Raw genomic sequence first — 57,671 nt, forward strand, 5'->3', positions numbered from 1 at the left:
GGCGCCATCCATGGCGCCAACGGTCCTGCAGCCCCACACCGCCCCACCCCCGACACATTCCCGGTGACGGTGGATGAACTGCGATTGCCGGTAGGTGTCGACCTTGGTCGACACGGTAGATCCACGCTATGCGTGGATGCGGAGCAAAGCGATCCGCTTCCGCTTTTGATCTTCTCTTTCTTTTCCGTGGTGGACGCACACGGAAACTGTCCGTGGCCGGGTGGGTGGGCTGCGCAGGGGCGTGAGCCGCATGGATGCGGCGACCGAGCTACATGGACGTACTTGCAGCGGCCCCTGCGCAGCCTACCCGCCCGGCCGACCCCGGCGCTTTTGCCTTCAGATGCCGACCCACCACGAGGGGCTGCGCCGTTGGCTGGAAACCTAGATCGGTGCCAGTGCGGTGAAAGGTGCCCACGGCAGGTTGCGCAGCAGCGCATACCCGGGCAGCAGCCAGAGCCAGAACACGGGATTGGCCAGCGCCCGCATCAGCGGGTCGAGCACACGCGGGCGGATGCCGGCGATGTTCAGCAGCATCAACAACAGGAACGGCAGGCTGATGACCAGCAGCGGGTTCATCGCCATCGCGCCGGGCAGGTCGAAGTGGACCAGGGAATACAGGCAGCGCGTGCTGCCACAGCCCGGGCAGTACAGGCCGGTCAGCGCGTACAGCGGGCAGCTCGGCAGGGGATTGCCGGCGACATACGGATTGACGTTGCGCAGCACCACCGTGGCACCCACGGCCAGGCCGGCGGAAACCAGCAGCGGTGCCCAGCGGGCGAGTCGGGAACGAGCGGGAAGCGCGGACATGCAACAACGGATCCGGCGCAGGCGCCGGATCCGTCCAGGCGTATCAGTAGTTGCCGTTGCTCATCGCGCCCATGCCGCCGAGCACAACGAAGAACAGCACGTACAGCACGACCAGCACGACCCAGGCGATGGCCGACCACATGGCCCACTTCTTGGCCTTGGCGGCGGAGTCCTGGGCGCCGGCGATGTCGCCGGCCGCCAGCTTGCCGTTGACCTGGGCGGCGTAGACGATCGACACGATGCCGGCCGGCAGGCAGCAGAACAGGGTGGTCAGGATCGCCCAGACCAGGTTGTTCGGGACCTGCGGAGTAGCAGTATTCATGGGTTCAAGCTCCTTGATGGGTGGTGGTGGTGAATCATTGGTCGGAAAGAGCGCCCAGTACGGCCAAGCCGCCGAACAGCCCGAACCACAACAGCAACAGGACCGGCAGGGCCACGGCCGAAGCCACCGCCCACCAGCCCGCCTTGCGCGACGCACTGTAGGCCCCCGGCAGGTCGCCGGCCGCGCGGCGGCCATCGACCTGGGAGGCGTACACGATCGACACCACGCCCAACGGCAGGCAGCAGAACAGCGTCGTCAGGATCGCCCAGACCAGATGGTTGGGGATGTAGACCGGACGGCTGAGCGGTGGTGGTTGATTCAAAGCGAGACTCCATTCCTTGGTGGCCGGCCATGATGAATCGGCCGGACCTCCCCCCTGTGGGTGCGTAATCTACCGCAACCTGCGTTGCATGTATGCGTTTACAGTCACGACATGTCGCGTACACCACTGGACGGTGACGTATGTGGGGGAGTCCGCTGGGCCCGCTCGGCGGGCCCATCTCGTCAGGCGTGATCGCCGCGCAGGGCCCGCACCTGGGCCTCCAGCACCGGCGCGCTGGTGCTGTGGCCATCCACGGCCGCTGCCGCCACCACCTCGACGGTGGCGCGGAAACGGCGCGGCACGCGCATGCGGCCCAGGCGGCTGTCGCGCCGGCTCCACATGCTCGACCACATGCCGCGCAGCGCCATCGGCACCACCGGCACCGGCCGCCGTTCGAGGATCTTCTCGACGCCGGACTTGAACGGTGCCATCGCACCATCCTTGGTCAGCGCGCCTTCCGGGAAGATGCAGACCAGCTCGCCTTCGGCCAGCGCAGCGTCGATGTCATCGAACGCGCGCTGCATCAGCGCCGGGTCTTCGCGCGCACCGGCGATCGGGATCGCCTTGGCGGTCCGGAAGATCCAGCGCATCACCGGGATGTTGAAGATCTTGTAGTACATGACGAAGCGCACCGGGCGCGGGATCGTCGCCGACAGGATCAGTGCGTCCATGTAGCTGACATGGTTGCAGACCAGCAGCGCGGCGCCCTCGTCGGGCACGTTGGCCTCGATGCCGTGCGGGCGCAGCCGGTACAGGGTGCGCACCATCAGCCAGCTGAGGAAGCGCATCAGGAATTCGGGGACGATGGTGAAGATGTAGATCGCCACCAGTGCGTTGGCGATGGCCAGCGCCAGGAACTGCTGCGGGATGGACCAGTGCAGCAGCTTGTGCGCGGCCAGCGACAGCAGGGCTGCGCCGACGATGAAACCGGAGTTCTGGATGTTCAGCGCCGCAAACACGCGCGACATCTGCGCCTTCGGCGTGCGGCTCTGGATCAGCGCGAACAGCGGCACCACGAAGATGCCGGTGAACAGGCCGATGCCGATCAGGTCGATGACGATGCGGATGCTGCCCGGCTGCTGCAGGAACGTCCCGATGGTCAGTCCGTGCACGGTCGCTTCGCCACTGCGGGCGAAATACAGGTCGAGCAGGAACGCGGTCATGCCGAACGCACCCAGCGGCACCAGGCCGATTTCCACCGTGCGTGCCGACAGCTTCTCGCACAGCAACGAGCCAACGCCGGTGCCGACCGAGAACAGGGCCAGCGCAAAGATATACAGGGTCGGCTCACCGCCGAGGTTGGTCACGGCATAGGCCGGCAGCTGCGAGGTCAGCACGGTGCCGACGAACCAGAACCAGGACACGCCCAGGATTGAATTGCGCACCGCCTTCTGCTGGCGCGCCATGCGCAGCACCGCCAGTGATTCGGGCAGCGGGTTCCAGTTGATCTTCAGGTTCGGGTCGCCGGCATCGACCTTGGGAATCAGGCGCGCGGCGATGTTGCCGCAGATCGCCAGGCCGATGATCGCGCAGGCCGCCACCACCGTGCCGTGGCTGCCGGCCACGGTGAACACCAGGCCGCCGACGATCATGCCGGACAGGATCGACATCGAGGTGCCCATTTCAACCAGGCCGTTGCCACCGGTCAGCTCTTCGGGCTTGAGCACCGACGGCAGCACCGAGTACTTCACCGGGCCGAACAGGGTCGACTGCATGCCGGTGCAGAACAGGGCGACCAGCAGCACCGGCAGGCTCTGAGTGAGGAAGCCGGTGGCTGCCAGCGACATGATCACGATCTCCATGGTGGTGGTGATCACGATCAGCCGCGATTTTTCCAGTTTGTCGGCGATCTGCCCGGCCAGCGCCGAGAACAGGAAGTACGGCAGGATGAAGATGGCCGGTGCCAGCGTGGCGTACAGCCCCAGTTCTTCCTCCGGTACGGCCATGAACAGCAACATGCTGATGATCGCCTGCCGGTACACGTTGTCGTTGAACGCTCCGAGTGCCTGGACGACGAAGAACGGCAGGAAACGGCGCTGGCGCAGCAGGGCGAACTGGTTGTGACCGGACATGGAGCCTCCTTGACCGGCGCAGCCTAGCATTCCTGCCTATCCGCCGGGACCATGCCGGGATGCATCCACGCATGGCGTGGATCTGCTGAAGCCCCACAACTGTGGGTGCGGACCGTTGGTCCGCACACCTCGATAGGTCTCAGACGATATCGTCGACCACGCCGCCATCCACGCGCAGCGCTGCGCCGGAGGTCGCCGAGGCCTGCGGCGAGGCCAGGTACACCACCATGTTGGCCACTTCCTCGACCGTGGCGGTGCGCTGGATCACCGAAGACGGCCGGTGTGTCATCACGAACTCGCGGCCGATCTGCTCCAGTGGCTTGCCGCTGCGCTGGCGTTCATCTTCGAACATCGCCGCGAAACCGTCAGACAGGGTCGGGCCGGGCAGCACCGCGTTGACGGTGACGCCGCTGCCGGCCACGCGCTTGGCCAGGCCGCGCGACAGCGACAGCTGCGCGGTCTTGCTGACGCCGTAGTGGATCATGTCGGCCGGAATGTTGCGTGCCGATTCGGACGAGATGAACAGTACGCGACCCCAGCCGGCATCGACCATGGCCGGCAACAGTGCCCGCGACAGGCGCACGCCGGACATCACGTTGGTCTGCCAGTAACGTTCCCAGGTCGCGTCTTCGGTCTCGAAGAAGTCCTCGGGGCCGAAAATGCCGGCGTTGTTGACCAGGATGTCGACCTTGGGCAGGCCTGCCAGCAGCGTGTCGACGCCGGCCGCATCGGAGAGGTCGGCGGCCACGCCGAGCACGTCGGCACCCGGAACGGCGGCGAGCAGGCGCTGGCGGGCGCGTTCGACGCTGTCGGTGCTGCGGCCGTTGAGAATGATCCGCGCGCCCGCGTTGGCCAGGCCCTGGGCAATCGCCAGGCCGATGCCGGCGGTGGAGGCGGTGACCAGCGCGGTACGGCCGGTGAGTTCGATCTTCATGGAGGAATCCGGGGCAGGGGATCACCCAGTATCCGCGCGGGAACGTGATCGGGGTGCATCGCCATACGCAACGCACGGTTGCACGCGATGCAGTAGATCCACGCCATGCGTGGATGGAATGTCCGACCAGCGATGAGGGATCAGGTCAGGCTGCGCACCGCTTTATTCGCCGCCGCCCGCACCTTCGGCAGCATCCGCAGCACCAGCGCCATCTGCGTGCGGATCAGCTGCAACTTCGGCGGCATCGCCTCGTCGATCTGTTCCAGTTCGGCGGCCACCGCGCGGTCGGCATCATTGTCTTCTTCCGCGACCGGTTGCCGAGCGCTCAGGGCCGTCGCCAGCTGCTGCAGCGCCTTGCGCACGCGCTCACCGGCCGCCAGCGCCAGCGGATCGCCGGCGTAGCTGTCCACCTGGTCGCGGTGCGCACCCAGGGCCGACAGGTGCCCGAGCAGTGTGTTGGACAGCGCCAGGAAGTGGAAGCCGGCATCCAGATTGCGGCGCACATGGCCGGGCTCACGCAGCATGTTCGACAACGCGGTGGATAGCGCGGCGTCGGCGTTGTGCATGTCGCGGCGGGCGATGCGGTAGGCCAGATCGTCACGCATGCCGCTGCGGTACTGGCCCAGTACCGAATCCAGGTAGCGCGCGGCGGTGTCCAGCACGCGCGCCAGCACAAGGTGCAGCTGCCGGCCCTGCCAGTCGGGCAGGATCAGGAACGCGGCCGCCGCCGCGATTGCACAACCCAGCAGCGTATCGACCATGCGGGGCACGATCAGCACGAAGCCGTCGCCGATCAGGTTGAAGCAGGTCAGTGCCATCACCGTAATCGCCGCCGAGGCCACCAGATAGCGGTCGGTGCGGGTGAAGAAGAACAGCAGCGCCGACAGCAGCGCGATCAGCAGCTGTACGTGCAGCTGTGGGAACAGCTGCAGCAGTGCCCAGGTCAGCACCAGGCCGGCCACGGTGCCGACGATGCGTTGTGCAAGGCGCTGGCGGGTCGCGCCGAAGTTGGGGCGGCACACGAACACGATGGTCAGCAGCACCCACGAGCCGTTCTGTGCATTGAACAAGCGGATTGCCGCGAAGCCGGCGATCAGGGCCAATGCCATGCGCAGGCCGTGGCGGAACAGGACCGAGCCGGGCGTGAGCTGCTGGCGCACGCGCACGCCCATCTCGCGCAGGGTGTGCGGGTTGCTGTCGCGCAGGCGGGTATCGACGTTGTCCAGGCTGGCCTCGGAGCGCTCGGCATCCAGCAGGCGGCGCTCGATGCTGCGCAGGTTGTGCACCAGCAGATCCAGCGAGCCAAGCAGTCGCTGCCACTGCGGCCGCTGCTGGTCGCGCAGATAGGCCAGCGCATCGGCCAGGTCGCGCCCGGCCTGCTGGTTGCTTTCGCCATACACGAACGGACGGCGCAGGCGGATCGCCTCGCCCAGCCGTGCGCAGGCCTGCCCCTGCAGGTCGAGCAGGCGCTGGCAGCGGTACAGCACATCGCTGTGGAAGAAGGCATCGACCAGCGCACCGTAGGGGTAGTGCGAGGAGCTGGCGCGCTCGTGGAAATCCTGTGCCACGTAATAGAGGCGCAGGTACAGGCCGGAGTTCACGCCGGGCCGCCCGGAACGGCCGAAGCGGGCCAGGATCGCGGTCTTGGCTTCATTCAATGCACCAACCACGCGCCGGTTCTGTTCGGCCAGGTCCAGCTGGCGACGCTGCAGGTCGGCCTCGCGCACCGGCTCGAACAGTGTTGCCTTCAACTGCAGGTAGCGGCCCAGTTCAACGTACAGTCGCGCCACGCGTTCGCGTACCGGACGGTTGGCGAACAGTGCGGTCCACAGGATCGACAGCAGGCCGTACCAGACCGCACCGGCCAGCAGGTGGCTGACCGCGTCCAGCGCGCTGTGCAGGTCGCTGGCGCCATGCTGCTCCAGCCCGATCATGGTGTAGATCGCAAGCGTTACCGTGGCCTGGGCGATGGACGCGTAGCGCTCGCCGAGCGCACCCAGCAGGGTCAACCCGAAGGTGGACAGCGCCAGCGCGCCGATGAAGATCCACGGCCAGGGGAACAGCCAGATCACCGAGGCGGCGGCGAGGCAGAAGCACAGCAGCGACAGCAGTACCGCCTTGGTACGGCCCCACCAGTTGTCATCGGTCTCGGCGATGGCGCTGGCGATGATGCCGAGGAACACGCCGGGCAGGGCAGTGAGCGCGTCCAGTTGCCAGCACACGGCAAGCGCTGCGGTCAGGGCGATGAACACCCGAAGGCCATAACTGGCCTTTTCGTGGGCCCACAGGCGGCTGAGGCGGGATTCGCGGGCGGGCATGCAGGCTCGGTGGAAGGGTCTCCCACCATTATTGCGGGTGCGGGGTGAAATATGGAGTGCGGACCAACGGTCCGCACCCACCGTCCATGTGCGGGCCCGTCGTCCGCATGGACGGCGGGGACCGGCACCTTACATCTCCCAGCGCACGCTCACCGCGAACGTGCGCGGCAGGCCGGCGCCGGCGTTGGACCAGTACTTCCGGTTGGCCAGGTTCTCGACGCTGGCACGCAGGGTCACCGAATGGCCGGACGCCAGCAGGCGATAGCCGATGCCTGCATTCACCAGCGTGTAGTCAGGCAGCTTCAGGGTGTTGTCGGCGTCGTACCAGACATCGCCGTAGTAGCGCACGGCGGCGTAGGTTTCCAAGCCGTCTACCCACGGCAGCTGGTAGGTGGCGTGCAGTACCCCGCTCCAGCGCGCAGCACCGGCGGTGCGGTTGCCTTCCTGTGCGGCGCTGCCCGGGGACAGCTTGTCGTAGGTCGGATCCAGCCAGGTGACGCCGCCGCCGACGGTCAGTGCATCGTTGAGGTGCAGGTCGGCACTGGCTTCAATGCCTTCGTACAGCGTGATGCCGTCCTGCACCAGGCGCTTGCCGGCCGGCGTGAGCTCATCGATGTTGGCACCACGTTCCAGCCGGAACGCGGCCACGTTCGCATTCCAACGCGCCGCTTCGACCTTGGCCCCGATCTCGTACTGCTTGCTGATGGTGGGATCGAGCACGTCACCGGCGTTGATGTAGCTGTTGCCTACGCGGCTGCCCGCTTCGAGCGACTCGATGTAGCTGGCGTAGAGGGTGACCGCCTCGCTGGGCTTGAACATCACGGCGTAGGTCGGGGTGACCGGGTAGGTGTGGTACCGCCCCCTGGTTTCGAAGTCGTTGTAGCGCCAGCCCGCCAGCACCGACCAGCCGCTGCCGAGGTTCACCGTATCGCTTGCGAACACCGCCTGCTGCACCGTCTCGTCGCCGCGGGTCATCACCCGCGAACCAACGGCGTCGTGGCGGATGGTATGGCGCTGGTACAGGTTGGCGCGGCCAATCAGGTTCCACTCGTAGGGGCGGTCCCACCCCAGTCCGGTCTGGTGGCTGATGCCCGCCACCACCTGATGCTGAAGGGGGCCGGTGCGGAAGCTGCCCTGCAGCATCGCCTGGGCCAGCTTCCACTCGCTCTTGCCACCCAGTTCGTAGACGTTGACGTCGTAGTCGCCGTTGAGATCGTCGATGTAGGCGAAGATCTTGTTGACGTCATTCCACGAGGTGGTGACGCCGTAACTCAGGCTGGCTTTCCAGTCGCTGTTGATCTGCCAGTTCAAGCCGGTCGACAGGAGGCTGGAGCGTGTGTCGTAGTAGGTGCCGGGCACGCTGTTGTCGGTATCTCCGGCGATCGGCCGCGGCAACGAGGTCAGGCCACGGAAGTAGTACTGCGGCGATTCCTCGCGCAGTTCGCGCGACTGGAACAAACCGTCGAAGGTCCAGGTGAGCGCATCGCTCAGGCGCGCGTCCAGCGACAGTGCGCCCACCTTGCGATCGACGTGTCCGCCATTGAAGGTCTCGCCTTTTTCCTGGAAGGCGTTGAAGCGGTAGCCGAACATCTGCTCGTTGCCGAAGCGGCCGCCAACGTCGACGCCGCCGCTGACGATGCCCTGTTCGCGCCAGCCCAGCTGGGCGGAGAAGGTGGGCGTGTCCGTCGGCTTCTTGGTGATGTAGTTGACGATGCCGCCGGGGGTGCCGAAGCCATACAGGAATCCGCCCGGGCCTTTCAGCAGATCGACCTGTTCCATCACTTCCAGCGGCCATTCGGTGCCCCAGGAAGAGACCTGCAGGCCATTGACCCGGTAGCTGTCGTAGTTCAGCTCCAGACCGCGGTTGCGGATGGGCGAGCTCCAGCCACTGGCATAGGCGCTGACCTGGGTGCTGACCGAAGGGTCGAGCAGGAAGGCTTCGCCCAGCGAGACCACCTGGCGCTGCTCGATCTGCTCGCGGCCAACAGCGGTGATCGCGAACGGAGTGTCGCGCAGGGCGCGGTCGCCCAGTGCGCCAGCGTCGGTATGGGTGCGTTCGGCGGTGACCTTCACCGCATCCAGATCGGTGGCGTTACGGCTGACGGCCGGCGCTTCGGCATGGGCAGCGCAGGCGGCTGACAGGGCGACGGCCAGCAGGGCCAGGCGGGGAGAACGGGAAGGCAGCATCGATGGTGGTCCTCGACGGACGGCCACAGGCCATCCGCCCACGGGTGGGGGAAGGGGCAGTGGCTGGGATCACGCAGGCTGGCCGGAGATGGCAGCGGGGCGCCGCGAAGGGGCGCAGGACCATGGCTGGATGAGAATTGTTCTCTTTTCGTTACCGTGAGTCAAACCCGGAGGTATGCGGACCAACGGTCCGCACCCACCATCCGCTCCAACGGTAGTGCCGGCCGCTGGCCGGCAGATTGGCTGTACGGAGAACGCCGGCCAGCGCCCGGCGCTACCAGTAGATCCACGCCCTGCGTGGATGGGCCCTTCTACGCCCGTTGCGCGCGCTTGAGCAGCTTCGCTTCGCGCCTGCGTGCGCGACGTGCGCGCCAGCGCTCGGCCAGGCAGGAGAAGATCACGTACAGCGCCGGCGTGCTGAGCAGGGTCAGGCTCTGCGAGAACAGCAGGCCGCCGATCATCGCGATACCCAGCGGACGCCGCAGCTCGGACCCTTCGCCGAGGCCGATCGCCAGCGGCACAGCAGCCAGGATCGCCACCATCGTGGTCATCATGATCGGGCGGAAGCGCACGATGCTGGCCTCGCGTGCCGCTTCGCGCGGTGCCAGCCCATGTTCGCGCTGCGCCACCAGCGCGAAGTCGATCATCATGATCGCGTTCTTCTTGACGATGCCGATCAGCAGCACCAGCGCGATCATCGAGATCACCGACAGTTCGGTATTGGTGCCGAACAACGCCAGCAGCGCACCCACGCCCGCCGCCGGCAGCGTGGACAGGATGGTGACCGGGTGGATCAGGCTCTCGTACAGCATGCCCAGCACCAGGTACACGGTCAGGATCGCGGCAAACACCAGGATCAGCATGTCGCTGGGGTCGGAGTTGAAGCCGAAGCCGGCGTCATCAGCCAGGCGGATGTCGCCGGGCATGCGCATGCCGGCCACGGTCGCGTCGATGATCGCCTTGGCCTCGCCCATGCTCACGTTCGGCGCCAGGTTGTAGCTGAGGTCCATCGTCGTGTACTGGTTCTCATGGGTGATCTGCGAAGGCGCCAGCCCCGGCACCTGCTTGGCCACCGCCGTGAGCGGCACCATGTCGCCGTTGCGCGCACGCACATGCACCTCGTCCAGCGCCGCCGGAGTAGCGGTCTGCGAGGGCAGGGCGTTGACCACCACGCTGTACTGGTTGATGTCCGAATAGATGGTCGAGATCTGGCGCTGGCCGAACGCACCGTACAGGGCGCCGTCGATGGCGCCCACCGAAACACCCAGGCGGGCGGCCTTGGCACGGTCGATCTCGATGTTCTGGCGCAGCCCGGCATTGTCCACATCGGTGCCGACGTCGCGCAGCTTCGGGTTCTTCTTCAGCTCCGCCTGCAGCTTGGGCAGCCATTCCTGCAGTGACGCCAGGTCATTGCCCTGCAGCGAGATGCGGTACTGCGCGCCCTGGCTGGAGCCACCGCCATCGTTGCTGGGCAGGTCCTGGATCGCGCGCAGGCGCAGCTGCAGGTCGGGGTAGCGGTCGGCCTTGGCGCTCAGTCGCGCCAGGGCATGTGCGGTGGTTTCGCGGCGGCCTTCCTTGCGTGATTTCAGCTCGACGTTGAACTGTGCGCTGGAGCCCTGGCGACCGCTGCCCAGGCGCACACCCACGGTCTTCACCGCCGGGTCGGCCATCAGCATGTCGGTGATGCGGCGCTGGCGGGCGACCATGTCCTCGAAGGATACGGTGGCGCTGGAGTTGGCGCGGCCCCAGATCAGGCCGGTGTCCTGCGGCGGGAACGCGCCCTTCTTCACCGCGCCGAACAGGAAGACGGTGGCACCGATCAGCAGCAGCGGCGTCAGCGACAGCAGCAGCGCATGGCGCAGCGAGAAATCCAGGAACACGGTGTAGATGCGCAGCATGCGCTCGTGGCCGGCATCCAGCCAGCGGCCGAAGCGCGACGGCGGCGCGCTGTGGTCGTGGGAGCTGAGGAAGCGGCTGCACAGTGCCGGGGTCAGGGTCAGCGAGACGATCATCGAGACCACGATGGCCGCCACCAGGGTGACGGTGAACTCGCGGAAGAACGCGCCCATCATGCCGCTGGCGAACAGCAGCGGGATGAACACCGCCACCAGCGAGGCGGTGATCGAGACGATGGTGAAGCCGATCTCGCGCGCGCCGGTCAGCGCTGCCTGCATCCGCGGCATGCCTTCGTCGAGGTGGCGCATGATGTTCTCGATCACCACGATCGCATCGTCGACCACGAAGCCGATCGCGATCACCAGCGCCAGCAGGCTCAGGTTGTTCAGGGTGAAACCCATCACGTACATCACCAGCGCGGCACCGGCCAGCGACAGCGGCACGGTCACTGCGGCGATCAGCGTGGGTGCCAGCCGGCGCAGGAACAGCGCCATGGTCAGCACCACCATCGCCAGGCTGATCAGCAGAGTGATCTGCACTTCATGCAGCGACGAGCGGATGGTCGGCGTACGGTCGAAGTACGGCGTCATCGTGGTGCCCGGCTGCAGGTAGTCGCGCAGCGCGGGGATCTGTGCCTTGACCCGGTCCACGGTCTCCACGATGTTGGCGCCGGCGCGGGTGAACACGTACATCACCACCGCCGGCTTGTGGTCGAACCACGCGGCCTGGTAGGCATCCTGCTGGCCGTCGTAGACGTTGGCGATGTCCTTCAGCCGGATCACCCGGCCATCGCCCTGGGTCTTGACCACCAGGTCGGCGAAGTCGGCGGCGCGTGCCACCGAATCGTTGGCGATGATCGCGGTGGTGGTGTTGCCATCGCTGAGGAAGCCGGTGGGCGAGGTCACGTTGGCCGCGCGCACGGCGTTGCGCAGGTCGTCGGCGGTCAGGCCGAGTGCGTTCATCAGGCGCAGGTTGACGTCCACGCGTACCGCCGGCGTCGAGGCACCGGCGATGTCGACCGAAGCAACACCGCTGATCTGGCGGATGCGCTGCGCCAGCAGCGAATCGGCGACGTTGTACAGCTCGTCGGCCGACTGCGTCTGCGAAGTCAGCGCGATGGCGATCACCGGGTCATCGTTCGGGTTCGCCTTCTGGTACATCGGCGAGCCCATGCCCGAGGGCAGGTCGGCCTGCGCCGAATTGATCGCGGTCTGTACATCCAGTGCCGCCGAATCGATGTTGTGGCCGCTCTGGAAGATCATGAACACCAGCGAGCTGCCTTCCGAGCTCGACGAGCGCATGCGGTCGATGCCCGGCAGCTGGCCGAGGTGGCGTTCCAGTGGCGCGGTGACCGTCGAGGCCATGGTCGCTGCGTCGGCACCGGACTGGCTGGCGTGCACGAAGATCACCGGGATCTCGATGTTCGGCAGCGCCGACACGCCCAGCCGCAGGTAGCAGATCAGGCCGACCATGAACAGGCCGATGGCCAGCAGCGCGGTGCCGATCGGGCGGCGGATGAAGGGGCCGGACAGGTTCATCGTGCGGCCCCCCGCGGCAGCGGGGCGTGGATCATGCCTGCGGCTCCTGCAGCGAACCGTCGCGCAGTGCGCGCTGCTCGCGGCGGCGGGCCAGCCATTCGGAGAAGCGCTCCATATACAGGTAGATCACCGGCGTGGTGTACAGGGTCACCAGCTGCGACAGCAGCAGGCCGCCGACGATGGCGATGCCCAGCGGGCGGCGCAGTTCCGAACCGATGCCGGTGCCCAGTGCCAACGGCAGCGCGCCGAGCATGGCCGCGGCGGTGGTCATCATGATCGGGCGGAAGCGCAGCAGACAGGCGCGGCGGATCGCTTCATGCGCGTTGGCGCCGGCGCGGCGCGCCTCGATCGCGAAGTCCACCATCATGATGCCGTTCTTCTTGACGATGCCGATCAGCAGCACGATGCCGACGATGCCATCCACCGACAGGCTCAGCCCGCACAGCATCAGTGCCAGCAGCGCGCCGACACCGGCCGGCGGCAGCGTGGAGATGATCGTGATCGGGTGGATGTAGCTCTCGTAGAGCACGCCCAGCACGATGTAGATCACCACCAGCGAGGCTAGCAGCAGCCACACCACATCGGTCTGGCTGCCGGTGAACTCGGCGGCCTTGCCGATGAATTCGGCATGCAGGTGGGTGGGCATGTCCAGGCTGTCCTTGGTCTCCTGGATCGCCCGCACCGCTTCGGACAGCGAATAGCCCGGCGCCACGTTGAACGAGACCGTCACTGCCGGCAGCTGCTGCTGGTGGCTGACCACCAGCGGTGCACTGCTGACCTTGCCTTCGGCCAGTGCCGACAGCGGAATGATGCTGCCCGCGCCGACGGTGATGCCGGTGTTCTGCGCGCCGATGCCGGTAGCCGTCGATGAGTTCGACGAGGTGACCTGGCCGAAACTGGTGGCATTGGTGCCGGTCAGTGCACCGGCACCATTGGAGGCAACGGCCAGCTGTTCCATCAGCGCGGTGCTGGTGCGGAACTCCGGCGCCACTTCCAGCACAACCCGATACTGGTTGAGTTCGGTGAAGATGGTCGAGATCTGGCGCTGGCCGAACGCATCGTAGAGGGTGTCGTCGATGGTCTGCATCGGCACGCCCAGCACGCTGGCCTTGTCGCGGTCGATGTTCAGTTCAAGCGCGCGGCCCTGGTTGGACAGGTTGTTGTCGACGTCGGCCAGTTCCGGGCGCTTGCGCAGCGCTTCGGTCAGGCGTGTGGCCTGGGTGGCCACGGTCGCCGGATCGACGTCCGACAGCGAGTACTGGTACTCGGTGGCGGCCACGCGGGTATCCAGCGTCACGTCCTGGACCGGCTTCAGGTATAGGGCCACGCCCGGAATACCGGCGACGGCCTTCTGCAGGCGCGGCAGGATCTTGTCCAGGCCGTCGCGCTCGCCGCGTTCCTTCAGCACGATCGACAGCTGGCCCTGGTTGAGCGTGGGGTTCATGCTGCCCGCGCCGATGAAGGCTGACACGCCGGTCACGTCCGGGTCCTGGCGCAGCGCTTCGGCCACCTGCTTGGTGCGCTGCTCCATCTGCGGGAAGGCGATGTTCTGGTCAGCCTGGACCACGCCGGTGATCAGGCCGGTGTCCTGTTCGGGCAGCAGGCCCTTGGGAATCAGCACGTACAGCAGCACGGTCAGCACCAGTGCGCCGCCGGCCACGGCCAGGGTCAGGCGCTGGTGGTCCAGCACCCAGTCCAGACTGCGCTCGTACAGGCCGACGGTGCGCGTCCACAGGTTCTGCTTGCCGGCCGCCGCCGCACGCTCATGTGCGTCCTCGCCTTCGGGCAAGGCGTCGGGCTTGAGCAGGTAGGCGCACATCATCGGGGTCAGCGTCAGCGAGATCAGCATCGACAGCACGACGGCGATGCTCAGCACCCACGCGAACTCGTGGAACAGGCGGCCGGTGACGCCGGGCATCAGCAGCAGCGGCAGGAACACCGCCACCAGCGAAACGGTCAGCGACAGCACGGTGAAGCCGATCTGGCGCGCACCGATTTCGGCCGCTTCCTTGCCACTCTTGCCCTGCTCGATGTAACGCACGATGTTCTCGATCATCACGATCGCATCGTCGACCACGAAGCCGGTGGCCACCACCAGCGCCATCAGCGAGAGGTTGTCCAGCGACATGCCGGCAAAGGCCATCACCGCGAAGGTGCCGGCCAGCGACAACGGCACCGCCACCGAGGGAATGATCGTGGCCCACAGGCGGCGCAGGAACACGAAGATCACCGCCACCACCAGGCCGATGGTCAGGATCAGGGTGAACTGCACCTCATGCACCGAGGCGCGGATGGTCTCCGTACGGTCGTTGAAGATCTCCAGGTGCACGTCGGCTGGCAGCACGCCCTGCAGCTGCGGCAGGATCGCGCGGATGCGCTCGACGGTCTGCACGATGTTGGCGCCGGGCTGGCGGCGCACTTCCAGCAGCACCGCCGGCTTGCCATCGGCCCAGGCGGCCAGCTGGTCGTTCTCCACGCCATCAACCACTTCGGCCACGTCGGACAAACGCACGGGACGTCCGTTCTTGTAGCTGATGATGGTGTCGCGGTACTCGGCGGCATTGGTGAGCTGGTCGTTGGTACCGATGCTGTAGGACTGCGTCTTGCCGTTCAGCGAACCCTTCGGCGCGTTGACGTTGGCCTGGGTCAGCGCGCTGCGCAGCTGCTCCAGGGTCAGGCCCATGTTCGACAGCTGGGCCGGATTGACCTGGATGCGCACGGCCGGGCGCACGTTGCCGGCGATCGAGACCAGGCCCACGCCCTGCACCTGCGACAGTCGCTGGGCCAGGATCGAGTCGGCGTAGTTGTTGACGTCGCGCAGCGGGCGCGTGTCAGAGGTCAGTTTCAGGGTGACGATGGCCGCGTCGGCCGGATTCACCCGGTTGTAGACCGGCTGGTAGGGCAGCGACGAGGGCAGCGTGGCCTGGCGGATCGCCGCCTGCACGTCCTGCGCGGCAATGTCGATGTTCCGGTCCATCGAGAACTGCAGGATGATCGTGGACAACCCGGCAGACGAGTCGGAGGTCATCAGCTCCAGCCCGGAGATCTGCCCGAACTGGCGCTCCAGCGGCGTGGTGACCAGCGAGGCCATGGTGGTGGCGTTGGCGCCGGGGTACTGGGTGGTGACCACCAGGCTGGGCGCATCGATTTCCGGCAGCGCCGACACCGGCAGCTTGCGGTAACCGAGGATGCCCAGCAGCAACAGGCCCGCCATCAGCAGCGAGGTGGCGATGGGGCGGCGTATGAAGATCGTCGAAAAGCCCACGGACTGATCCTTGCTGGCACTTCAATGTCGGCGCCGGCAGGCTTGCCGGCGCGAGGGAGGTCGGTAGCCTGCGCTCAGCGCGGGCCGCCGCCACGACGGCCACCGCTGCCGTTCTTCTGCTCGGCGGCCTTCAGCTCGGCTTCGGTCGGCACCGCCGGGGTTTCGCCCGGCTTCAGCGCGGTGACCTTGCTGCCCGGCTTCAAGCGGAACTGGCCTTCACTGACCACCCGCTCGCCGCCCTTCAGGCCCTCGGCGATCTGCACCTGGCTGTCACCCACTTCCACGCCGCTGCGCACGGTCTGCATCTTCACCGTGTTGTCGCCCTGCACCACATAGACGTACTCGCCGTCCGGGCCACGCAGCACGGCCTGGGTCGGGATGACCACGCCACCGGCAATCGTGCGCAGCTGCATGCGTACGTTGACGAACTGGCCCGGCCACAGGCCGTTGTCGGTGTTGTCGAAGATCGCGCGCGCCTTGAACGTGCCGCTGTCGGCACTGATCAGGTTGTCGACCACGTCAAGCTTGCCGTCGCCGGACAGCACGTGCGAATCGGCGCGGTCCAGTGCCGCGACGGGTACCGCACCGGCGGCTTGCGCCTGGCGCACATCGCCGAGCTGGCGCTCGGGCAGGTTGAACAGCACGTGGATCGGATGGATCTGGGTCAGCGTGACCAGCGCGGTGCCGGCGTTGACCACGTTGCCGGCGTCGACCGCGCGGATGCCGGCGATGCCGGTGATCGGCGCGGTGACCTTGGTGTACTGCAGCTGCACCTGCGCCGAGCGCATGCTGGCCTCGTTCGCCGCGACTGCGCTTTCGTACTGTGCCACTTGGTTTCGCTGTGTATCCAGATCGGTCTTGGCGACGAACTGGCGATACTCCGGCGCGTTCGAGCGCTGGTAGTTGGAACGCGCGGTGGCCAGCAGCGCCTCGTTCTGGCGCTTGGAGGCCACGGCCTGGTCATAGCTGGCCTGGGCGGTGCGCGGGTCGATCACCGCCAGCACATCGCCCTTCTTCACTTCCTGGCCTTCGCGGAAATTCAGGCTCATCAGCTGGCCGCCAACCTGCGGGCTGACGGTGACGGTGTTCATTGCGGTCACCGTACCCAGCGCGCTGGCATAGACCGGCACGTCCTGGCGTGCCGCATCCACCACGGTCACCGGCACCGGGCCGGCATCGGGGTCTTCACCGCCCTGGCGCGCAGCTGCCGCCGGGCCACCGGCCTTGTCCTTGCCCCCGCCGAGTACGCGCAGGCCGACCACGGCCAGCACCAGTACCGCCACGACCAGCAGCACGATCTTCCAAACACGTGACATTCAAGGACTCCAAGAGGGCTGGACGGGGCACGGCCCCGGTTGGCAATGCGCAAAGCATACCTGCGCCACATCACGTTTCCTGCATGACGGATGGGACGGGCGCTAAGACCGGATCCGGCCGCGGAGGTTCCCGTAGCGGCGGTGTTGCCCTACATTCAGCTGGAACCCCCTGCCGTGGAGATCGTGATGCGCCGTTCGTTGCTGCTGTCCGCCCTGCTGCTGGCCTTGCCGGCTCTTGCCCACGCCCAGGACGGGCAGCGCCCGGAGGTGACCGCTGCTGCCCAGCGGCTGCAGGCCAAGGTGGTGGAATGGCGGCGCGATTTCCACCAGCACCCGGAACTGTCCAACCGTGAGGTGCGCACCTCGGCCGAGGTCGCCAAGCGCCTGCGTGCGATGGGCCTGAAGCCGAAGACCGGCATCGCCCACCACGGCGTGGTGGCGATCATCGAAGGCGGCAAGCCCGGGCCGAAGATCGCCCTGCGCGCGGACATGGACGCGCTGCCGGTGACCGAACAGACCGGCCTGCCGTTCGCCTCGAAAGCCACCGACCAGTACCGCGGGCAGACCGTGGGCGTGATGCATGCCTGCGGCCATGACGCGCACACCGCCACCCTGCTCGGCGTGGCCGAGGCACTGGTGTCGATGAAGAAGGATCTGCCGGGCCAGGTGATGCTGATCTTCCAGCCGGCCGAAGAGGGGGCACCGCCGCCGGAAGAGGGGGGGGCTGCCCTGATGCTGAAGGAAGGCCTGTTCGCCGACTTCAAGCCGGAAGCCGTGTTTGGCCTGCATGTGTTCTCCAGCGTGCAGGCTGGGCAGATCGCGGTGCGCGGTGGCCCGCTGATGGCCGCCTCGGATCGTTTCGGGATCAAGGTGATCGGTCGCCAGACGCATGGCTCGGCGCCGTGGAACGGTGTTGATCCGATCGTGGCCACCGCTGACCTGGTCGGCACCGCGCAGACCATCGTCAGCCGCCGCGCGAACCTGTCCAAGCAGCCGGCGGTGCTGACCTTCGGCGCGATCAACGGTGGCATCCGCTACAACATCATTCCCGATGAAGTGGAAATGGTCGGCACCATCCGTACCTTCGACGAAGGCATGCGGCAGCAGATCTTCGCCGACCTGCGCAATGTGGCCGAGCACACCGCCGCCGCGCACGGTGCCAAGGCGGTGACGGACATCTACGAGTCAGAGGGCAATCCGGCCACGGTGAACGACCCGGCGCTGACCGCGAAGATGCTGCCGAGCCTGCAGGCGGTGGTGGGCAAGGACAACGTGTACGAGCCACCGCTGCAGATGGGTGCGGAGGATTTCTCGCTGTACGCGAAGGAAGTGCCGGGGATGTTCTTCTTCGTCGGTTCGACCAGCGTGGGCATCGACCCGGCGACGGCACCGGCGAATCATTCGCCGAAGTTCCTGCTGGATGAGAAGGCGCTGGATGTGGGACTGCGTGCGCTGCTGCAGGTGAGTCTGGATTACCTGCACGGCGTCGGCACCCCGGCGGGGTGAGGGTTTCCGGCAGGGCTTGCAGCCCTGGGTACGCGACATCGCATGCGCGCTGTCGCTCCCACAGTTCGCTGCGCGAACCGTGGGCCCCCCTTACCAGCTTCCAGACCCCCGCCGCTTCGCGGCCGCCCCCTGACTCAGGGGGCTTTCCTCCAGACCCGATCCCGTGGCTTGCCGGTAGATCCACGCCATGCGTGGATGGCAGACATCGAAAATGTCCGAAGGATCGGATTTTGATTTTGATTTTCTGATCTTTCCCGTGGTGGATCGGCGGCAGAAATGTGTCCGGGGGCCGGGCGGGTGGGGCTGGCGGGGTATCCGCGCCATGGAAGGCGCGGCTAAGCCTCCAGGGACGGATTCACGGCGTCCCCGCCAGCCCCATCCGCCCGGCCCACTCCCGGGAATCCAGGCTTTCGACGACCCAACACCCCACCACGGAGGGGCTCCGCCGTTGGCCGGCCCGGCCGAAGGCCCGCCCTCCGCGCGATACAATGCCCCCATGAACACCCCACAGGATTCCAGCCTCGGTCGCGAGGTCAGTTACCCGTCGCAGTACGATCCCGGCCTGCTGTTTCCCATCCCCCGCAGCGGCGCCCGCGCCGAGATCGGCCTCGACGACGCCGCGCTGCCGTTCGTCGGCCATGACCGCTGGCATGCCTTCGAGCTGAGCTGGCTCGACACGCGTGGCAAGCCGCAGGTCGCCGTCGCCACCGTGCAGGTGCCGTGCACCTCGCCGCGGCTGATCGAATCGAAGTCGTTCAAGCTGTACCTGAATTCCCTCAACAGCACCCGTATCGACAGCGCCGAGGCACTGCGCGCGCGCATCGTCGACGACCTGTCTGCCTGCGTCGGTGCGCCGGTCCAGATCGAGTTCGGCCTGCCGGGCCTGCGTGAGACGCCGCTCGGTGAATCCATCGACGGGCTGGACGTGGAGATCGACTGCTACGGCCCGCCGCAGGCGGACTTTCTGACTGCCGACGCGGGCGAGGTGGTGGAGGAGACCCTGGTCTCGTCGCTGCTGAAGTCCAACTGCCCGGTCACCGGCCAGCCGGACTGGGCAACGGTCAGCCTGCGTTACCGTGGGCCGAAGATCGACCGCGCGGGCCTGCTGCGCTACCTGGTCAGCTACCGCGAGCACGCCGAGTTCCACGAGCAGTGCGTTGAGCGGATCTTCAGCGAAGTGTCCGCCCGCTGCCAGCCGCAGTGGCTGGAAGTGGAGGCCCGCTATACCCGCCGCGGTGGCCTGGACATCAACCCCTGGCGCGCCAGCCCTGGCATCGCCGCCCCGGCCGCGACCTACCGCGAACTGCGGCAATAACCGCCGCAGGCGGTTACGGGTAGTGCCGGCCGCTGACCGGCAACCGCAAGGAACCCGCGTCCCGGGCCAGGGCAAGCCGGCGAGCGGCCGGCACTACCGGGCACCGGCTCTCCCGATTGTTCAGCCGCCCCCGGGGGTGGCTTCACATCTGCACCATCCCCATTTAACAACCGCCATGGCACCGTGCGAACCACGTAGTCATGCAGACGGGAGTTGTGGATGAGTACCGAGAAGAAAGCCGATTTCTCCGGCGTCAGTGCCAGCGTCGACAGTACCGCCGAACAGGTGCCGAAGGCGGACTTCTCCGGCGTGAGCGCTTCGGTGGACAGCACCGCCGACGTTGTGAGCGGCGGCACCTACACCGTGCAGAAGGGTGACTCGCTGTCTAAGATCGCCAAGCAGCACCTGGGCGATGCCAACGCCTGGAAGAAGATCTTCGAAGCCAACCGCGATGTGCTTGATGACCCGGACAAGATCTTCCCGGGCCAGACCCTGAAACTGCCGCCGAAGTAAGCCGGCGATCGAACGCCGTCCGACAATCCCTGGGAGGAACCCCGAATGATCAAGACCACCCCGCTCCAGACCGCCCTGATCGCCGCCCTGCTGGGCAGCGTTGCCCTGGTCGGTTGCAAGAAGAAGGAAGAGTCGACCGACAGCAATGCCGCTCCGGCAGCGACCGCGCCGGCTGAGCCGGCCCCGGCGCCGATGACCGGCGCACCGCCGCCGATGGCAGAAGCCGCTGCAGTCAGCGTCTCGGCCGTCACCGTCGGCAAGACCGCAGCCGCCGACAAGTCGGTTGCGACGACAGCATTGTTCGCACCGAAGGATGACGTCATCGTCTCGGTCAAGACCGACGGCGCTGCCAACAACGTCACCGTTGGCGCGAAGCTGACCTACCAGGACGGCCAGGTGGCCGGCGAACAGAACGCCACCCTGAACTCCAGTGGCGCGGAAACCACCAACGTCACGTTCAAGAATGCAAAGGGCTGGCCGGCCGGCAAGTACCGCGCCGAAGTCACCGTCGATGGCAAGGCGGCCGGAACGCCGCAGGAGTTCGAGGTCAAGTAAGTCCTGCCGACTCTCTCCCGGCAGGGCTCACGATGGACGCAGCCGCGAGGCTGCGTCCTTTTTTATTGAGCGATACTCGATCGAGGGGGATCTCGGGTACGCTGAATGGAATATGGAAACGTGGGAGGGATGGGATGCTCAACTGGATTGTTCTCACGCTGGCAATGGCGTCGACGGACGGTGAAGTAGTCACCTATGTTCATACGGATGCACTTGGGAGTCCGGTGGCTATTACGGACTCAAACGGGAAGGTGGTCGAGAGATTCGCATACGAGCCTTATGGCTCTGTCGTTGGAATCGTCGCTGCAGATGGTCCTGGCTACTCAGGCCATGTGTTTGATTCCACGACAGGTCTCAATTACATGCAGCAACGATATTATTCTCCCGAAATCGGTGCTTTTCTCAGTGTAGATCCCGTCGCTGCCTATGGTGGGAAGTCTTCCCTCTTCAACAGGTACCGATACGCCAATAGCAGTCCTTACAACTTTGTCGATCCGGACGGCCGAGTTCCTGTAGTTACGCGGATGAAGGACGGTTCGGTGAAAATCAGCTTCCCAACAAAGTTTTCAGGGGATGGTGCGACACCCAAGAACATAGCGACCTTCAAAGAGCAGGTGGCGTCAATGTCAGGAACCTATGATATTGGCGGGAAGGAGACGCGCGTGACGGTCGAGGTCACTGACATTGATAGAAGCACTCCGCGGGCCGCCCGTAATGAGATAAAGCTTGTCAACGGGGAAACCTCCCACCGCAGCGGACGGAGTTTCGCGGAGTTGGGCGGAAAGAAGGGCGAGATCAATGTCCTGGATAGATTTGACAAGGGTGTTGTTCCTCATGAAGTGTCACATCTTGGCGGTGTGGATGATCTTTATGACAAGACGACGGGGCTGCCCAATCCTGCACGTGGCGACGGAATCATGAATAGGGTTCCCGGTGTGGTTGACAGCCATACCATCGGTGGAATTGTGGAAGGCGATTCGGCGGTTCAAAAACGGGAGCGTTGAGATGCTTGCACGCATTTTGGTTTTCTTCGCTTTCTTGTGCCCGCTCACCTCGTGGGCCCAGGAATCTAGCCTGTGGAGCTACAGCTGCGACCACTTTCTGTACGGTGCCTGCCTGCGCGTGCCGACAGGCATGTCCGTGACCTACGAGGCACCCGTTGACTTTGGTCTGCACCGAATCAGGTATGAAGGTAGGGAAGTCGCCTTGATCTACGAGGGCGATGCCCCCGAAAAGCCTGCGTCAGGAAGCACGCCGGATCTGCGCTTCACGGACGGCGGATATGTCGTGTCGGGGTATGCAAGGGCGGAAGGAGGTTCCACCCGGTACGACGTCTACGTTCGACCCGGATCGTCTGGCGCCGGTTCGCTGCACATCCGCGGCTCTGCAGCGACGGCTGATGAACTCGCCAGCCTGGCCGCCGTCGTTGGGGGATTGCGCATCTGCAACTTCCAGCAAAGCAAGCGCTCACAGACATTGACCTGTCCAAGGCGTGCCGAGTGGGGGCCGCGATTGTCGGAATGGCTCATGCGTTCCTCCACGAGCGGGAAGTCGAACTAGCCATCAAGCCTCAGCTTCCAGACCGGAAGCGAGCCAACGACGAAACACAGCGGTCCAGTACCGCCACGTATGGCACGGCTTTGCCCCGCGCGGCTGAAAACGCGACAATGCAGGGGTTTCCCCGCCGCGCGCCCACCCTGACGGCGGCGGGGGAAGTGACACGGTTGCACGTGGCCCGGCGCTGGCGCCGGCCTTCCCCTGAGCATTGCTACAGAGTCCAAGTCCCCCATGTCCAAGATCCTCTACACGCTGACCGACGAAGCACCGTTCCTGGCCACCCAGTCGCTGCTGCCGATCGTCGACGCCTATACCGCCACCGCAGGCATCGCGGTGGAAACCCGTGACATCTCGCTGTCCGGCCGCATCCTGTCGCTGTTCCCGGAACTGCTGAGCGACGCGCAGAAGGTCAGCGACGACCTGGCCGAGCTGGGCCAGCTGGCGACCACCCCGGACGCCAACATCATCAAGCTGCCGAACATCTCCGCTTCGGTGCCTCAGCTGAAGGCGGCCATCAAGGAACTGCAGGACCAGGGCTATCCGCTGCCGGATTACCCGGAAACCCCGGCTGACGACCAGCAGCGCGACTACAAGGCGCGCTATGACAAGGTCAAGGGCAGCGCGGTGAACCCGGTGCTGCGCGAAGGCAACTCCGACCGCCGCGCACCGCTGTCGGTGAAGAACTATGCGCGCAAGCACCCGCACCGCATGGGCGCCTGGGCCTCGGATTCGAAGTCGCACGTCGCGCACATGGCTGCCGGTGATTTCTACGGCAGCGAAAAGTCGGCCACCCTGACCAACGCCGGTTCGCTGAAGATCACCTTCCACGGCAAGGACGGCAGCACCGTCGTGCTGAAGGAAAAGACCGCGGTCAAGGCCGGCGAGATCGTCGACGCCGCCGTCATGAGCCGCAAGGCACTGGCCGCCTTCATCGGCGAGCAGATCGCCGATGCCAAGGCCCAGGGCGTGCTGTTCTCGCTGCACCTGAAGGCGACCATGATGAAGGTCTCCGACCCGATCATGTTCGGCGTGGCGGTCAACGAGTTCTACAAGGACGTGCTGGCCAAGCACGCCGACGTGCTCAAGCAGGCGGGTTTCGATGCCAACAACGGCATCGGTGACCTGGCCGCACGCCTGCCGTCGCTGCCGGAAGCCACCCGCGCTGCGATCGAAGCCGACCTCGCCGCCGAGTACGCACAGCGTCCGGGCGTGGCCATGGTCAACTCGGACAAGGGCATCACCAACCTGCACGTGCCGAGCGACGTGATCGTCGACGCCTCGATGCCGGCGATGATCCGCGACTCCGGCAAGATGTGGAACGCCGAAGGCAAGCTGCAGGACACCAAGGCGGTCATTCCGGATCGCTGCTACGCCGGTGTGTACCAGGCCGTCATCGACGACTGCAAGGCGCACGGCGCCTTCGACCCGGCCACCATGGGTTCGGTGCCGAACGTCGGCCTGATGGCGCAGAAGGCCGAAGAGTACGGCTCGCACGACAAGACCTTCCAGATCGCTGCCGATGGCGTGGTCAAGGTCACTGACGATGCCGGCACCGTGGTGTTCGAGCACGCCGTGGAAGCCGGTGACATCTGGCGCATGTGCCAGACCAAGGACGCGCCGATCCAGGACTGGGTGAAGCTGGCCGTCGAACGCGCCCGCCTGAGCAGCACCCCGGCCGTGTTCTGGCTCGATGCCGCCCGCGCCCACGACGCGCAGGTCATCGCCAAGGTCGAGCAGTACCTGAAGAGCCACGACACCAGCGGCCTGGATATCCGCATCCTGCCGCCGGTGGAAGCCACCGCGTTCTCGCTGGACCGCATCCGCAAGGGCGAGGACACCATCTCGGTGACCGGCAACGTGCTGCGCGACTACCTGACCGACCTGTTCCCGATCATGGAGCTGGGCACCAGCGCCAAGATGCTGTCGATCGTGCCGCTGATGGCCGGTGGCGGCCTGTTCGAGACCGGCGCCGGTGGTTCGGCCCCGAAGCACGTGCAGCAGTTCGTTGAAGAGGACTACCTGCGCTGGGATTCGCTGGGCGAATTCCTGGCCTTGGCCGCGTCGCTGGAACACCTGGGCAACCGCTACGACAACGCCGCAGCCCGCGTGCTGGCCAAGGCGCTGGACGAAGCCAACGGCCAGTTCCTGGACAACGACAAGTCGCCGTCGCGCAAGCTGGGTGGCATCGACAACCGCGGCAGCCACTTCTACATCGCGCTGTACTGGGCGCAGGCGCTGGCCGCGCAGGACGAAGACGCCGCACTGAAGGCACGCTTCGCCCCGCTGGCCAAGGCGCTGACCGACAACGAGCAGAAGATCGTTGACGAGCTGATCGCGGTGCAGGGCAAGGCCGTGGACATCGGCGGCTACTACCGCCCGGACGTGGCCAAGGCCAGCAAGGCGATGCGCCCGAGCGCGACCTTCAACGCCGCGCTGGAGCAGCTGCGCGGCTGATCCATCGCCGCTCGGTGGTGATACCGGAACCCGCGCCTCGGCGCGGGTTTCTTTTTTGCAGGCCGCGGTGGGCTCTGGGGTCAGATCCCTCTGCACCGCAGGGCTCTGACCCCAGCCGAAAAGCGCGACATCCGTCGGCCGTCGGAATGCCGTCAAAGGGGCATGAAACTTGCCCGCGATGGCCGTCGCAGAACGGATAGGAGACAGCCTGCAACCGCCCTCGATCTGAGCAGTCGATCACGACGGCTGCCGCTGGCGATGCCCTAGCCTTGGCGACGCGAGGCCACCGGGGAGGTGGCCGCACGGGGAACACGGATGGCACGCGTGCTGGTAGTGGGAACCGACATCCAGGGCGAGCAGGCCCTGCTGCAGCGGCTGCGCGTGGCATCGGCCCTGCCGGATGGCCAGATCCGCCGCAGCCAGGACCTGGATGATTGCGATCTGCTGGTCATCCGCGATACGCCGGCGCTGCGCAACGCGGCCCAGCGCATGCGTCAGCAGCGTCCGCGACTGCAGTGCTGGATCGAAGACCTGGGCGGCCAGCTGCGTGACGGTGATGGGCACCAGGACGTACTTGACGATGGTGCCATCGGCCGCGCGCTGCGCCGCATGCAGTTGGCACCGGAGCCCATGGCCATGCACGCACCCGCACCGATCCGTCTGGCCGATGGTGCACACGCCATCACCCGCCTGCTGCGCGAGCGGCTGCCGCTGCGACAGGGGCAGGCACTGTTGAGTGATGCGGGCGAGCCTCTGCTGCTGATGGATCTGGAGCACGACCAGGCCGTGCTGCTGCAGGAACCGGCTGCGGCGCTGGTAGAGCGTCTGGCCGATGCCTTCGAACGCCTGCAACTGGATGCGCTGACACCCGCACGCCTGCAGGCGCTGGCCGGTGAGCGGCCACGCCAGCCACTGCGACCGCTGCTGTGGCAGTGGGCACAGCGCAGCCGCCATTGGCAGGCATTGGACGAACGCCTGCGTGGCGCTTCAGTGAAGCTGCTGCGCTGGCCGGACTTCCGCGTACTGGGCCACGACCATGATGGCTTCCGCCTGTGTTCGCTGCTGCTCAAGCGCGCGTGCACGGTTGACGAGTGCGTGATGCTGCTTGATTTGCCGGCTGCGGCGGTGCGCGATTTCATCCATGCCGCCTACCTGTGCGGCTACGCGCAGCTGCAGACTGCACCGGCGACGCCGCTGATGGCGACAGGTGGCACCCGCACCGACAACGGCCTGCTTGCCCGCCTGTGGCGGCACCTGCGCGGGAGCGAACGCAATGCGTGAGCACAAGGTGGTGGTGCTGGGCGGCATGGGCAGCGGCAAGTCGACCCTCGTACGCAGCATCGCGGTTGGCGCGGTGGTCGACACGGATGTGGCCAACAGTGATCGCCTTGGCGCCGACAAGGCGTCCACCACCGTGGCGCTGGACTACGCAGACATCGACCTGCCCAATGGCGAACGCCTGCGGTTGTACGGAACACCCGGCCAGCAGCGTTTCGATTTCCTGTGGCCGATCCTGCTGCAGGGCGCGCGTGGCGCGGTGCTGCTGCTGGATGCGCGTCGTGCCGGGCTGGCCAGCGAGCTGGAGGACTACCTGCAGGTGCTGCAGCCGTTCGCATCATCCTTGGCACTGGTGGTGGCGGTCACCCACCTGGACCAGGCACCGCAGGCCGCACTGGATGACTGGGCCGCCCGTGCCAGCCTTGACGACCAACCACTGCCGCTGCTGGCGGTGGATGCCCGCGACCGCGAACAGGGACTGTTGCTGATGGATGTACTGATGAGCGAAATGGAAGCGCACGCACTGGTGGCGGCGCATGGCTGACGGGCAGATGGCGGTACTGCCCGATGCCGGTCAGCGTGAGCGCCTGCAGCCGCTGCTGCAGGACCTGCAGCAGCGCGTGGAAGGCGTGCGCACGGTGGTGCTGGCCAGTGTCGATGGCTTCGCCCTGGTCAGTGCCGGGGCCGAAGGGCGCGGTGAGCGGCTGGCGGCGATGACCAGCGCGATGCTGGCGCTGGCCGCGGCAGTTGGCCGCGAACTGCTGCTGGGCGATCTGCAGACGCTGATGCTGGAGGCCGCGGGCGGCAAGGTGCTGATGCTGGCGATCCAGGCCGAAGGGCGCGCACCGCTGCTGCTGATGGCGGCCTGCGACCAGCGCAGCGTGATCGGCCAGGTGCTGTGGCAGAGCAGGGAATGTGGCCAGGCGATCCTGGCCGAACTCGGCGGATCGTGAGCCCGGCCGCAGGGGAACGAGGGGCTCGAACCAACATCGACAAGGGGTGCGACGTGGCTGGATTGAATGAATCGTTGAACGCACTGATGGGCATCGACGGCGCGCAGGCAGTGGCGCTGGTCGACTACGAAAGCGGCATGCTGCTGGGCGAAGCCGGTGCCGGCATGGACATGGAAGTGGCCGCCGCCGGCAACACTGAAGTGATCCGCGCCAAGATGAAGACCGCCGCGTCGCTGAACCTCAACGACAGCATCGAGGACATCCTGATCTCGCTGGGCAAGGCGTACCACATCATGCGCCCGGTGGCGAAGAAGAAGGGCCTGTTCTTCTACATCGTGCTGGACCGGACCAAATCCAACCTGGCGCTGGCGCGGCGCAAGGTGCAGGACGTAGAGGCCGAACTGGCGATCTGATCCACCGGCGCGTTGTAGAGTCGAGCTTGCTCGACTGCTTCTGCCCCTGCCTTCTGTAGAGTCGAGCCATGCTCGACTTCGGCCAAAAGCAGTCGAGCATGGCTCGACTCTACACAAGCCACCCCACGCCAGCGTATGGTGGAGACGGTCCTCCCCGGGTACGCCGTGCATGTCAGAGCCTGTCATCGCAACCGTACTGGCGCCGCGTATCGCCGGTGCCATCCGCGATGGTTTCGAGCAGTACCATGCCCGCTTCGCGGCGATCACCGCGCGGGCGCGGCAGCGCTTCGAGCAGCGCGATTGGGCTGGTGCGCGACAGGATGCGGTCGAGCGCATCGCCCTGTACGACCTGTGCATCGCCGAGCAGATGGATGCGTTGCGCCGCCTCGCCGGTGACGCGATCGGCGAGCGTGCGCTGTGGCTGCAGGTGCACGCGCAGTACAGCGGGCTGCTGCAGGGCCTGATCGACGCCGAGCTGTACAAGACCTTCTACAACACGCTGTCGCGGCGCCTGTTCGCTACCCGCGGCGTGGACCCGGCGCTGGAATTCATTGCTTTCGACGTCGAGCCCTCCGATGCAATCACCCATCCTGTCGCGCGGCATACCTACGCGGTCTCGCCGACGCGGCCGGTGGAGGCCCTGCAACGCGTGCTGGCCGACTACCGTTTCGACATCCCCTATGCGCACCAGCTGCGCTGTGCGGCGGCCATCGCCGTGCGCCTGCAGGACGACCTCGCCCATTGGGGGGACACGCCGGTACGCAGCATCGAACTGCTCGACACGGTGTTCTACCGCGAGCGCCGCGCTTACCTGGTTGGCCGCGTGTTCGGCGAGCATCGCTTTTCGCCATGCGTGATTGCCCTGGTCAACGATGCGCGCGGCCTGCGTGCCGATGCGGTACTGACCCGGCGCCGCGATGTCGCCCATCTGTTTGGCGTGTCGCGCAGCTACTTCCAGGCTGACCTGGGTACGGTGGGCGACGCGGTGGTGTTCCTGCGCAGCCTGCTGCCGGGCAAGCCGATCGACGAGATCTACACGGTGCTGGGACGTGCCAAGCAGGGCAAGACCGAGCGCTACCGAACCTTCTTCCGCCACTTCAACGAGCATCCGCAGGAACGGCTGGTGCATGCCGAAGGCACGCCGGGCATGGTCATGGCGGTGTTCACCCTGCCCAGTTATCCATTGGTGTTCAAGCTGATCCGCGACCGTTTCGCCTGGCCCAAGGCAATGTCGCGGCAGCAGGTGGAAGAGAAGTACGCGCTGGTGTTCAATCTCGATCGTGTCGGCCGCCTGCTTGATGCGCAGCCTTATCGCCACCTGCGTTTCCCGCGCGAGCGCTTCGCGCCGGCCCTGCTGGAAGAGCTGCTGCAGCAGTGCGCGCAGAGCGTACGTGTCGATGGCGACGAGGTCGAAGTCGCACTGTGCTATGTGCAACGTCGTTTCCGTCCTTTGAACCTGTACCTGCGCGAGCAGTCCGGCGAGGCGGTGCGCGCGGCGGTGCTCGACTACGCGCAGGCGATCACCGACATGGCGCGCAACAACATCTTCCCCGGCGACATGCTGCCAAAGAACTTCGGTGTGTCACGGCACGGCCGGGCCGTGTTCTATGACTATGACGAGCTGTGCCTGGTCAGCGACTGCGTGTTCCGCGCCTGGCCGCAGCCACGCACGCCAGAGGAAGCGATGGCCGACGAGCCGTGGTTCCATGTCGGCCCTCGCGACGTGTTTCCCGAGCGCTTCGGTCCGTTCATGGGCCTGCCTGCTGCGGAGCTGGCAGCCGTGCGCGAGCACTACCGGCACCTGTTCGACCCGGGCTGGTGGCAGGGCCTGCAGGAACGCTTCGCCCGGGGTGATTATCCGGACACGCCGCCCTACGCGGGCGCACACCGGCTGGCGTGAACCGGCTGTCATCGCGGCTGGGACTGGGATAGGCTCGCCGTTCATCACCAAGGATCCGGCAATGATGCGTTCCCCACTGTTTCTCGCCCTCGCGCTGGCCGTAGCTGCCGGCGCCCCCCTGCTTGCAGGCGATGCAACTGCGCAGACCGCACGTGCTGTACGTGCGACTGCGGAAATGAGCATGGTGCTGTCCGGTCATATCGAGGTCACGCCGGAGGGCGCGGTCCGTTCGCTGGTGCTGGACCAGAAAGCCATGGTGGCCCCGAGCATCGCCTCCTTCGTGGAAGGCACCATCGGTGGCTGGCGCTTCGAGCCCACGCTGCGTGATGGCCAGGCGGTGGCCACGCGGGCCCCTTTGCGCGTTCGCCTGCGCGGCAAGGCTGCGGCCGATGGCGGTTATGAAATCAGCATGACCAGTGTCGACTTCAGCGAGTACGATCCGAAGGCCACCGATTCGGTGACCCAGCTGCACATGACGCCGCCGCGCTACCCGGAAGCGGCCTACCGTAACGGTGGCCAGGGTGAGGTGCTGCTGTTGGTCAAGGTGGCCCGTGACGGAACGGTGGCCGATGTGGCCGCCGAGCAGGTGAACATGGCCGTGGTCGCACCTGAGCGGACCCTGGCCAAGATGCGCGACATCCTGGCCAGAGCCAGTGTCAGCACCGCCCGCACGTGGACCTTCAAGCCGCCGACCACCGGCGAGGACAGCACCCGGGACAGCTGGACGGTTCGCATCCCGGTGAACTTCGCCCTGAACAATGATCCCAATGCAGTGGCGGAACGCTATGGCCGCTGGCGCGCCTTCATTCCGGGGCCGCGGCAGACCGTCCCGTGGCGCGAGGCGGACCCGGTCGAGCAGGTCGGCAGCGATCTGCTGCCGGAAGGCGGCGTCTACATGGTGGATGGCGCCAAGCGCGGCCTGCGCCTGCTGACCCCGCTGGCGCAGGGCTGAGACCCGCTGCGGAGCCGGGCAGCCCGGCTCCGCGTCAGTCGGCGTACGGGTAGACCACCACCCGGTTGCGGCCCTGTTCCTTGGCCATGTACAGCGCCTTGTCGGCCAGCCGCAGCGCCTGTTCTGCGTCGACATGGAAGCTGGGGAAGTGGGCCACGCCCAGCGATACGGTGATGGTGCCGACCGGTTCGAACGGATGGTCGGCGATGTGCTGGCGCAGGCGTTCACCGGCCTGGCGGGCCGATTCAGTACTGATGCCCGGCAGCAGCAGCAGGAACTCCTCGCCGCCGGCGCGGCAGAGGATGTCGCTGTCGCGCGAGTAGCGGCGCATCTGGTCGGCGATGTGGACGATGGCGTTGTCGCCGACGTCATGCCCGTAACTGTCGTTGATCGACTTGAAGCGATCGATGTCCAGCGCCAGGATCGCGAACGGAATGCCCTGCACCTGCAGCGCATCCAGCGCCTGCTGCAGCCCGCGGCGGTTGAGCAGGCCGGTCAGCGGGTCGGTGCGGCTGGCACGGTTGAGCGTGCCGATACGATCCTGCAGCGCATTGAAGCTGTGCAGCACCGCCTGTTTGAGCTGGGCGACCTCGAAGTACCAGGCGCGGATGCCGCTGACGTGGTTGATCGCGTTGCCGGTGTCCTCGCCGCCCTGCACGTTGCGCGCCAGTTGCCACAGCGGCATCGAAATGCGGCGCGCGAACCACCAGGTGACCAGCAGCGACAGCAGGCCGAGTGGAATCGCATTCCAGATCACTGCGGTCATCAACCGCGACAGCGGCTGCAGGGTGGCCTCGGTCGGGCGCTGCGCGATGATGCCCCAGCCGGTGGCCGCCACCGGTGCATAGCCGGCCAGCATCGACACGCCGCGGTTGTTGCGTACCTGCTGTGCGCCCCGTTCTCCGCGCACCACGGCCTTCACCGCCGGGTTGCCGACCACGTAGTCACCCACCCGCTTGCCATCGGCGTGGTACAGCAGGCGGCCATTGCGGTCCACCACGTACAGGTAGGAACCGTCGCGGTAGTAGTGCTTGCCCAGCAGCGTGTGCAGTGCACTGCGCTGGCGCAGGTACAGGGTGCCGCTGACATAGCCGCGATAGCGGCCCTGGCGGTCGAAGATCGGGTGCGACAGCGACACCAGCAGCTTGCCGGTGGCCGATTGGTAGGGATCGCTGATCATCGGCTGGCGCGCCGCCAGTGCCGCGTTGTTGCCGACACTGTGCAGCACCTCACCCTGCAGCTGCAGGGTCTGCGGCGAGGTGGCGATCACCAGGCCGTCGGCGTCCACCACCAGTGAGGAGTTGAAGCTGCTGGACTGCAGCTGCAGGCGGCTGGCTTCATCCTGGGCCTGCTTCGGATCAAGGTCGTCCTCGCCCAGGCGGGTCGCGGCATAGGCCAGCTGCTGCTGCGCGGCCAGCAGGAAGTTCTGGGTGGTCTCGGCCAGCTTGGTGGCGTAGACGCGGTTGGCTTCCAGGGTATTGCCAACCAGCTGGTCGCGCTGCACCCGGTAGCTGGCCAGCAGGGTATTGGCCAGCGCGATGATGGCGCTGAGCAGGGCCAGGGCGAGGATCAGCTTGCCCAGGTTGAGGCGGGGGGACAGCGTTCGCATGCGTCGACGGATCCGGCAGGAGGCTGGACCCGACCGGTTCTCCGGAAGGGGCGACAGCGGGAATCGGTGGCAGGGCCCACGGGGGCCGGGCAGGGTATCGCGCGGATTATCGCCAAAAGCGGGCGCGAGCGAAGTGAAGTGCGTCGCCCTGCAGGCAAAAAAAAACCTGCCGCAGCGAGCGGCAGGTTTCTTCTGATGCAGCGCCAGGGATCAGCGCTTCATCGAACCGAAGAACTCGTCGTTGGACTTGGTGTTCTTCATCTTGTCCAGCAGGAACTCCATCGCGGCCATTTCATCCATCGGATGCAGCAGCTTGCGCAGGATCCAGATCTTCTGCAGCAGCTCCGGTTCGATCAGCAGGTCTTCGCGGCGGGTGCCGGAACGGTTGATGTCGATGGCCGGGAACACGCGCTTTTCAGCGATACGGCGGCTCAGGTGCACTTCGCTGTTGCCGGTGCCCTTGAACTCTTCGTAAATCACCTCGTCCATCTTCGAGCCGGTGTCGACCAGCGCGGTGGCGATGATGGTCAGGCTGCCGCCTTCTTCCACGTTGCGCGCGGCACCGAAGAAGCGCTTCGGGCGGTGCAGGGCGTTGGCGTCCACACCACCGGTCAGCACCTTGCCCGAGCTCGGCACCACGTTGTTGTAGGCGCGGGCCAGGCGGGTGATCGAGTCGAGCAGGATCACCACGTCCTTCTTGTGCTCGACCAGGCGCTTGGCGCGCTCGATGACCATTTCGGCCACCTGCACGTGGCGCGCGGCCGGCTCGTCGAAGGTCGAGCTGATGACCTCGCCGCGCACGGTGCGCTGCATTTCGGTCACTTCTTCCGGGCGCTCGTCGATCAGCAGCACGATCAGGTGCACGTCCGGATGGTTGGTGGTGATGGCGGTGGCGACCTGCTGCATCATCATGGTCTTGCCGGCCTTCGGCTGCGACACGATGAGCGAGCGCTGGCCCTTGCCCTGCGGGGCCATCAGGTCGAGGATGCGGCCGGTGATGTCTTCCGACGAACCGTTGCCGCGCTCCAGGGTGAAGCGGCGGCGCGGGAACAGTGCGGTCAGGTTCTCGAACAGCACCTTGTTCTTCGACGCTTCGATCGGCTCGCCGTTGATGGTGTCGACGATGTTCAGCGCGAAGTAGCGCTCGCCGTCCTTCGGGAAGCGGATGCGGCCGGAGATGTGGTCGCCGGTGCGCAGGTTGAAGCGGCGGATCTGGCTGGGCGAGATGTAGGTGTCGTCCGGGCCGGCCAGGTAGCTGGCTTCAGCCGCGCGCAGGAAGCCGAAGCCGTCCGGCAGGATTTCCAGCACGCCGTCGGCGGCGACGCCGTCACCGTGGCGGGTCAGCACCTTCAGCAGGGCGAAGATCACGTCCTGCTTGCGGGCACGGGCCACGCCTTCGGAGATCTGCAGCTGCTCGGCGATTTCCAGCAGCTTCTGTGCCGGCATGCGCTTAAGGTCGCTCAGCGAGTAGACCGGGAAGCCCTCGGGTACGTTGGCGTGCGGGCGCGGCACGAACGGCTGCTGCTCGCCGCCGTCGTTGGGCAGGCCATCGTCGCGGAAGCGGTTGTTGCGGTCACGGTCGCGGCGGTTGCGGAAGCGGTCACGGCGGTTGCCCTGACCTTGCCCCTGGCCCTGCTGGCCGTTCTGGTTGTACGGGTTCTGGCCCTGGTTCTGGCCGCCCCCCTGGTGGTTCTGCTGGCGCGGCTGGCCGGATTCGCGACCCTCACCGCCTTCGCCACCGCCACTGCTGGCAGGGGCCTCGGCGGCGGGCGCGCTCGGTGCAGGGGCAGCAGCCGGTGCCTCGGGCGCGGCGGCCAGCGGCAGGGTCGGCTGCGCCGGCGCGGCGCTGGTTTCGGCGGCTGCCGGAGCGGCGGCCTTGCTCACGCGGGGCTTGCGCACGCGCTTTTCGGCGGGCGCATCGGCGCTGCCGGTTTCGGAAGTGTTATCGGACAAGAGCGTTATTCCTCGCTTGAAGGTGCGAGCGCCCGGCTGGGGCGGCGAACGTTGGGAATGGGTCTGGAAGAAACTGCGTCCAGAAGGTGCGGCACGCGAACGCGGCCGGATATGCCGACACTATCATCGGCCTGCGGCGCCACGCAAGGGTCGCCGGGAACAGCATTCATCATGGGCGCGGGGCGCCCGCCGGCAGCCGCGGTCGGCGGCTGCCGGAGAACAGCAGGATCAGGCCAGGGCCTTGTCCAGCAGGCCGGCCAGCTGGGCCTTGCCCACCGCACCGATCTGCTCGCCGACCTTCTCGCCGTCCTTGAAAACGACCAGGTACGGAATCGAACGCACGTGGTACTTGGCGGCCAGCGCACGGTTGTGGTCGACGTTGACCTTGGCGATCTTGGCGCGGCCCTGGTAGGCATCGGCCAGTTCGTCCAGCGCCGGGGCGATCATCTTGCACGGGCCACACCACTCGGCCCAGAAATCGACCAGCACCGGTTCCTTGGAATTCAGCACTGCGCTATCAAAGTCGGCGTCGCCGACATGTACAACCTTGTCGCTCATCTTGGTTTCTCGTCTTGGATTGCACCCGGCCATGCCGGAGGTGGGTGAACTGGGCCATGCCCGGTGGCGCGACCCTCGTCGTTGCCTCGCGGCGCACTGCCGCGGTGCGTTCGGCGGGATGCCTGGACGCTCACGGCCGGCAGTGTACCCCTATCGCAGGGCGGGGACAGGCGCCGGCTGGAACCCAGCGTATCGTGATCGCTTCGATGCCTGGTATGTGTCGGATTTCACTGTCTTCCTGTACATGGGGCTGGCAGCGGGCGACACCAGCGGCCCTGGCAGGGCCGTTCAAGTCCGGTGTGGCTGGGTGAAGGGTGCCGTCTCTTGACTTTATGAGACAGCTCATTCCGGTTTGCCGGCCCGAGTGCGTTAAACTGGGGCATTGTGCGGCGCGCGGACCGGGTGGTCCCAGCCTGCCAACCCGCCGCAGGGGCCGCAGTTTGCGACGGTGCCCCTAGACGATGAAGTGCCAGCCGCCCCACGGGCCGGCGGCCATACCAAGACGGACTCATGAGCGACAAACCGCTGACCGATTTGACCTTCTCCTCCTTCGAGCTGCATCCGGCCCTGCAGGCCGGCCTTGAAGGAGCCGGATTCACCCGCTGCACCCCGATCCAGGCGCTGACCCTGCCGGTCGCGCTGCCCGGTGGTGATGTTGCCGGCCAGGCCCAGACCGGCACCGGCAAGACCCTGGCCTTCCTGGTCGCTGTCGTGAACCGCCTGCTGACGCGTCCGGCCCTGGCCGACCGCAAGCCGGAGGATCCGCGCGCGCTGATCCTCGCCCCGACCCGCGAACTGGCCATCCAGATCCACAAGGATGCAGTGAAGTTCGGTTCCGACCTGGGCCTGCGTTTTGCCCTGGTCTACGGCGGCGTGGATTACGACAAGCAGCGCGAACTGCTGCAGCAGGGCGTGGACGTGATCATCGCCACCCCGGGCCGCCTGATCGACTACGTGAAGCAGCACAAGGTGGTCTCGCTGCACGCCTGCGAGATCTGCGTGCTGGACGAAGCCGACCGCATGTTCGACCTGGGCTTCATCAAGGACATCCGCTTCCTGCTGCGCCGCATGCCCGAGCGCACCACCCGCCAGACCCTGCTGTTCAGTGCCACCCTCAGCCACCGCGTGCTGGAGCTGGCCTACGAGCACATGAACGAACCGCAGAAGCTGGTGGTTGAAGCCGAGACCATCACCGCCGCGCGCGTGCGCCAGCGCATCTACTTCCCGGCCGACGACGAGAAGATCCCGCTGCTGCTGGGCCTGCTGTCGCGCAGCGAAGGCGCGCGCACCATGGTCTTCGTCAACACCAAGGTGTTCGTCGAACGCGTCGCCCGTTCGCTGGAAAAGGCCGGTTACCGTGTTGGCGTGCTGTCCGGCGACGTGCCGCAGAAGAAGCGTGAGAGCCTGCTCAACCGCTTCCAGAAGGGCCAGCTGGAAATCCTGGTGGCCACCGACGTGGCCGCGCGCGGCCTGCACATCGATGGCATCAAGTACGTCTACAACTACGACCTGCCGTTCGACGCCGAAGACTACGTGCACCGCATCGGCCGTACCGCGCGCCTGGGCGAAGAGGGTGATGCGATCAGCTTCGCCTGCGAACGCTATGCGATGGGCCTGCCGGACATCGAGGCCTACATCGAGCAGAAGATTCCGTCCGAGCCGGTCACCAAGGAACTGCTGACCCCGCTGCCGCGCCCGGAACGCCCGGCCCCGGCTGCAGGCGAGGAAGGCGAGGACAACGAAAGCGTCGGCCAGATCTTCCGCGAAGCGCGCGAAGCCCGCGCTGCCGAGGAAGAGCGCCGTGGCGGTGGCCGTAGTGGCGGCCGTTCCGGCAGTGGTGGTGGCCGCGGTGGCCGCGACGGTGAGCGCAGCGGCGAGCGCCGTTCGCGTGGCCCGCGCAAGCCGCGCGTGGAAGGCGAGCAGGGCGCTGCCGCCCCGGCCGCCGGTGCCGAAGGCGCTGCCGCGCAGGCCCCGCGTCCGCCGCGCCCGCCGCGTGCTGAAGGCGCACCGGAAGGTGCGGTGGACGGTGAGCACAAGCCGCGCAAGCGCCGTCGTCGTCGCCACGGCCGTCCGGTCGAAGGTGCCGAGGGTGTGCAGAACGCCGCCGGCAATGGCGCCAGCCCGGTCACCCCGGTGCAGGTGGTGGCCAAGCCGGTGCGCACGGCTGCTGATACCGGCGATTCGTTCCTGACCCGCATCGGCCGCAAGATCCGCCGGATGCTGTCGGGCAGCTGATCGGCGCTGCCGATCAGCGGATAGCACCCGACCGTTGGTCGGGTGGCTTTAAGGGTGTGCCGACCAACGGTCGGCACCCAACCTGGCCGGCAACCCACACAGCCGCCGACCAGCGGCCGGCACGACCGATCGTATGACCGTCTCCACGACGTCGCGCCGGTCCTGCATAATCGGGGCATGAGTGTCCTGCGCTTCGACAATGTCAGCAAACAGTACGCCGGTGGCCACGAGGCGCTGACCGATGTCAGCTTCGAGGTCGCGCCGGGCGAGATGCTGTTCGTCACCGGCCATTCCGGTGCGGGCAAGAGCACCCTGCTCAAGTTGATCCACCTGGACGAGCGGCCCAGCCGCGGCGCGGTGGTGTTCGACGAGCGCAACCTGCTGAAGGTGCGCGGCGGCGACGTGCCCCGCCATCGACGCGCGGTCGGCGCGGTCTACCAGGACCACCGCCTGCTGATGGACCGCTCTATTGCCGAGAACGTGGCGCTGCCGCTGATCCTGCGCGGCACCCGCCGTAGCGACATCAACAAGCGTGTGCGCTCGGTGCTGGAGCGGATGGGCCTGGGCCATCGCGAGAAGGCGCTGCCCTCGCAGCTGTCGGCCGGTGAGCAGCAGCGCGTCGGCATCGCCCGCGCCATTGTCGGTGAGCCCAAGCTGCTGGTGGCCGATGAGCCGACCGGCAACCTCGACCCGACCCTGGCGGCGGAGATCATGGCCCTGTTCGCCGAGCTGCCCGCGCGCGGCACCAGCGTGCTGGTGGTCAGTCACGACCTGCCGCTGTTGCGCCGCATGCGCAAGCGCGTGCTGATCCTTGACCACGGCCGGCTGGTGGATGACATCTCGCCGCAGGACCTGGCGGAGTAATCGATGGCGAAGAACGAAAACAGCGAAGCCGCCGCCCCGTCGCGTGTGGGCGTCTGGTTCCAGCACCACGTGCACAGCGTGGTGTTCAGCCTCGGCCGCGCCTGCCGCAAGCCGTGGGCGACCCTGCTGACGGTGATGGTCATGGCGCTGGCGCTGGCCCTGCCGCTGGGCCTGTCGATCGCGCTGGACAACCTCAAGCAGTTCGCCGGCAGCGTGCAGCAGTCGCGCGACATCAACGTGTTCCTGAAGGGCAACGTCGATGGTCCCGGCGCGCTGCGCCTGTCCGGCCAGCTGCGCGATCGCGATGACGTGGCCGAAGTGAACGTGCGCACGCCCGAGCAGGGCCTGCAGGAACTGCGCGATGCCGGCCTCGGCGAGGCGATCGATGCACTCAACGACAATCCACTGCCCTCGCTGCTGGTGATCACCCCCGGCCAGGGCAAGGACGACGCGCGCCTGGCGCGCGCGCTGGAAAGCCTGCCTGAGACCGACCTGGTGCAGCACGATGCGCTGTGGCGCCAGCGCCTGGATGCCTGGCTCGCGTTCGGTGCGCGGCTGGTGCAGGTGCTGTCGGTGCTGCTCGGCGTGGGCGCCGCACTGGTGGTCGGCAACACCGTGCGCCTGGACATCCAGGCCCGCCGCGAAGAGATCGGCGTGCTGCAGCTGCTCGGCGCCAGTGATGGCTTCATCCGCCGCCCGTTCCTGTACCTGGGCGCGTGGTATGGCCTGGGTGCCGGCGCAGTGGCGCTGGCCCTGATTGCTGCGGCCGGCGCTGCCTTGCGCGTGCCGCTGGCCGAACTCTCGCGCAGCTACGGCAGCCCGTTCGTGCTGCACGGCCTGGACCTGCTGCATGGCAGCCTGGTCCTGCTCGGCACACTGCTGCTGGGCTGGCTGGGCGCGTGGCTGGTGACCGGCCACTTCCTTCGCCAGACCCGCCCGACCGACACCTGAGACCGGCATGCAACCGCAAGCGCTGAAGCACCTTGAAGGGCCCGCGACGCGGGTGATGGTGGTCGATGGGTCAAAGCTGGTCCGCAAGCTGATCGCCGACGTCCTGCAGCGCGACCTGCCGGGCGTGGAAGTGATCGGCTGCGACAGCATCGAGGATGCGCAGCTGGCGCTGGCGCAGGGCCCGGTGGATCTGGTGACCACCTCGCTGACCCTGCGTGATGGCGACGGTCTGGCACTGGCGCGGATGGTCCGCGAAGCCGCAGGCCAGGCCTATGTGCCGGTGATCGTGGTCTCCGGCGATGCCCAGCAGCATCTGGAGCAGCGCCGCTTCACCGAGTACGTCACCGACTATTTCGACAAGGCGCTGGGCCACGAGGCACTGGCGACCTTCATCCGCGGCTACGTGCAGCCGCAGACCATTCCCGGCGCCACCATCCTCTATATCGAGGACAGCCGCGTGGTCGCCGAGGCTACCAAGCGCATGCTGGAACGCCAGCAGTTGAACGTGCTGCACGTGGTCAGCGCCGAAGAGGCGTTCACCCTGCTCACTGCCGAGTCGCTGGGCCGCAGTCGCCACCGCATCGACCTGGTGCTGACCGACGTCACCCTGAAGGGCGAACTGAGCGGTCGCGACGTGGTGCAGCGCGTGCGCGTGGACTTCGGCTACGGCAAGCGTCGCCTGCCGGTGCTGGTGATGACCGGCGATGGCAACCCGCACAACCAGACCGGGCTGCTGCAGTCCGGTGCCAACGACCTGGTGCTCAAGCCGATCGAAGAGCGCCTGCTGGTCACCAAGGTGCTGTTCCAGCTGCGCCTGGCCCGGTTGAACGATGGACCCCTGATTCGATGAAGTGGCGTGATGATTGATGAAGTAGCCGGCACCCCGACGATCCAGCTCGAGCCGAGCTGGAAGCAGCATGTCGGCGATTACCTGATGCAGCCGCAGATGCGCGAGCTGTCCAGCTTCCTGCGCCAGCGCAAGGCCAGCGGTGCGGCGGTGTTCCCGCCCGGCCCGCAGATCTTCGCTGCCTTCGATGCCACGCCGTTCGAGCAGGTGAAGGTGGTGATCCTCGGCCAGGACCCGTACCACGGCCGTGGTCAGGCGCATGGGCTGAGCTTCTCGGTGGCGCCCGGAGTGCCGGTGCCGCCGTCGCTGCTGAACATCTACAAGGAGATCGAGAGCGATCTCGGTATCCCGCGTCCGGACCATGGCTGCCTGATCCCGTGGGCGCAGCGCGGTGTGCTGCTGCTCAATGCCGTGCTGACGGTGGAAGAGGGCCAGGCCGGTGCCCACCAGGGGCGTGGCTGGGAAGGTTTCACCGACCACGTTGTGGATGTGCTCAACCGCGAACGCGACGGCCTGGTGTTCATGCTCTGGGGCGCGTACGCGCAGAAGAAGGGCAAGGTCATCGACACCCGCCGCCACCGTGTGCTGAAGTCGCCGCACCCGTCGCCGCTGTCGGCCCACCGAGGCTTCCTGGGCTGCCAGCATTTCTCGATGGCCAACGAGTACCTGCAGCGCCGCGGCCAGGCCCCGATCGACTGGTCGCTGCCGCCACGCTCGGCGCTCTGAGCGGGCCGGGCAGTAGCCCGGCGCCGCCAGCGATGGATCAATGGCCCGCTGCTGGCGCGATATCCGCGCGCCGATAGTAGGCACGCGCGCCTTCGGCGATCACGCTGAGGGCTTGGACCGTGCCGTCGCCACCACGGTGGAACAGCAGCTCCGCACCTACGCTGCCGGCGAGGAAGCGAACAGGGGTCAGTGCCTGGAGCATGACGGCCTTGCCCCGTCCTGGAAGGCGCAGTTCCAGTCCCGCTTGGCCTGCCTGTACGTCCAACGTCGTGGCTTCGAACCAGTCAGCGAGACCGCCGCGGACGTCCATCGGCAGCGCGCCATCGAGTACGAAGTGGCCGCTGAAATCTGGGTAGCTGTCGCGCAGAAGCGCTGGGTCAAGCGTGCGGATGACTGGTTTGGCATTGTGGCCGAGTGCGTCGGAAAGGGCATTGCGGATTTCCCCGCGCAGTGCGGGGCCGTTGTCGCCATTGGTCAGGATGACGAATCCATCGCCGCTCTCCGGGTAGCCTTCGATGCCGGCGTGATAGCTGTCATTGCTGCCATTGTGGAAGAAGCGGCGACTGGCGCCGTTGCCGGCGAGCTCCGGTCCCAGGCCACGACCGGCCGGCGCCACTTCGCTGACCATCTGCAGGGCCAATGACTGCGGCAGCCATCCATCCTTGGTGCGGATGCTGCGCAGCAGGGCCGCGACGAACAGGCCCATGTCGTTGGCGCTGGTCCACAGCCCGGACGCCGCCTGTTCCGGAAAGCTCTGCCAGCCGCGTGGCAGGGCCTCCGGCAGGCCTTTGTTGTCGTGCGCATGGGCAACGTTGCCGTAGCCGGCAGGCAAGGGGCTCTGGTACGTGCTGCGGGACATGCCCAGTGGCGCGAACACCTCGCGACGTGCGACGTCGGCGAATGCTCTGCCCGTCAGGTCTTCGATCGCCAGCTGCACCACCGTGTAGCCGCCACCGGAATAGTCGACCTGCTGGCCGGGCGCGTGGATCAGGCGTATCGGTTCATTCTTTGCGGGCGCCAGTCCATCCAGTGTCTGCAGCAAGGTCGGCAAGCGTTCGGCGGGCTGGTAGTCCTGGAAGCCATGCACATTGAAGCCGGCGGTGTGCGAGAGCAGCATGCGCAGGTTGATCGGCGGGTGCAGTCCCTGCGCATCGGCAGGCACATGCCAGCGGCGCAGGCGTGGATCGATGTTCTCCTCCAGCGAGACCTTGCCGGCAGCAACCAGCTTCAGGGTGGTCGCCGCAGCGCCCATCTTGCTGACCGAGCCCACCGAGAACACGGTATCGGCATCCACCGCGTCGTGCGTGCCCGCCTGGCGCAGGCCGTATCCGGCGGCGTACACCACCTTGCCATCGCGGATCACCGCAACGGCGGCACCCGGCACCTTGTAATGGGCAAGGCGTTCCTCGATCGACCACTGCGGCAGCGCCGCGCCCAGCTGCGCGTTGCTGGGGCGCAGGCCATGGGCCATTGCCTGGGCAAAGCGCGCAGCGTCTTCAGCGCTGGCGTCAGTGGCCATCACGTGGAACGGGGTCAGGCAGACCAGCAGCGAACACAGCAACAGGCGGTTCATCATCGACATCCTTGCGGGAGTGGAAGAGGGTTGGGATCGGCGCAGGCGTTGCCACGCACGCCTGCCGCGTCCGATCGTTGCGGGTGGAGCAGGTTGCCGCCGCAGCGCAGAAGGCGATGCGGCGGCGGAGTCAGCGTCGTTCGCGGCGGGCGCCCTGCGTCAGCAGGTAATCGCGTACGGCCGCGGTGCCGGCCTGGTTCAACGGTGTCCGCCAGCGGCCCAGCCAGCCGTCGGCTTCCACCCCCAGGTTGATATCGGCGCCGTGCGCGAGCAGGTACTGCACGGTGACCAGGTGCCCTTCGCGCGAGGCATTGATCAGCGGCGTCTCGTCATAGGTCACGACCCGGTTGACGTCTGCACCGGCCTGCACCAGCTGCTCGACGATGGGTTGCAGGCCCAGCGCGGAGGCGACGATCAACGGATTGCCTTCGCCCAGCGCAGCGCGATCAGGGTCGGCTCCCAGCTGCAGCAGGGCGTCGACCATCACCGGATCGCGTGCGCGGATGGCCTGGATCAGCGCCGTGCCATCGCCGAGCACGCGCGCATCGAGATCGACGCCCGCCACCGCCAACGCGTGGACCTGCGCGACGTCATGCGTGCTGGCGGCCTGGAGCAGAGTGTTGACGCGCGTATCGGAGGTGCTGGCCGCTGGTGAGGCCAGTCGTGGTGAGACAGCCACCGCGGTGCCGACGCAGGCCAGCAGAAGCAGCAGGCCCAGCATCAACAGACTGCGGCGCCGAGGGGCGTACGACGGGGCGTCCAGCAGTTGGTCGATGCGCTGCGCCAGCTGGCTGCGTGCACTGAACATGCCCAGTGCAAGCGTCGGCGCCTCTTCGCGCAGGGCCTGCAGCTGTTCGATACCGGCCAGCAGCGAGCCTGCATAGTCCAGCGGTTCGCGTGCCAGCATCGCAGCGCGTGCATCACAGGCCATTTCGCGCAGTAGCGCCAGGCGTGCCTGGGCAAGGTGCAGGAGTGGATTCCACCAGAACAGTGCTGTTCCCGCCCGCAGCAGCGTGCTTGTCCACAGATCGCGTCGATCCAGGTGTGCAACCTCGTGGCGGACGATGTCGCGCAGCACGTTGTTGTCCAGCCGTGCCAGCAAGGGGCGGGGCAGCAGGATCTGCGGGCGCCACAGGCCGACCACCATCGGCCCGTCGACGGCGCAGGTGGCGATCGTCACGTGGGCGGGCACGATGTCGGCCAGGACCGCGCGCAGTCCGGCGGACGCCGGTTGTGCCAGCCGCCGCAGCCGGCGCGCATGCAGCATCGCGTCCAGCAGGCGCATGCCCAGCCACAGGGTGCCCAGCAGCCACACCACTGCAAGCACTGTCGGCAGGGTCTTCGGTAGTTCGACGTAATAGATGTCGGGCTGCCGTCCAGCTTCGAAGATGGCCTCTCCCGCCGTTGCGCCTTCGCCGGGCAGGGGGTGGAACGCGGCGGCGGGTGGCGCCGGTGCGGGTAGGGTGGTTGACCAGCCCGGCAGGAAGGCGCTGAGCGGCAACAGCAGGGCCGCTGCCATCGCGGCGGTCAGCAGCCAGGAGCGTTGTTCGGCACTGAGGGCCCGCCGCCGTGCCAGCCACAGCGCGGGCAGCAGCACAACGGCAGACAACAGCAACTGCCGAAGGCCCAGTGCCATCGCCATGTCGATGAGGTTCATTCCTTCCTCCCGGCCCTGGCATCGCTGATGCGCTGCTGCAGTGCCTGCAGTTCGTTGCGGTCGATTTCGCGTTCGTCCACCAGGTGCTGTGCCAACACGTTCGGTGAGCCGTCGAAGAACTGATGCAGCAGATGGTCGAGCGCTTGCCGGCGGGCCTGCTCGCGGCTGAGCGTGGCGTGATAGATGTAGGCGCGACCTTCCTGGCGATGACTGACAAAGCCCTTCTTTGCCAGCACGTTGAACATGGTCAGCACCGTGGTGTACGCGACCGGCTTGTGTTCGCCGAGCACATCCGCCACTTCGCGCACGGACGCTTCGCCCTTGTCCCAGAGGATGTCGAGGATGGCCTGCTCGGCGGGGGTGGGATTCTGCGAGACAGGGCGGGCCATGCGCTTCTACGTATGAATTAGTTGATGCATCGGAGCATGTCGCCGGATGGCTGTCAACGGGTTTCTTAGTAGTAAAGGTGCGGCCCTCAGCCTTCGGGGCTGAACACCCGGCAACGTCTTTTGGCCTGAATGGGCCTCAAGAACGGCCCGTTCAGCTCCGCTTGACCGGAATCGGCCGGTTTACGGCAGGTAATTGATTGAATTCCAAGGGATTGTGAATCCCGAAAAGCGTGCTCGCCACTGTCATCAAATCGCGCTACGGTAGGGTTCTGCTTGGGACCAGTGTTGCATCAATGGGACGCTGGAACTTTTTCCTCCTTTAGCAGTCCAAATGCCGGACTGCTAAGATGGGTGCCTATGAGCCAGAACACCTCTACTGCCCTTGTGGCAAACAATCTCCCGATTCCCAGTGCGCTCGGTTCGCTGGACGCCTACATCGGTGCCGTGCACCAGATCCCGGTGCTGTCGGTCGATGACGAACAGGACCTGGCCCGTCGCTTCCGCGACGGCAACGATCTGGACGCCGCCCGCGAGCTGGTGCATTCGCACCTGCGCTTCGTGGTGCACGTGGCCCGCGGCTACAACGGCTACGGCCTTGCGCTGGGCGACCTGATCCAGGAAGGCAACATCGGCCTGATGAAGGCGGTCAAGCGCTTCGACCCCGACATGGGCGTGCGCCTGGTCTCCTTTGCCGTGCACTGGATCCGTGCCGAGATGCACGAGTTCATCCTGAAGAACTGGCGCATCGTGAAGGTCGCCACCACCAAGGCGCAGCGCAAGCTGTTCTTCAACCTGCGCAAGTCGAAGACGCGCCTGGGCTGGATGAACGCGGCTGAGGTCAGCGCGGTGGCGAAGGACCTGAACGTGTCCGAGCGCGAGGTCATGGAAATGGAGTCGCGCCTGTCCGGTCGCGATATCGGTTTCGATGCGCCGGCCGACGAAGACAACGAACACGCGCCGCCGTCGCCGGCCGCGTTCCTGGTTGCCAACGACGAAGACCCGTCGATGGCCTACGAACGTGCCGACAGCGAAGACAACCAGATGCAGCTGCTGCGCGAAGGCCTGGCCGAGCTGGATGCGCGCTCGCGCGACATCATCCGCCGCCGCTGGCTGGATGCGGACAGCAAGGTGACGCTGCAGGAACTGGCTGACGAATACGGCGTGTCGGCCGAGCGCATCCGCCAGGTTGAAGCCAATGCGCTGAAGAAGATGAAGGCGCTGTTCACCGCGTAAGCGGAAAGGCGTCGCAATTGTTAAAGGCTCGGCAGCAGTGCCGGGCCTTTTTCGTTTGTGGGGCTTAGCTACGCATGACGTGGCTCTATTCTGACGCCAGGACGGTGGTTGCGCCGACCTGATCATGTGCTGGATGCTGATGTTCACGCTGTACCACGCAGTGGCACGGTATGATCATGCCACGCGTCTTCCTCACACGAAGTTTCAATCGCAGCATGCGCAGGACCACCCTGTCCGAGGCTGCGCTGTACCGGTCGGTACGTGAAATGGAAGCGGGTCTGGTTGATGCTGATCTTGGCGGCGGAATCTTCAAGAAGCGCGTTGCCTTGCCGGGGCGAGGAAAGCGTGGGAGCGTTCGAATCATCGTCGCCACACAGCGAGGCGGGCATTGGTTCTTACTTTTCGGCTACGAGAAGAATGAGCGTGCTGCGATCACGAATGCGGAACGCGATGCGCTGCAGTTGTACGCATCGGAGTTCCTGAAAATGAGTGCGGCGCAGTTGAATCGTGCCGTGGAGTACGGGGATCTACAGGAGATCGACCATGACGAAGACCCCTGAGCGACGGCGCGCGAAAAGTGCGCTTCTTGAAGCGGTGCATGATGCCGCTGTGAGTCTGCACGCGCATGGTTTCATCGATAAACGTCGATTGAGCAGCTACGAAGCGCTTTGCCTTGAGCCGGTGCCTGAGTACAGCAGTGCCCAGATACGTGCCCTGCGTACGTCATTGCAGCTCAGTCAGCCGGTCTTTGCGGGAGTTCTCAATACCAGCGTTTCCACCGTACGCAGCTGGGAGCAGGGCGAAAAGAAGCCCAGCGGACCGTCACTGAAGTTGCTTAACCTGATTGATCGGAAGGGACTCGAAGCAGTCCTGTAAAGCAAAGGCCCGGTTCTGCCGGGCCTTTGTTTTTCCGAGGCGTTCAATCCACGCATGGCGTGGATCTACCCAGTGTCAGTAGAGCCACGCCATGCGTGGCTGCGGCGCGGCCGTCACTCTTCGCGTGCGATCGCGCGCCAGCCGATGTCGTTGCGGTGGAACTCGTTGGCCCAGGTCACCTTGGCCACGCCTGCATACGCATTCGCCTGCGCGTCGCGCACGCTGTCGCCCAGTGCGGCCACGCACAGAACGCGGCCGCCGGCGCTGACGACCTGGCCCTGCGCATCCAATGCCGTACCGGCATGGAACACCTTGGCACTGGCCGGCACATCGCCCAGGCCGGAAATCACGTCACCGGTGATCGGCGTTTCCGGGTAAGGCTTCGCCGCCAGCACCACGCCCAGCGACGGGCGCGCGTCCCAGTGTGCTTCCACCTGGTCCAGGCGGCCGTCGATGGCGGCTTCCACCAGCTCCACCAGATCCGACTGCAGGCGCAGCATCACCGGCTGGGTTTCCGGATCGCCGAAGCGCACGTTGAATTCGATCACCTTCGGCGCGCCGCTGGCATCGATCATCAGGCCGGCATAGAGGAAGCCGGTGAACGGGATGCCGTCGGCGATCATGCCCTGCACGGTCGGGTTCACCACCTCGCGCATCACGCGGGCGTGCACCTCCGGCGTGACCACCGGGGCCGGCGAATAGGCGCCCATGCCGCCGGTGTTCGGGCCGGTGTCGCCGTCGCCGACGCGCTTGTGGTCCTGCGAGGTCGCCATCGGCAGCGCATGCATGCCGTCCACCATCGAAATGAAGCTGGCTTCCTCGCCGTCGAGGAATTCCTCGATCACCACGCGTGCACCGGCATCGCCGAACGCGTTGCCGGAGAGCATGTCACGCACCGCGTCTTCGGCTTCGGCCAGGGTCATTGCGACGATCACGCCCTTGCCAGCGGCCAGGCCATCGGCCTTGACCACGATCGGTGCGCCCTTCTCGCGGATGTAGGCCAGGGCGGCGTCCACGTCGGTGTGCACGGCGTAGAACGCGGTGGGGATGTCGTGGCGGGCCAGGAAGTCCTTGGCGTAGGCCTTGCTGCCTTCCAGCTGCGCGGCAGCGGCGGTCGGCCCGAAGATACGCAGGCCGGCGGCGCGGAAGCGGTCGACCACACCGGCCACCAGCGGCACTTCCGGGCCGACCACGGTCAGCGCCACGCCTTCGGCCTGCGCCAACGCCAGCAGGCCGTCGATATCGGTCACCTTCACCGCCACGTTGCGGCACTTGTCTTCGCTGGCGGTGCCGGCGTTGCCGGGAGCCACGATCACTTCGGTGACACGGGAGGACTGGGCCAGCTTCCATGCCAGGGCGTGTTCGCGGCCGCCAGAGCCGATGACAAGTACGTTCATCACGAGATTCCAGATTGCGTGGGAAGGGAAGATCGATATCCCCGGCGGCGCGCGTGGTTCACTCGCAGCCTTCGCGTCGCAGCGATTCGGGGAAGGAATAGGCCCAGGTCTTCGGGTCCAGGGTGAAGCGGTGTTCCTGCCGGACCTGCTTGCCACCGCAGGTGGTGCCGGTTTCGTCGATCAGCAATGGCCAGACCCGCGCGCTGCGGTCGCTGTCGTCGAAACGCAGGGCGAAATCGATGCTGAAGCGGCGGGTGCGGCAGTCATTGGCGGTGTCCGGGTCGGTACTGGCGTCGACCGTGTCGCACTCGTACTGGGCGTCATTGTCGATATGGCTGCGCAGGCTGCCACTGGCCACCAGGCCGTTCGGACCCGGCAGGATCAGCGACTGCGAGAGCAGCGAGAAGCCCTGCCCGAACCAACCGTCCTCGACGCGGAAACCATAGAAGTCACTGCCGGCGCGGATGATGCTGGCGGTGCCGGGCTGGCCGCCGCTACCGAAACGCTCGCCGGTCAGTTCGCTGGTCACCTCGAAGCCATCGCCCTTCGGGCGCAGCACGAAGAACTCGATGGTTCCCGGGTCGATGTGCGCGCCATCGACCAGCGCACCGCACACGGCCAACAACTGCTGCCAGCTGTCTCCGCTCACCACCGGTTGTTCCGCGCAGACCTGCCAGTCCACCGCATGGGTGTCGCCATCGTCAGTCCAGCTGCCGCGCCATTCAGCGGAGAGCGTGGCGTTGCTGCCGTAGCGCTGGATCAGGAACGCCTGCAGTCGTGCGGTGCGGCTGACATGCTGCGCCGGTGAGGCGGGGGCCACTGCAGGCGCATCCACCTTCGGCGCCACGCTGGGCTCGCCGGCAGGCCTGCAGCCCGCCAGTACGGCCGCACCCGCGAGAGCGAGGGCGGCCAGCGATTTCATTGAAACTGTGGACATCCGTGTCGCTCCAGGATCAGTGGCGGAAGTGGCGCACGCCGGTGAACACCATGGCCAGGCCATGTTCGTCGGCGGCGGCGATCACTTCGGCATCGCGCATCGAACCGCCCGGCTGGATGACCGCCTTGATGCCGGCGGCAGCGGCGGCGTCGATGCCGTCGCGGAACGGGAAGAACGCGTCGGAGGCCATCACCGAGCCCTCGACCACCAGGTTCGCGTCGGCGGCCTTGATGCCGGCGATGCGGGCCGAGTACACGCGGCTCATCTGGCCGGCGCCGACACCGATGGTGCGGTTGTCCTTGGCATAGACGATCGCGTTGGACTTCACGAACTTGGCCACCTTCCAGGCGAACAGCAGGTCGGTGAACTGCTTGTCGGTCGGCGCCAGCTTGCTGACCACCTTCAGTTCGTCGCGGGTCATGCCGCGGTTGTCCGAGGACTGCAGCAGCAGGCCCGAGCCGACGCGCTTGCTGTCGAAGTTGTTCAGGCCATCGCCGTGCGGGATGCGCAGCACGCGCACGTTGGCCTTCTTCTGCGCGTATTCCAGCGCGGCCGGCTCGTAGTCCGGGGCAATCAGCACTTCCACGAACTGGCGGTCCAGAATCACCTTGGCGGTGGCGGCGTCCAGCGGTTTGTTGAAGGCAATGATGCCGCCGAAGGCGCTGGTCGGGTCGGTGGCGTAGGCCAGCTCGTAGGCATCGCCGTTGCCGGCACCGACGGCCACGCCGCACGGGTTGGCGTGCTTGACGATGACGCAGGCCGGCGCATCGAACTGGCGCACGCATTCCCACGCCGCGTCGGCATCGGCCAGGTTGTTGTAGCTCAGTTCCTTGCCCTGCAGCTGCTGGAAGGTGGCCAGCGTGCCCGGCACCGGATACAGGTCGCGGTAGAACGCGCCGCTCTGGTGCGGGTTCTCGCCGTAGCGCAGGTCCATCACCTTCACGAAGGTGGAGTTCATCTGTGCCGGGTACTCGGTACGCGCCGGCACCGCAGCGTCGGTGGCGGTGACCGCCGACAGGTAGTTGCTGATCGCGGCGTCGTACTGGGCGACGCGGTTGAACGCGGCCACCGAGAACGCGAAGCGGGTGGCGGCTGACAGCTGGCCGTCGTTGGCGTCCAGCGAGGCCAGCAGCTCGGCGTACTGCGACGGATCGGTAGCCACCGCCACGCGGGCGAAGTTCTTGGCCGCCGAGCGCAGCATGGCCGGGCCGCCGATGTCGATGTTCTCGACCGCGTCGGCCAGGGTGCAATCGGCCTTGGCGGTGACCGACTCGAACGGGTACAGGTTCAGCACCAGCAGGTCGATGGCGCCGATGCCGTGCTCGGCCATCACCGCATCATCCAGGCCCGAACGGCCCAGCAGGCCGCCGTGCACCATCGGGTGCAGGGTCTTGACCCGGCCGTCCATCATTTCCGGGAAGCCGGTGACGTCGGCCACGTCCTTCACGGCCAGGCCGGCATCGCGGATCGCCTTGGCGGTGCCGCCGGTGGACAGCAGCTCCACGCCGCGTGCCGCCAGCGCAGTGGCCAGCTCGACCAGACCGGTCTTGTCGGAAACGGAGAGGAGGGCCCGGCGGACGGGCAACAGATCAGCAGTCATGGGACAGAATCGGCAGCGGAGCGGGGCCGATATTGTAGGCGGTGGGGGCCGGTGGCGGGCGCTGGAAGGGGCAATTTGCCATGGCAATCGGTGTAAGGCCGGGTCGGGCACATCGATCCGGACCGGTCCGGGGGCTGGGCTGTGGACCGGAGCCGGGTTGTCGGAATCTGCCGACGATGGGGTAGGCTGTGCCCGCACTGCCAAGGATCAGCGGGTACGGATCATGTCGATCTATGCATTGAAAGGACGTTTCCAGGACCTGTTGCGTCCAGCCGTTCGCGGTCTGTACCGCATGGGGATCACCGCCAATACGGTGACCGTGGCCGCCGCCGTGGTCTCGCTGCTGGTGGCCGCCGCCGTGTGGTGCTGCGCGCCGTCCCAGCCCCTGCTGTACCTGCTGCTGCCGCTGTGGATGCTGCTGCGCATGGCACTCAACGCGGTGGACGGCATGCTGGCCCGCGAGTTCGGCCAGCAGTCGAGGCTGGGCGCCTATCTGAACGAGCTGTGCGATGTGATCGCCGACGCGGCGCTGTACCTGAGCCTGCTCAGCGTGCCGGGCGTGCGCCCGGAAGCGCTGTGGCTGCTGGCCTGGACGGCGGCCCTGAGCGAGTACACCGGGGTGCTGGGGCTGATGGTCGGTGCCAGCCGCCGCTATGACGGCCCGATGGGCAAGAGCGACCGCGCGTTCGTCATCGGCGTGCTGGGCCTGCTGTTGGCGTTCGGCTGGGGGGCTGCGATGACTGTCACTGGCGTGGCCGCGGCCATGGAGGTGCTGTGCGTGCTGACGATGATCAATCGCGTCCGTCGCGGACTGCGGGAAGCGGCGGTTTCGCCGAATTAATCAAGCAGATACAAAAAGACAATCAGGAGATTGCATGCGTCAGGCGCAGGAACGGGAATTCCACAGCTTCGACCAGGTACCGCTGTTCTACCGGTACTGGGCGAGCACCACCGCGACCCCAGCCACCAAGGCTGTCGTGCTGCTGCATCGCGGCCATGAACATTCTGGCCGGGTCACCCACCTGGTCGATGAGCTGGACCTGCCCGACACCGCCTTCTTCGCCTGGGATGCACGCGGTAATGGGCGTTCGCCCGGCGCACGAGGCGATGCCCCGGGCTTCCCGGCGCTGGTGCGTGATCTGGACAGCTTCATCGCCCACATCGGCGCCGAGCATGGCATCGCGGTGGAAGACATCGTGGTGATCGCACAGAGCGTGGGGGCGGTGGTCGCCGCCACCTGGGTGCACGACTACGCGCCGCGCCTGCGCGCGCTGGTGATGGCTTCGCCGGCGTTCAAGGTGAAGCTGTACGTGCCGTTCGCACGCCCGGGCCTGGCCTTGATGCAGAAGCTGCGCGGCAATTTCTTCGTCAACAGCTACGTCAAGCCGCAGTGGCTGACCCACGATCCGGCGCGGGTGGAAAGCTACCGCACCGATCCGCTGATCACCCGGCCGATCTCGGTGCGCGTGCTGCTGGGCCTGTACGAAGCGGCCGACCGCATCGTCGCCGATGCGCAGGCGATCAGCGTGCCGGTGCAGCTGCTGGTGTCCGGCTCGGATTTCGTGGTGCACCGTGGCCCGCAGGACCGCTTCTACGAGCGCCTGTCCAGCCAGATCAAGGAGCGCGTGCATCTGCCGGGCTTCTTCCACGACACGCTGGGCGAGCGCGATCGGGCGCCGGCGCTGGCGCGTATCCGCAGTTTCATCCAGGCACGTTTCGCCGAGCCGCTGCGCGAACTGTCGCGGCGCGATGCGCACCGCCATGGGCCGACTTTCGAAGAATCGGAGATCCTGGCCTGGCCACCGGAACGCAACAGCCTGGCCGACCTGCGCTGGCGCGTGGTACGTGGCGGCCTGCGCTTCGGCGGAACGTTGTCCGAAGGCATCGCGCTGGGTCTGCAGACCGGATTCGATTCGGGCAGCACGCTCGACTACATCTATCGCGATGAGGCGCGCGGCAAGGGCCCGTTGGGGCGCATGGTCGATCGCAACTATCTGGATGCGATCGGCTGGCGCGGCATCCGCATTCGCGGCCAGCACCTGCAGGAACTGCTGCGCGACGCTGCCCAGCGCCTACGCGGGCAGGGCACGCCGGTGCGCGTGCTGGACGTGGCCGCCGGCCATGGCCGCTACGTGCTGGAAGCGCTGGGCCAGGGCGAACAGCGCGCCGAGCGCATCGTGCTGCGCGACTTCAGTGATCTGAACGTCACCCAGGGTCAGGCCTTGATCGAGCGCCTGGGGGCGGCCGACATCGCGCGCTTCGAGCAGGGTGATGCGTTCGACCCGGCACAGCTGGCCAACGTCGATCCAGCACCGACGCTGGCCGTGGTATCGGGCCTGTACGAACTGTTCCCCGACAACGATGCGGTGCTGCGCTCGCTGCAGGGCATTGCTGCGACGGTGCCGGCGGGCGGCTACCTGGCCTATACCGGCCAGCCGTGGCACCCGCAGCTGGAGTTCATCGCACGCGCACTGACCAGCCACCGTGGCGGCGCCGCGTGGGTGATGCGCCGCCGTACCCAGCAGGAAATGGACGAGCTGGTGCGCCTGGCCGGGTTCGAGAAGGTGGCGCAGCGTATCGACGACTTCGGCATCTTCACGGTGTCGCTGGCGCGCCGGACCGCGTGATGGCGACGCTCGCCGCATCCCCGCTGGCCGCAGAGGGGCGCCCCTGGCGGCGCGCCCTGTTGTGGCTGGCCCTGCTGGGCCCATTCTTCTTCGCCAGCTATGGCTTCGCCAACTGGATGGCCGGCCGCCATGCCGAACTGCCGGTGATGGCGTTCGGATGGGAAACGCAGATTCCGTTCGTACCGTGGACGATCGTGCCGTACTGGTCGATCGATCTGTTCTATGCGGTTTCCTTCTTCCTGTGCCGGCAACGGTTGGAGCTGGACCGGCATGCGTTGCGGTTGTTCAGTGCACAGTTGATCGCGGTGACCTGCTTCCTGCTGTGGCCACTGCGCTTCAGTTTCGAGCGGCCGGAGATCGGCGGTGTGTTCGGTTGGTTGTTCGATGTGCTGCTGGGCTTCGACAAGCCGTTCAACCAGGCGCCATCACTGCACATCGTGTTGCTGATCGTGCTGTGGGTGAAATTCGCGCAGTACCTGCATGGGGTGTGGCGTTGGGTACTGCATGTGTGGGCGCTGCTGATCGGCGTCTCGGTGCTGACCACATTCCAGCATCATTTCATCGATATCCCGACCGGCCTGCTGGCCGGTTGGCTGTGCGTCTGGCTGTGGCCGGAGCAGGGCACGCCACCCTTGCGTGCCTGGCGCACCGCGCGTGACGCCAGACGTTGGCGCCTGGCAGCGCTGTACCTGCTGGGGGCCGCTGCATTGCTGGTGCCGGTGGTGCTTCTGCGTGGCGCGGCGTTGTGGCTGCTGTGGCCGGTGGTATCGCTGCTGCTGGTGGCGTTGGCGTATGCGGGGCTCGGTACGGCGGTGTTCCAGAAGCGTGCCGATGGCCGCCTGACCATAGCGGCACGCTGGTTGCTGGCGCCGTACCTGGGTGCGGCCTGGATCAATTCGCGGCTGTGGACGCGCCGCGCGCCGCAGCCGGTGCCGGTGATGGACGGTGTATGGCTGGGGCGTGTTCCCTGCGCTGTATTGCCGGCACCCTTGGTCGGCGTGGTCGATGCCTGTGCCGAACTGTCCTGTCGTGCACCGGGCGCGGCGTATGCCAGCGTGCCGATGCTGGACCTGGTGGTGCCCACGCCGCACCAGTTGCGCGAGGCGGCCGAGGTCATCGAGCGGCTGCGCGCGCAGGGACCGTTGCTGGTGTGTTGCGCGCTGGGCTATTCGCGCAGTGCTGCCAGTGTGGCGGCCTGGCTGCTGCGCAGTGGTCGTGCCACCGATACCGATGCCGCGGTGGCGATCGTGCGCACGGCACGTCCGGGCGTCGTGCTGGGCGCGGCGCATCTGCATGCCATCACTGCTGCAGCGGGAGTACGCACGTGAGTACGGTTCCCGATCTGGCGACCATGCAGCTGCTGCTGCGGCAGGGCCGTTGGCCGGCGGGCCTGTCGCTGGGCCTGCTGCTGGTGGCGCTGCTGCTGCTCGGCACCGAACCTGGCCTGGCGATGATTGCCGCCGGCCTGTTGCTGCTCAGTGTTGCCGCGGGCATCGCACAGATCTACCACGCGTGGCGGGTGGCGCTGGATGCCAGCCTGTTGCAGCTGCTGCGCGATGAGAGCCTGGACGGCGAAGCCGCCGCGCGCCGCACCGACCAGCTGCTGCACGCCAGTGGCCTGCGCCGCATGCAGCCCGACGCGCCGCTGCGCGGCTGGGATGCGCGCTGGGCCGGCATGCGTCGCCTGCTGCTGCGCCAGTACCTGCTGACTGCAGTGCAGTTCGCACTGCTGGTGCTGGCCGTGTTGTGGCCGCAGACGTGAACGGGAGGGACCGATGTTCGCTGAATTGATTGCGCGCGCCTGCAGTGGCGCGATCCATGTAGTGACCGGCGCCCGCGCGCTGTGGATCGGCTGTGCGCCGTCCAGCGAACGGCGCGTGTATTACGGCAACCACGCCAGCCATGGTGACTTCGTGCTGATCTGGTCGTCGATGCCACCGGCACTGCGGCGCCAGGTGCGCCCGGTGGCCGCGGCCGAATACTGGCAGCGCGATGGCCTGCGTCGCTACCTGATCGATGCGGTGTTCAACGGCGTGCTGGTCGAGCGCGAGGCCGGCCATCGCCAGCAGGATCCACTGCAGGCCCTGCGTGACGCGGTGGACGAAGACTGCTCGCTGATTCTGTTTCCGGAAGGTACCCGCAACGTGGGCGAAGAGCCGCTGCTGCCGTTCAAGAGCGGCATCTATCACCTGGCACGGCAACGCCCGGAGCTGGAATTCGTACCGGTGTGGATCGACAACCTGAAGCGGGTGATGCCCAAGGGCCGGTTCCTGCCGCTGCCGCTGCTGTGCACGGCCACCTTCGGTACGCCGCTGCGGCTGCAGGCCGACGAGGACAAGGCCGCCTTCCTGGCCCGCAGCCGGCAGGCGCTGCTGGACCTGGCGCCGAACGGGGGCAGGGCATGAGCTTCCTGATCGATGTGTCCGGCGACCTGGCCACGCAGAGTGTCGGCCAGCAGACCGGCCTGCTGTTTGCTGGCGTGGGTGCGGTGCTGGTGCTGGCCACGCTGGTGGCCGAGACATTGCGCTGGCGCCAGCGTGGGCAGCCCAGCGCGGTGATCGCCAACCTGGTCTCGCGCATCCGCGCGTGGTGGGTGATGGCGATCGTGGTCGGGCTGGCGCTGTTCTTCGGTCGTGCCGGGGTGATCGTGCTGTTCGCGATCATCTCGCTGTTCGCACTGCGCGAGTTCATCACCCTGGCGCCGACCCGCTCGGGCGACTACTACGCGCTGCTGGCCGCGTTCTACATCGTGCTGCCGTGGCAGTACTACCTGGTCTGGATCGACTGGTACGGCATGTACACGCTGTTGATTCCGGTCTATGCGTTCCTGTTCCTGCCGATCCTGTCGACCATTGGCGGTGATACCACGCACTACCTGGAGCGGACCGCGAAGGTGCAGTGGGGGTTGATGATCTGCGTGTTCTGCATCTCGCATGTACCGCTGCTGCTGAACCTGCACGTGCCCGGCCATGACCCGTCGCGCAACGTGCTGCTGTTCGCCTTCCTGGTGATCGTGGTGCAGTCTTCGGACGTGCTGCAGTACATCTGGGGCAAGCTGCTGGGCAGGCATCTGATTGCGCCGAAGCTGTCGCCGTCGAAGACGGTGGAGGGCTTCGTGGGCGGTGTGCTGAGTGCCAGTGCGCTGGGTGCGGCGCTGTGGTGGATCACCCCATTCACGCCGCTGCAGGCGTTCGGCCTGTCGCTGCTGATCAACCTGATGGGGTTCTGGGGCGGCCTGGTGATGTCGGCGATCAAGCGCGATCGTGGCATCAAGGACTGGGGCCACATGATCGAGGGCCATGGCGGCATGCTCGACCGACTGGATTCGGTGTGCTTCGCCGCGCCGGTGTTCTTCCATGTGGTGAGGTATTACTGGAAGGCGGGCGGCGGCGGTTGATTCTGCCGGCTTCCATCCACGCATGGCGTGGATCTACTGGAACGGCATTGACCCGCTTCTGTAGCGTCGAGCCATACTCGACTGCGTTTCACGTGTTGCCCGGCGCAGGAGCAGTCGAGCATGGCTCGACTCTACACATCGGTGCGCTCAGGCGCTGATGCCGTATTCCTTCAGCTTCTTGCGCAGGGTGGCACGGTGGATGCCCAGCATCGCGGCGGCACGGCTCTGGTTGCCTTCGCAGTGATTGAGCACTTCCACGAACAGCGGAATCTCCATCTCGCGCAGCACGATCTCGTAGACATCGTCCGCATCGCAGCCATCAAGGTCACGCAGGTAGCGGCGCACGGACTGGGCGACGTGTTCACGCAGCGGTGGCCGGGGAGCGCCACGACTGTTGTCAGGACGAGAAAGGACAGCGTTCAAGGGGGTTCCCGATTCGGTTGGCCCGTGCGCGCGGAGCGCGCGGCCGGACGAGGTGGTGGCGGCCAGTCTAGCGCGAGCGTGCCCGGCCTGCCACGGCTGGTCGCCTCTCCCCGGTCAGAGGAAGTCGAAGGTGAATGCGACGGTGGACGCAGCGGGCTCCTGCAACCGGAAGGCGACGCGCGCGCTCTGGCCCGGTTCCAGCAGGGCTGCACCGGGGTTCTCGCCCAGGTACTGCGCGGGCGTGAACACGCCGCTGCCGATCACCCGGCCATCGGCATCGGACAATGACAACCGCAGGTCCGGCCACGCCTGTGCCCAGCGCGCATCATTGCGGATGCTGGCCTGTACCTGCAGCACACCGGCCTGGCCCGGCAGGGGGCGGATCTCGCGGCTGGTCATGGTGAACGCAGTGGGTTCGTGCCAGGCAGGCAGGCTGCAGCGCAGCACGCCGCACAGCGTGCCCAGCCATGCGCGGTTGCCGGCGTCGGCGGCCAGCCGCGCGCGGTCGGCCAGCACGCTCTGCAGTACCAGCAGCAATGCCAGCCCGGCGACCAGCAGCCAGTGCCAGCGGGGTGTTGGCAGCGTGCGCGTGCGTGCGCTGCCGAGGAAGCTGGGGGCATCACTGGCGACCGCCGTTGCCTGCACCGCGACCGGCGCCGGCTCGATGGCCGCTGCTTCATCAACGATGACAACGTCATCGTCGTGTCGCATCTCTGTCGCCGGTGGGCGTGCCAGGTCGATGGGCTCGGCCTGCATCTGCTCCACGGGCGTTGCGTGCCCGGCTTCGTCCTGCATGCGCGCATCGGTCGCACGTGCATCGGTCGCAGGCGCAGGCTCACCCTCCGGCGTCGTGCGCAGGAAGGTGGCCAGGGGACGGCGCGGTGGGTTCGGCTCGGACATGCTCAGGGCGCGGGCTCGGATCCAGCGGTCATTCAACCACGATCAGGCGCGGCGCACGCCGGTGATGCGCATCCAGTCGCCATCCTGGGTGGCCTGCAGATCGTCGAACCATGCTGCGTAGCGCTGCAGCAGTTCGCCTTCCTGGCCATGCAGGATGCCGGACAGGGCGATGCGGCCACCGGCAGCAACGCGCGCAGCCAGCAGTTCGGCCAGCGCATCCAGCGCCGAGGCGAGGATGTTGGCGACCACGATCGGATAGGTCGCGACCGGTTCGTCCTGCGGCAGGTACACATGCATGCGGGCCTGCTCGCCGTTGCGCTCGGCATTGTCGGCGGTGGCGACCAGGGCCTGCGGATCGTTGTCCACGCCGATGGCTTCGGCGGCGCCCAGCTTCAGCGCGGCCAGTGCGAGGATGCCCGAGCCGCAACCGAAGTCGAGCACGCGCTGGCCCTGCAGCAGGCCATCGACCGCCAACTGGTCCAGCCAGCGCAGGCACAGTGCGGTGGTCGGGTGGGTGCCCGAACCGAACGCCAGGCCCGGGTCCAA

Annotated in this window: 49 protein-coding genes (1 of these 49 running past the window's edge); 27 read left to right on the forward strand and 22 right to left on the reverse strand. The window is 66.7% G+C overall.

Annotated features, from left to right (window positions below; translation table 11 throughout):
• Positions 1-381: 381 nt before the first annotated feature.
• From R1L06_RS09965 to R1L06_RS10010, 10 genes are all read right to left on the reverse strand, one after another.
• On the reverse strand, positions 382-807 hold the full coding sequence (locus R1L06_RS09965) for a DUF2752 domain-containing protein (RefSeq protein WP_317217608.1): 426 nt from the start codon (positions 805-807) through the stop codon (positions 382-384).
• A gap of 43 nt (positions 808-850) precedes the next feature.
• The gene (locus R1L06_RS09970) at positions 851-1,129 is read right to left on the reverse strand and encodes a CD225/dispanin family protein (RefSeq protein ID WP_032127177.1); all 279 of its coding nucleotides are present in this window, start codon (positions 1,127-1,129) and stop codon (positions 851-853) included.
• Positions 1,130-1,163: 34 nt separating this feature from the next.
• Positions 1,164-1,451 (reverse strand): CD225/dispanin family protein, encoded by a 288-nt coding sequence (locus R1L06_RS09975; RefSeq protein ID WP_005419784.1) that lies wholly within the window; start codon positions 1,449-1,451, stop codon positions 1,164-1,166.
• A 182-nt stretch (positions 1,452-1,633) separates the two neighbouring features.
• Entirely contained in the window at positions 1,634-3,523 is a 1,890-nt protein-coding gene (locus R1L06_RS09980) for an MFS transporter (protein ID WP_182266809.1), read from the reverse strand.
• 139 nt (positions 3,524-3,662) lie between these two features.
• Positions 3,663-4,457, reverse strand: coding sequence for an SDR family NAD(P)-dependent oxidoreductase (locus R1L06_RS09985; RefSeq protein WP_049401658.1), 795 nt, complete (start codon positions 4,455-4,457; stop codon positions 3,663-3,665).
• 140 nt (positions 4,458-4,597) lie between these two features.
• Positions 4,598-6,775: a YccS family putative transporter gene (yccS, locus tag R1L06_RS09990; protein WP_317217609.1), complete on the reverse strand. Its 2,178-nt coding sequence runs from the start codon at positions 6,773-6,775 to the stop codon at positions 4,598-4,600.
• A gap of 129 nt (positions 6,776-6,904) precedes the next feature.
• Positions 6,905-8,962: a TonB-dependent siderophore receptor gene (locus tag R1L06_RS09995; protein WP_317217610.1), complete on the reverse strand. Its 2,058-nt coding sequence runs from the start codon at positions 8,960-8,962 to the stop codon at positions 6,905-6,907.
• Between the two features lie 311 nt (positions 8,963-9,273).
• Positions 9,274-12,396, reverse strand: a complete 3,123-nt coding sequence (locus R1L06_RS10000) for an efflux RND transporter permease subunit (RefSeq protein ID WP_317217611.1) — start codon at positions 12,394-12,396, stop codon at positions 9,274-9,276.
• 31 nt (positions 12,397-12,427) lie between these two features.
• On the reverse strand, positions 12,428-15,661 hold the full coding sequence (locus R1L06_RS10005) for an efflux RND transporter permease subunit (protein ID WP_317217612.1): 3,234 nt from the start codon (positions 15,659-15,661) through the stop codon (positions 12,428-12,430).
• 74 nt (positions 15,662-15,735) lie between these two features.
• Positions 15,736-16,977 carry an efflux RND transporter periplasmic adaptor subunit gene (locus tag R1L06_RS10010; protein WP_317217613.1) on the reverse strand — a complete coding sequence of 414 codons (1,242 nt, stop codon included), beginning with the start codon at positions 16,975-16,977 and terminating at the stop codon, positions 15,736-15,738.
• Between the two features lie 186 nt (positions 16,978-17,163).
• On the opposite strand from R1L06_RS10010, the gene R1L06_RS10015 reads away from it, so the two are divergent.
• The 13 genes from R1L06_RS10015 to R1L06_RS10075 all read left to right on the forward strand — a co-directional run bounded on the left by R1L06_RS10015 (position 17,164) and on the right by R1L06_RS10075 (position 30,373).
• Positions 17,164-18,483 (forward strand): M20 family metallopeptidase, encoded by a 1,320-nt coding sequence (locus tag R1L06_RS10015; RefSeq protein ID WP_317217614.1) that lies wholly within the window; start codon positions 17,164-17,166, stop codon positions 18,481-18,483.
• Positions 18,484-18,979: 496 nt separating this feature from the next.
• On the forward strand, positions 18,980-19,798 hold the full coding sequence (queF, locus tag R1L06_RS10020; protein ID WP_317217615.1) for an NADPH-dependent 7-cyano-7-deazaguanine reductase QueF: 819 nt from the start codon (positions 18,980-18,982) through the stop codon (positions 19,796-19,798).
• Between the two features lie 219 nt (positions 19,799-20,017).
• The gene (locus R1L06_RS10025; protein WP_049401651.1) at positions 20,018-20,311 is read left to right on the forward strand and encodes a LysM peptidoglycan-binding domain-containing protein; all 294 of its coding nucleotides are present in this window, start codon (positions 20,018-20,020) and stop codon (positions 20,309-20,311) included.
• Positions 20,312-20,356: 45 nt separating this feature from the next.
• On the forward strand, positions 20,357-20,866 hold the full coding sequence (locus R1L06_RS10030; RefSeq protein WP_049401650.1) for a hypothetical protein: 510 nt from the start codon (positions 20,357-20,359) through the stop codon (positions 20,864-20,866).
• Positions 20,867-21,000: 134 nt separating this feature from the next.
• A complete protein-coding gene (locus R1L06_RS10035) occupies positions 21,001-21,870 on the forward strand; it encodes an RHS repeat-associated core domain-containing protein (protein ID WP_189720140.1) in 870 nt (289 codons plus the stop codon).
• Position 21,871: 1 nt separating this feature from the next.
• Positions 21,872-22,426: a hypothetical protein gene (locus R1L06_RS10040; protein WP_317217616.1), complete on the forward strand. Its 555-nt coding sequence runs from the start codon at positions 21,872-21,874 to the stop codon at positions 22,424-22,426.
• 228 nt (positions 22,427-22,654) lie between these two features.
• The gene (locus R1L06_RS10045) at positions 22,655-24,877 is read left to right on the forward strand and encodes an NADP-dependent isocitrate dehydrogenase (protein WP_317217617.1); all 2,223 of its coding nucleotides are present in this window, start codon (positions 22,655-22,657) and stop codon (positions 24,875-24,877) included.
• 315 nt (positions 24,878-25,192) lie between these two features.
• Positions 25,193-26,158, forward strand: a complete 966-nt coding sequence (locus R1L06_RS10050) for a hypothetical protein (protein ID WP_121504244.1) — start codon at positions 25,193-25,195, stop codon at positions 26,156-26,158.
• Positions 26,151-26,699 (forward strand): GTP-binding protein, encoded by a 549-nt coding sequence (locus R1L06_RS10055; RefSeq protein ID WP_071229345.1) that lies wholly within the window; start codon positions 26,151-26,153, stop codon positions 26,697-26,699. The genes R1L06_RS10050 and R1L06_RS10055 overlap by 8 nt, the downstream gene beginning before the upstream one ends.
• Positions 26,692-27,108, forward strand: coding sequence for a roadblock/LC7 domain-containing protein (locus R1L06_RS10060; protein WP_049401646.1), 417 nt, complete (start codon positions 26,692-26,694; stop codon positions 27,106-27,108). The genes R1L06_RS10055 and R1L06_RS10060 overlap by 8 nt, the downstream gene beginning before the upstream one ends.
• A gap of 53 nt (positions 27,109-27,161) precedes the next feature.
• Positions 27,162-27,521, forward strand: a complete 360-nt coding sequence (locus R1L06_RS10065; RefSeq protein WP_005419760.1) for a hypothetical protein — start codon at positions 27,162-27,164, stop codon at positions 27,519-27,521.
• Between the two features lie 169 nt (positions 27,522-27,690).
• A complete protein-coding gene (gene aceK, locus R1L06_RS10070; RefSeq protein ID WP_049424082.1) occupies positions 27,691-29,421 on the forward strand; it encodes a bifunctional isocitrate dehydrogenase kinase/phosphatase in 1,731 nt (576 codons plus the stop codon).
• 61 nt (positions 29,422-29,482) lie between these two features.
• Positions 29,483-30,373 (forward strand): energy transducer TonB, encoded by an 891-nt coding sequence (locus tag R1L06_RS10075; RefSeq protein ID WP_317217618.1) that lies wholly within the window; start codon positions 29,483-29,485, stop codon positions 30,371-30,373.
• 34 nt (positions 30,374-30,407) lie between these two features.
• Here R1L06_RS10075 and R1L06_RS10080 read toward each other — a convergent pair whose 3' ends face one another.
• The 3 genes from R1L06_RS10080 to trxA form a co-directional block, all read right to left on the reverse strand.
• A complete protein-coding gene (locus R1L06_RS10080) occupies positions 30,408-31,982 on the reverse strand; it encodes a sensor domain-containing diguanylate cyclase (RefSeq protein WP_032130287.1) in 1,575 nt (524 codons plus the stop codon).
• Between the two features lie 210 nt (positions 31,983-32,192).
• Positions 32,193-33,935 (reverse strand): transcription termination factor Rho, encoded by a 1,743-nt coding sequence (gene rho, locus R1L06_RS10085; protein ID WP_029379723.1) that lies wholly within the window; start codon positions 33,933-33,935, stop codon positions 32,193-32,195.
• A gap of 228 nt (positions 33,936-34,163) precedes the next feature.
• Complete coding sequence (trxA, locus tag R1L06_RS10090) at positions 34,164-34,493, reverse strand: thioredoxin (RefSeq protein ID WP_005411275.1); 330 nt, start codon at positions 34,491-34,493, stop codon at positions 34,164-34,166.
• A gap of 510 nt (positions 34,494-35,003) precedes the next feature.
• On the opposite strand from trxA, the gene rhlB reads away from it, so the two are divergent.
• The 5 genes from rhlB to ung all read left to right on the forward strand — a co-directional run bounded on the left by rhlB (position 35,004) and on the right by ung (position 40,116).
• Positions 35,004-36,728, forward strand: coding sequence for an ATP-dependent RNA helicase RhlB (gene rhlB, locus R1L06_RS10095; protein ID WP_032129537.1), 1,725 nt, complete (start codon positions 35,004-35,006; stop codon positions 36,726-36,728).
• A gap of 177 nt (positions 36,729-36,905) precedes the next feature.
• Complete coding sequence (gene ftsE, locus R1L06_RS10100) at positions 36,906-37,592, forward strand: cell division ATP-binding protein FtsE (RefSeq protein ID WP_032129538.1); 687 nt, start codon at positions 36,906-36,908, stop codon at positions 37,590-37,592.
• Positions 37,593-37,595: 3 nt separating this feature from the next.
• Entirely contained in the window at positions 37,596-38,543 is a 948-nt protein-coding gene (ftsX, locus tag R1L06_RS10105; RefSeq protein ID WP_317217619.1) for a permease-like cell division protein FtsX, read from the forward strand.
• A gap of 7 nt (positions 38,544-38,550) precedes the next feature.
• Positions 38,551-39,393 carry a response regulator gene (locus tag R1L06_RS10110; RefSeq protein ID WP_032129540.1) on the forward strand — a complete coding sequence of 281 codons (843 nt, stop codon included), beginning with the start codon at positions 38,551-38,553 and terminating at the stop codon, positions 39,391-39,393.
• Positions 39,394-39,402: 9 nt separating this feature from the next.
• Positions 39,403-40,116 carry a uracil-DNA glycosylase gene (ung, locus tag R1L06_RS10115; protein ID WP_049400766.1) on the forward strand — a complete coding sequence of 238 codons (714 nt, stop codon included), beginning with the start codon at positions 39,403-39,405 and terminating at the stop codon, positions 40,114-40,116.
• 37 nt (positions 40,117-40,153) lie between these two features.
• On the opposite strand, the gene R1L06_RS10120 is transcribed toward ung, so the two are convergent.
• The 3 genes from R1L06_RS10120 to R1L06_RS10130 all read right to left on the reverse strand — a co-directional run bounded on the left by R1L06_RS10120 (position 40,154) and on the right by R1L06_RS10130 (position 43,735).
• Entirely contained in the window at positions 40,154-41,689 is a 1,536-nt protein-coding gene (locus R1L06_RS10120) for a serine hydrolase domain-containing protein (protein ID WP_317217620.1), read from the reverse strand.
• 130 nt (positions 41,690-41,819) lie between these two features.
• On the reverse strand, positions 41,820-43,346 hold the full coding sequence (locus R1L06_RS10125) for a M56 family metallopeptidase (protein ID WP_317217621.1): 1,527 nt from the start codon (positions 43,344-43,346) through the stop codon (positions 41,820-41,822).
• A complete protein-coding gene (locus R1L06_RS10130; RefSeq protein ID WP_106469312.1) occupies positions 43,343-43,735 on the reverse strand; it encodes a BlaI/MecI/CopY family transcriptional regulator in 393 nt (130 codons plus the stop codon). Before R1L06_RS10130 ends, R1L06_RS10125 begins: the two co-directional genes overlap by 4 nt.
• Positions 43,736-44,092: 357 nt before the next feature.
• Between R1L06_RS10130 and rpoH the strand changes: the two genes are divergently transcribed.
• The 3 genes from rpoH to R1L06_RS10145 all read left to right on the forward strand — a co-directional run bounded on the left by rpoH (position 44,093) and on the right by R1L06_RS10145 (position 45,844).
• A complete protein-coding gene (gene rpoH, locus R1L06_RS10135; protein ID WP_049424102.1) occupies positions 44,093-44,968 on the forward strand; it encodes an RNA polymerase sigma factor RpoH in 876 nt (291 codons plus the stop codon).
• A 176-nt stretch (positions 44,969-45,144) separates the two neighbouring features.
• A complete protein-coding gene (locus tag R1L06_RS10140; protein ID WP_317217622.1) occupies positions 45,145-45,528 on the forward strand; it encodes a type II toxin-antitoxin system RelE/ParE family toxin in 384 nt (127 codons plus the stop codon).
• The gene (locus R1L06_RS10145) at positions 45,512-45,844 is read left to right on the forward strand and encodes a helix-turn-helix domain-containing protein (RefSeq protein WP_019338970.1); all 333 of its coding nucleotides are present in this window, start codon (positions 45,512-45,514) and stop codon (positions 45,842-45,844) included. Before R1L06_RS10140 ends, R1L06_RS10145 begins: the two co-directional genes overlap by 17 nt.
• A 113-nt stretch (positions 45,845-45,957) precedes the next feature.
• Here R1L06_RS10145 and purD read toward each other — a convergent pair whose 3' ends face one another.
• Genes purD through purH form a run of 3 tightly spaced genes read right to left on the reverse strand, consistent with a single transcriptional unit; the run spans position 45,958 to position 49,778 of the window.
• Complete coding sequence (gene purD, locus R1L06_RS10150; RefSeq protein ID WP_317217623.1) at positions 45,958-47,241, reverse strand: phosphoribosylamine--glycine ligase; 1,284 nt, start codon at positions 47,239-47,241, stop codon at positions 45,958-45,960.
• Between the two features lie 58 nt (positions 47,242-47,299).
• A complete protein-coding gene (locus tag R1L06_RS10155; protein WP_317217624.1) occupies positions 47,300-48,178 on the reverse strand; it encodes a hypothetical protein in 879 nt (292 codons plus the stop codon).
• A 16-nt stretch (positions 48,179-48,194) separates the two neighbouring features.
• On the reverse strand, positions 48,195-49,778 hold the full coding sequence (gene purH, locus R1L06_RS10160) for a bifunctional phosphoribosylaminoimidazolecarboxamide formyltransferase/IMP cyclohydrolase (protein ID WP_317217625.1): 1,584 nt from the start codon (positions 49,776-49,778) through the stop codon (positions 48,195-48,197).
• A gap of 223 nt (positions 49,779-50,001) precedes the next feature.
• Between purH and R1L06_RS10165 the strand changes: the two genes are divergently transcribed.
• The 6 genes from R1L06_RS10165 to R1L06_RS10190 are packed head-to-tail and all read left to right on the forward strand — an operon-like array spanning position 50,002 to position 55,802.
• Complete coding sequence (locus R1L06_RS10165) at positions 50,002-50,619, forward strand: CDP-alcohol phosphatidyltransferase family protein (RefSeq protein WP_317217626.1); 618 nt, start codon at positions 50,002-50,004, stop codon at positions 50,617-50,619.
• A gap of 34 nt (positions 50,620-50,653) precedes the next feature.
• A complete protein-coding gene (locus R1L06_RS10170) occupies positions 50,654-52,405 on the forward strand; it encodes a bifunctional alpha/beta hydrolase/class I SAM-dependent methyltransferase (RefSeq protein ID WP_317217627.1) in 1,752 nt (583 codons plus the stop codon).
• Between the two features lie 23 nt (positions 52,406-52,428).
• Positions 52,429-53,733 (forward strand): phosphatase PAP2/dual specificity phosphatase family protein, encoded by a 1,305-nt coding sequence (locus tag R1L06_RS10175; RefSeq protein WP_317217643.1) that lies wholly within the window; start codon positions 52,429-52,431, stop codon positions 53,731-53,733.
• Entirely contained in the window at positions 53,730-54,167 is a 438-nt protein-coding gene (locus R1L06_RS10180; protein WP_285303598.1) for a hypothetical protein, read from the forward strand. Before R1L06_RS10175 ends, R1L06_RS10180 begins: the two co-directional genes overlap by 4 nt.
• A gap of 13 nt (positions 54,168-54,180) precedes the next feature.
• Positions 54,181-54,810, forward strand: a complete 630-nt coding sequence (locus tag R1L06_RS10185) for a lysophospholipid acyltransferase family protein (protein WP_032129554.1) — start codon at positions 54,181-54,183, stop codon at positions 54,808-54,810.
• Positions 54,807-55,802, forward strand: a complete 996-nt coding sequence (locus R1L06_RS10190) for a phosphatidate cytidylyltransferase (protein WP_032129555.1) — start codon at positions 54,807-54,809, stop codon at positions 55,800-55,802. The genes R1L06_RS10185 and R1L06_RS10190 overlap by 4 nt, the downstream gene beginning before the upstream one ends.
• 147 nt (positions 55,803-55,949) lie before the next feature.
• Here R1L06_RS10190 and fis read toward each other — a convergent pair whose 3' ends face one another.
• The 3 genes from fis to prmA all read right to left on the reverse strand — a co-directional run.
• Positions 55,950-56,225 carry a DNA-binding transcriptional regulator Fis gene (gene fis / locus R1L06_RS10195; protein WP_005419706.1) on the reverse strand — a complete coding sequence of 92 codons (276 nt, stop codon included), beginning with the start codon at positions 56,223-56,225 and terminating at the stop codon, positions 55,950-55,952.
• 114 nt (positions 56,226-56,339) lie between these two features.
• Positions 56,340-57,125: a DUF3426 domain-containing protein gene (locus tag R1L06_RS10200; RefSeq protein WP_197617051.1), complete on the reverse strand. Its 786-nt coding sequence runs from the start codon at positions 57,123-57,125 to the stop codon at positions 56,340-56,342.
• 42 nt (positions 57,126-57,167) lie between these two features.
• A protein-coding gene (gene prmA / locus R1L06_RS10205) for a 50S ribosomal protein L11 methyltransferase (protein ID WP_049463300.1) crosses the window boundary here: on the reverse strand, positions 57,168-57,671 show its 3' portion. It continues 417 nt past the right edge of the window; only the last 504 of its 921 coding nucleotides appear in the window; the start codon falls outside the window, past its right edge — the gene reads right to left on this strand; it ends in the stop codon at positions 57,168-57,170.

The sequence above is a fragment of the Stenotrophomonas mexicanensis genome (assembly GCF_032911605.1).
Classification (GTDB): Bacteria; Pseudomonadota; Gammaproteobacteria; order Xanthomonadales; family Xanthomonadaceae; genus Stenotrophomonas; species Stenotrophomonas maltophilia_A.

Coding starts and splice junctions, on each gene's coding strand:
- R1L06_RS09965 (WP_317217608.1), bottom strand. CDS start 807: ATGTCCGCGCTTCCCGCTCGTTCCCGACTCGCCCGCTGGGCACCGCTG.
- R1L06_RS09970 (WP_032127177.1), bottom strand. CDS start 1,129: ATGAATACTGCTACTCCGCAGGTCCCGAACAACCTGGTCTGGGCGATC.
- R1L06_RS09980 (WP_182266809.1), bottom strand. CDS start 3,523: ATGTCCGGTCACAACCAGTTCGCCCTGCTGCGCCAGCGCCGTTTCCTG.
- R1L06_RS09985 (WP_049401658.1), bottom strand. CDS start 4,457: ATGAAGATCGAACTCACCGGCCGTACCGCGCTGGTCACCGCCTCCACC.
- yccS (WP_317217609.1), bottom strand. CDS start 6,775: ATGCCCGCCCGCGAATCCCGCCTCAGCCGCCTGTGGGCCCACGAAAAG.
- R1L06_RS09995 (WP_317217610.1), bottom strand. CDS start 8,962: ATGCTGCCTTCCCGTTCTCCCCGCCTGGCCCTGCTGGCCGTCGCCCTG.
- R1L06_RS10000 (WP_317217611.1), bottom strand. CDS start 12,396: ATGAACCTGTCCGGCCCCTTCATCCGCCGCCCGATCGGCACCGCGCTG.
- R1L06_RS10010 (WP_317217613.1), bottom strand. CDS start 16,977: ATGTCACGTGTTTGGAAGATCGTGCTGCTGGTCGTGGCGGTACTGGTG.
- R1L06_RS10015 (WP_317217614.1), top strand. CDS start 17,164: ATGCGCCGTTCGTTGCTGCTGTCCGCCCTGCTGCTGGCCTTGCCGGCT.
- queF (WP_317217615.1), top strand. CDS start 18,980: ATGAACACCCCACAGGATTCCAGCCTCGGTCGCGAGGTCAGTTACCCG.
- R1L06_RS10025 (WP_049401651.1), top strand. CDS start 20,018: ATGAGTACCGAGAAGAAAGCCGATTTCTCCGGCGTCAGTGCCAGCGTC.
- R1L06_RS10030 (WP_049401650.1), top strand. CDS start 20,357: ATGATCAAGACCACCCCGCTCCAGACCGCCCTGATCGCCGCCCTGCTG.
- R1L06_RS10035 (WP_189720140.1), top strand. CDS start 21,001: ATGCTCAACTGGATTGTTCTCACGCTGGCAATGGCGTCGACGGACGGT.
- R1L06_RS10040 (WP_317217616.1), top strand. CDS start 21,872: ATGCTTGCACGCATTTTGGTTTTCTTCGCTTTCTTGTGCCCGCTCACC.
- R1L06_RS10045 (WP_317217617.1), top strand. CDS start 22,655: ATGTCCAAGATCCTCTACACGCTGACCGACGAAGCACCGTTCCTGGCC.
- R1L06_RS10050 (WP_121504244.1), top strand. CDS start 25,193: ATGGCACGCGTGCTGGTAGTGGGAACCGACATCCAGGGCGAGCAGGCC.
- R1L06_RS10055 (WP_071229345.1), top strand. CDS start 26,151: ATGCGTGAGCACAAGGTGGTGGTGCTGGGCGGCATGGGCAGCGGCAAG.
- R1L06_RS10060 (WP_049401646.1), top strand. CDS start 26,692: ATGGCTGACGGGCAGATGGCGGTACTGCCCGATGCCGGTCAGCGTGAG.
- aceK (WP_049424082.1), top strand. CDS start 27,691: ATGTCAGAGCCTGTCATCGCAACCGTACTGGCGCCGCGTATCGCCGGT.
- R1L06_RS10075 (WP_317217618.1), top strand. CDS start 29,483: ATGATGCGTTCCCCACTGTTTCTCGCCCTCGCGCTGGCCGTAGCTGCC.
- R1L06_RS10080 (WP_032130287.1), bottom strand. CDS start 31,982: ATGCGAACGCTGTCCCCCCGCCTCAACCTGGGCAAGCTGATCCTCGCC.
- trxA (WP_005411275.1), bottom strand. CDS start 34,493: ATGAGCGACAAGGTTGTACATGTCGGCGACGCCGACTTTGATAGCGCA.
- rhlB (WP_032129537.1), top strand. CDS start 35,004: ATGAGCGACAAACCGCTGACCGATTTGACCTTCTCCTCCTTCGAGCTG.
- ftsE (WP_032129538.1), top strand. CDS start 36,906: ATGAGTGTCCTGCGCTTCGACAATGTCAGCAAACAGTACGCCGGTGGC.
- ftsX (WP_317217619.1), top strand. CDS start 37,596: ATGGCGAAGAACGAAAACAGCGAAGCCGCCGCCCCGTCGCGTGTGGGC.
- R1L06_RS10110 (WP_032129540.1), top strand. CDS start 38,551: ATGCAACCGCAAGCGCTGAAGCACCTTGAAGGGCCCGCGACGCGGGTG.
- ung (WP_049400766.1), top strand. CDS start 39,403: ATGATTGATGAAGTAGCCGGCACCCCGACGATCCAGCTCGAGCCGAGC.
- R1L06_RS10120 (WP_317217620.1), bottom strand. CDS start 41,689: ATGAACCGCCTGTTGCTGTGTTCGCTGCTGGTCTGCCTGACCCCGTTC.
- R1L06_RS10125 (WP_317217621.1), bottom strand. CDS start 43,346: ATGAACCTCATCGACATGGCGATGGCACTGGGCCTTCGGCAGTTGCTG.
- R1L06_RS10130 (WP_106469312.1), bottom strand. CDS start 43,735: ATGGCCCGCCCTGTCTCGCAGAATCCCACCCCCGCCGAGCAGGCCATC.
- rpoH (WP_049424102.1), top strand. CDS start 44,093: ATGAGCCAGAACACCTCTACTGCCCTTGTGGCAAACAATCTCCCGATT.
- R1L06_RS10140 (WP_317217622.1), top strand. CDS start 45,145: ATGCCACGCGTCTTCCTCACACGAAGTTTCAATCGCAGCATGCGCAGG.
- R1L06_RS10145 (WP_019338970.1), top strand. CDS start 45,512: ATGACGAAGACCCCTGAGCGACGGCGCGCGAAAAGTGCGCTTCTTGAA.
- purD (WP_317217623.1), bottom strand. CDS start 47,241: ATGAACGTACTTGTCATCGGCTCTGGCGGCCGCGAACACGCCCTGGCA.
- R1L06_RS10155 (WP_317217624.1), bottom strand. CDS start 48,178: ATGTCCACAGTTTCAATGAAATCGCTGGCCGCCCTCGCTCTCGCGGGT.
- purH (WP_317217625.1), bottom strand. CDS start 49,778: ATGACTGCTGATCTGTTGCCCGTCCGCCGGGCCCTCCTCTCCGTTTCC.
- R1L06_RS10165 (WP_317217626.1), top strand. CDS start 50,002: ATGTCGATCTATGCATTGAAAGGACGTTTCCAGGACCTGTTGCGTCCA.
- R1L06_RS10170 (WP_317217627.1), top strand. CDS start 50,654: ATGCGTCAGGCGCAGGAACGGGAATTCCACAGCTTCGACCAGGTACCG.
- R1L06_RS10185 (WP_032129554.1), top strand. CDS start 54,181: ATGTTCGCTGAATTGATTGCGCGCGCCTGCAGTGGCGCGATCCATGTA.
- R1L06_RS10190 (WP_032129555.1), top strand. CDS start 54,807: ATGAGCTTCCTGATCGATGTGTCCGGCGACCTGGCCACGCAGAGTGTC.
- R1L06_RS10200 (WP_197617051.1), bottom strand. CDS start 57,125: ATGTCCGAGCCGAACCCACCGCGCCGTCCCCTGGCCACCTTCCTGCGC.